This is a genomic window from Mesorhizobium shangrilense (assembly GCF_028826155.1).
GTDB lineage: Bacteria > Pseudomonadota > Alphaproteobacteria > Rhizobiales > Rhizobiaceae > Arvimicrobium > Arvimicrobium flavum.
The window spans coordinates 2,910,613-2,968,283 of record NZ_JAQGPN010000001.1; the positions used below are offsets into that span (position 1 = coordinate 2,910,613).

Annotated in this window: 49 protein-coding genes (2 of these 49 only partly in view); 31 read left to right on the forward strand and 18 right to left on the reverse strand. The window is 64.6% G+C overall.

From position 1 onward, the window contains the following. The 8 genes from PD284_RS14050 to PD284_RS14085 form a co-directional block, all read left to right on the forward strand. Positions 1-862, forward strand: the 3' portion of a protein-coding gene (locus tag PD284_RS14050) for a pyruvate dehydrogenase complex dihydrolipoamide acetyltransferase (protein ID WP_274628810.1). Its footprint begins 512 nt before the window's first position; 862 of the gene's 1,374 nt are visible here — the last part of the coding sequence; its start codon lies off the left edge, out of view; the stop codon is at positions 860-862. Positions 863-887: 25 nt separating this feature from the next. Next, positions 888-1,430 (forward strand): HdeD family acid-resistance protein, encoded by a 543-nt coding sequence (locus tag PD284_RS14055; RefSeq protein WP_274628811.1) that lies wholly within the window; start codon positions 888-890, stop codon positions 1,428-1,430. A gap of 37 nt (positions 1,431-1,467) precedes the next feature. Continuing rightward, on the forward strand, positions 1,468-2,109 hold the full coding sequence (locus tag PD284_RS14060) for an SGNH/GDSL hydrolase family protein (protein ID WP_274630636.1): 642 nt from the start codon (positions 1,468-1,470) through the stop codon (positions 2,107-2,109). 14 nt (positions 2,110-2,123) lie between these two features. Further along, positions 2,124-3,587 (forward strand): dihydrolipoyl dehydrogenase, encoded by a 1,464-nt coding sequence (gene lpdA / locus PD284_RS14065; protein ID WP_274628812.1) that lies wholly within the window; start codon positions 2,124-2,126, stop codon positions 3,585-3,587. Positions 3,588-3,667: 80 nt separating this feature from the next. Further along, entirely contained in the window at positions 3,668-3,916 is a 249-nt protein-coding gene (locus PD284_RS14070) for a GlsB/YeaQ/YmgE family stress response membrane protein (RefSeq protein ID WP_274628813.1), read from the forward strand. A 166-nt stretch (positions 3,917-4,082) separates the two neighbouring features. After that, positions 4,083-5,045, forward strand: coding sequence for a lipoyl synthase (gene lipA, locus PD284_RS14075; RefSeq protein WP_274628814.1), 963 nt, complete (start codon positions 4,083-4,085; stop codon positions 5,043-5,045). A gap of 13 nt (positions 5,046-5,058) precedes the next feature. Beyond that, a complete protein-coding gene (locus tag PD284_RS14080) occupies positions 5,059-5,529 on the forward strand; it encodes a type II toxin-antitoxin system RatA family toxin (protein ID WP_274628815.1) in 471 nt (156 codons plus the stop codon). After that, a complete protein-coding gene (locus PD284_RS14085) occupies positions 5,526-5,957 on the forward strand; it encodes a GNAT family N-acetyltransferase (RefSeq protein WP_274628816.1) in 432 nt (143 codons plus the stop codon). Before PD284_RS14080 ends, PD284_RS14085 begins: the two co-directional genes overlap by 4 nt. A 22-nt stretch (positions 5,958-5,979) precedes the next feature. Here the strand turns inward: PD284_RS14085 and PD284_RS14090 are convergent, their stop codons facing one another. Together PD284_RS14090 and PD284_RS14095 are read right to left on the reverse strand one after the other, a co-directional pair. After that, complete coding sequence (locus PD284_RS14090) at positions 5,980-6,465, reverse strand: CinA family protein (RefSeq protein WP_274628817.1); 486 nt, start codon at positions 6,463-6,465, stop codon at positions 5,980-5,982. Continuing rightward, positions 6,462-7,679: a bifunctional 2-C-methyl-D-erythritol 4-phosphate cytidylyltransferase/2-C-methyl-D-erythritol 2,4-cyclodiphosphate synthase gene (locus PD284_RS14095; protein WP_274628818.1), complete on the reverse strand. Its 1,218-nt coding sequence runs from the start codon at positions 7,677-7,679 to the stop codon at positions 6,462-6,464. The genes PD284_RS14090 and PD284_RS14095 overlap by 4 nt, the downstream gene beginning before the upstream one ends. Before the next feature lie 139 nt (positions 7,680-7,818). On the opposite strand from PD284_RS14095, the gene dusB reads away from it, so the two are divergent. The 9 genes from dusB to hflX all read left to right on the forward strand — a co-directional run bounded on the left by dusB (position 7,819) and on the right by hflX (position 19,304). Then, the gene (gene dusB, locus PD284_RS14100) at positions 7,819-8,847 is read left to right on the forward strand and encodes a tRNA dihydrouridine synthase DusB (RefSeq protein WP_274628819.1); all 1,029 of its coding nucleotides are present in this window, start codon (positions 7,819-7,821) and stop codon (positions 8,845-8,847) included. Next, positions 8,844-9,980, forward strand: coding sequence for a two-component system sensor histidine kinase NtrB (locus PD284_RS14105; protein WP_274628820.1), 1,137 nt, complete (start codon positions 8,844-8,846; stop codon positions 9,978-9,980). The genes dusB and PD284_RS14105 overlap by 4 nt, the downstream gene beginning before the upstream one ends. Next, positions 9,977-11,434: a nitrogen regulation protein NR(I) gene (gene ntrC, locus PD284_RS14110; RefSeq protein WP_274628821.1), complete on the forward strand. Its 1,458-nt coding sequence runs from the start codon at positions 9,977-9,979 to the stop codon at positions 11,432-11,434. Before PD284_RS14105 ends, ntrC begins: the two co-directional genes overlap by 4 nt. Before the next feature lie 151 nt (positions 11,435-11,585). Further along, positions 11,586-13,871, forward strand: coding sequence for a sensor histidine kinase NtrY-like (locus PD284_RS14115; RefSeq protein ID WP_274628822.1), 2,286 nt, complete (start codon positions 11,586-11,588; stop codon positions 13,869-13,871). After that, positions 13,861-15,222: a nitrogen assimilation response regulator NtrX gene (gene ntrX / locus PD284_RS14120; RefSeq protein WP_274628823.1), complete on the forward strand. Its 1,362-nt coding sequence runs from the start codon at positions 13,861-13,863 to the stop codon at positions 15,220-15,222. The genes PD284_RS14115 and ntrX overlap by 11 nt, the downstream gene beginning before the upstream one ends. Before the next feature lie 6 nt (positions 15,223-15,228). Continuing rightward, positions 15,229-16,605, forward strand: coding sequence for a Trk system potassium transporter TrkA (gene trkA / locus PD284_RS14125; RefSeq protein WP_274628824.1), 1,377 nt, complete (start codon positions 15,229-15,231; stop codon positions 16,603-16,605). A 70-nt stretch (positions 16,606-16,675) separates the two neighbouring features. Beyond that, positions 16,676-17,539, forward strand: coding sequence for a D-amino-acid transaminase (locus tag PD284_RS14130; protein ID WP_274628825.1), 864 nt, complete (start codon positions 16,676-16,678; stop codon positions 17,537-17,539). 139 nt (positions 17,540-17,678) lie between these two features. Then, positions 17,679-17,927 (forward strand): RNA chaperone Hfq, encoded by a 249-nt coding sequence (hfq, locus tag PD284_RS14135; protein WP_274628826.1) that lies wholly within the window; start codon positions 17,679-17,681, stop codon positions 17,925-17,927. Continuing rightward, entirely contained in the window at positions 17,928-19,304 is a 1,377-nt protein-coding gene (gene hflX, locus PD284_RS14140; protein ID WP_274628827.1) for a GTPase HflX, read from the forward strand. A 12-nt stretch (positions 19,305-19,316) separates the two neighbouring features. On the opposite strand, the gene mazG is transcribed toward hflX, so the two are convergent. The 3 genes from mazG to mntR form a co-directional block, all read right to left on the reverse strand. Next, positions 19,317-20,138 carry a nucleoside triphosphate pyrophosphohydrolase gene (gene mazG / locus PD284_RS14145; RefSeq protein ID WP_274628828.1) on the reverse strand — a complete coding sequence of 274 codons (822 nt, stop codon included), beginning with the start codon at positions 20,136-20,138 and terminating at the stop codon, positions 19,317-19,319. A gap of 82 nt (positions 20,139-20,220) precedes the next feature. Next, entirely contained in the window at positions 20,221-20,577 is a 357-nt protein-coding gene (copM, locus tag PD284_RS14150; protein ID WP_274628829.1) for a CopM family metallochaperone, read from the reverse strand. 113 nt (positions 20,578-20,690) lie between these two features. Continuing rightward, the gene (gene mntR / locus PD284_RS14155) at positions 20,691-21,149 is read right to left on the reverse strand and encodes a manganese-binding transcriptional regulator MntR (RefSeq protein ID WP_274628830.1); all 459 of its coding nucleotides are present in this window, start codon (positions 21,147-21,149) and stop codon (positions 20,691-20,693) included. Positions 21,150-21,454: 305 nt separating this feature from the next. On the opposite strand from mntR, the gene PD284_RS14160 reads away from it, so the two are divergent. From PD284_RS14160 to PD284_RS14170, 3 genes are all read left to right on the forward strand, one after another. After that, on the forward strand, positions 21,455-22,465 hold the full coding sequence (locus tag PD284_RS14160) for a multicopper oxidase domain-containing protein (RefSeq protein ID WP_459382276.1): 1,011 nt from the start codon (positions 21,455-21,457) through the stop codon (positions 22,463-22,465). Continuing rightward, positions 22,462-23,670: a ZIP family metal transporter gene (locus tag PD284_RS14165; protein WP_411956207.1), complete on the forward strand. Its 1,209-nt coding sequence runs from the start codon at positions 22,462-22,464 to the stop codon at positions 23,668-23,670. Before PD284_RS14160 ends, PD284_RS14165 begins: the two co-directional genes overlap by 4 nt. Before the next feature lie 132 nt (positions 23,671-23,802). Beyond that, positions 23,803-25,008 carry an MFS transporter gene (locus PD284_RS14170; protein WP_274628832.1) on the forward strand — a complete coding sequence of 402 codons (1,206 nt, stop codon included), beginning with the start codon at positions 23,803-23,805 and terminating at the stop codon, positions 25,006-25,008. Here PD284_RS14170 and dgcA read toward each other — a convergent pair. After that, positions 24,987-25,967: an N-acetyl-D-Glu racemase DgcA gene (gene dgcA, locus PD284_RS14175; protein WP_274628833.1), complete on the reverse strand. Its 981-nt coding sequence runs from the start codon at positions 25,965-25,967 to the stop codon at positions 24,987-24,989. The two genes, PD284_RS14170 and dgcA, sit on opposite strands and share 22 nt — an antisense overlap. A gap of 82 nt (positions 25,968-26,049) precedes the next feature. Here dgcA and PD284_RS14180 point away from each other — a divergent pair, with 82 nt between their 5' ends. From PD284_RS14180 to PD284_RS14195, 4 genes are read left to right on the forward strand one after another with little or no spacing between them, the layout of a single operon-like run. After that, positions 26,050-27,225 (forward strand): ABC transporter permease, encoded by a 1,176-nt coding sequence (locus PD284_RS14180; protein WP_274628834.1) that lies wholly within the window; start codon positions 26,050-26,052, stop codon positions 27,223-27,225. Further along, a complete protein-coding gene (locus tag PD284_RS14185; RefSeq protein ID WP_274628835.1) occupies positions 27,225-28,046 on the forward strand; it encodes an ABC transporter ATP-binding protein in 822 nt (273 codons plus the stop codon). Before PD284_RS14180 ends, PD284_RS14185 begins: the two co-directional genes overlap by 1 nt. After that, positions 28,046-29,461, forward strand: coding sequence for an MlaD family protein (locus PD284_RS14190; protein ID WP_274628836.1), 1,416 nt, complete (start codon positions 28,046-28,048; stop codon positions 29,459-29,461). Before PD284_RS14185 ends, PD284_RS14190 begins: the two co-directional genes overlap by 1 nt. Before the next feature lie 58 nt (positions 29,462-29,519). Then, positions 29,520-30,128: an ABC-type transport auxiliary lipoprotein family protein gene (locus tag PD284_RS14195; protein ID WP_411956271.1), complete on the forward strand. Its 609-nt coding sequence runs from the start codon at positions 29,520-29,522 to the stop codon at positions 30,126-30,128. 172 nt (positions 30,129-30,300) lie between these two features. On the opposite strand, the gene PD284_RS14200 is transcribed toward PD284_RS14195, so the two are convergent. Beyond that, positions 30,301-37,758 carry a hypothetical protein gene (locus tag PD284_RS14200; RefSeq protein WP_274628838.1) on the reverse strand — a complete coding sequence of 2,486 codons (7,458 nt, stop codon included), beginning with the start codon at positions 37,756-37,758 and terminating at the stop codon, positions 30,301-30,303. A 336-nt stretch (positions 37,759-38,094) separates the two neighbouring features. On the opposite strand from PD284_RS14200, the gene PD284_RS14205 reads away from it, so the two are divergent. The 3 genes from PD284_RS14205 (at position 38,095) to PD284_RS14215 (ending at position 39,897) form a co-directional block, all read left to right on the forward strand. Further along, the gene (locus PD284_RS14205) at positions 38,095-38,412 is read left to right on the forward strand and encodes an Hpt domain-containing protein (protein WP_274628839.1); all 318 of its coding nucleotides are present in this window, start codon (positions 38,095-38,097) and stop codon (positions 38,410-38,412) included. Positions 38,413-38,512: 100 nt separating this feature from the next. Beyond that, on the forward strand, positions 38,513-38,833 hold the full coding sequence (locus PD284_RS14210) for a 2Fe-2S iron-sulfur cluster-binding protein (RefSeq protein WP_274628840.1): 321 nt from the start codon (positions 38,513-38,515) through the stop codon (positions 38,831-38,833). After that, positions 38,833-39,897 carry an NAD(P)/FAD-dependent oxidoreductase gene (locus PD284_RS14215; protein ID WP_274628841.1) on the forward strand — a complete coding sequence of 355 codons (1,065 nt, stop codon included), beginning with the start codon at positions 38,833-38,835 and terminating at the stop codon, positions 39,895-39,897. Before PD284_RS14210 ends, PD284_RS14215 begins: the two co-directional genes overlap by 1 nt. An 18-nt stretch (positions 39,898-39,915) precedes the next feature. Here PD284_RS14215 and PD284_RS14220 read toward each other — a convergent pair whose 3' ends face one another. The 3 genes from PD284_RS14220 to PD284_RS14230 form a co-directional block, all read right to left on the reverse strand. Further along, positions 39,916-40,197 carry a hypothetical protein gene (locus PD284_RS14220; RefSeq protein WP_274628842.1) on the reverse strand — a complete coding sequence of 94 codons (282 nt, stop codon included), beginning with the start codon at positions 40,195-40,197 and terminating at the stop codon, positions 39,916-39,918. A 191-nt stretch (positions 40,198-40,388) separates the two neighbouring features. Next, the gene (gene glnA, locus PD284_RS14225) at positions 40,389-41,798 is read right to left on the reverse strand and encodes a type I glutamate--ammonia ligase (RefSeq protein WP_274628843.1); all 1,410 of its coding nucleotides are present in this window, start codon (positions 41,796-41,798) and stop codon (positions 40,389-40,391) included. A 51-nt stretch (positions 41,799-41,849) separates the two neighbouring features. Further along, positions 41,850-42,188 carry a P-II family nitrogen regulator gene (locus PD284_RS14230; RefSeq protein WP_274628844.1) on the reverse strand — a complete coding sequence of 113 codons (339 nt, stop codon included), beginning with the start codon at positions 42,186-42,188 and terminating at the stop codon, positions 41,850-41,852. A gap of 356 nt (positions 42,189-42,544) precedes the next feature. On the opposite strand from PD284_RS14230, the gene PD284_RS14235 reads away from it, so the two are divergent. Continuing rightward, a complete protein-coding gene (locus tag PD284_RS14235; protein WP_274630638.1) occupies positions 42,545-44,044 on the forward strand; it encodes an NAD(P)H-hydrate dehydratase in 1,500 nt (499 codons plus the stop codon). Here the strand turns inward: PD284_RS14235 and PD284_RS14240 are convergent. The 6 genes from PD284_RS14240 to PD284_RS14265 all read right to left on the reverse strand — a co-directional run bounded on the left by PD284_RS14240 (position 44,041) and on the right by PD284_RS14265 (position 51,576). Further along, positions 44,041-44,844: a DUF72 domain-containing protein gene (locus PD284_RS14240; RefSeq protein WP_274628845.1), complete on the reverse strand. Its 804-nt coding sequence runs from the start codon at positions 44,842-44,844 to the stop codon at positions 44,041-44,043. The two genes, PD284_RS14235 and PD284_RS14240, sit on opposite strands and share 4 nt — an antisense overlap. Before the next feature lie 147 nt (positions 44,845-44,991). Beyond that, positions 44,992-46,251 (reverse strand): NAD(P)/FAD-dependent oxidoreductase, encoded by a 1,260-nt coding sequence (locus tag PD284_RS14245; protein WP_274628846.1) that lies wholly within the window; start codon positions 46,249-46,251, stop codon positions 44,992-44,994. A gap of 353 nt (positions 46,252-46,604) precedes the next feature. Continuing rightward, complete coding sequence (gene uvrA, locus PD284_RS14250; RefSeq protein WP_274628847.1) at positions 46,605-49,532, reverse strand: excinuclease ABC subunit UvrA; 2,928 nt, start codon at positions 49,530-49,532, stop codon at positions 46,605-46,607. A 666-nt stretch (positions 49,533-50,198) separates the two neighbouring features. Further along, positions 50,199-50,801: an ATP-dependent Clp protease proteolytic subunit gene (locus PD284_RS14255; protein ID WP_274628848.1), complete on the reverse strand. Its 603-nt coding sequence runs from the start codon at positions 50,799-50,801 to the stop codon at positions 50,199-50,201. 23 nt (positions 50,802-50,824) lie between these two features. After that, a complete protein-coding gene (locus PD284_RS14260) occupies positions 50,825-51,271 on the reverse strand; it encodes an SRPBCC family protein (protein WP_274628849.1) in 447 nt (148 codons plus the stop codon). Then, complete coding sequence (locus tag PD284_RS14265; protein ID WP_274628850.1) at positions 51,268-51,576, reverse strand: ArsR/SmtB family transcription factor; 309 nt, start codon at positions 51,574-51,576, stop codon at positions 51,268-51,270. The genes PD284_RS14260 and PD284_RS14265 overlap by 4 nt, the downstream gene beginning before the upstream one ends. A gap of 232 nt (positions 51,577-51,808) precedes the next feature. Between PD284_RS14265 and PD284_RS14270 the strand changes: the two genes are divergently transcribed. Beyond that, a complete protein-coding gene (locus PD284_RS14270) occupies positions 51,809-52,342 on the forward strand; it encodes a single-stranded DNA-binding protein (RefSeq protein WP_274628851.1) in 534 nt (177 codons plus the stop codon). A gap of 196 nt (positions 52,343-52,538) precedes the next feature. Here the strand turns inward: PD284_RS14270 and PD284_RS14275 are convergent, their stop codons facing one another. Then, the gene (locus tag PD284_RS14275) at positions 52,539-52,919 is read right to left on the reverse strand and encodes a rhodanese-like domain-containing protein (protein ID WP_274628852.1); all 381 of its coding nucleotides are present in this window, start codon (positions 52,917-52,919) and stop codon (positions 52,539-52,541) included. A 193-nt stretch (positions 52,920-53,112) separates the two neighbouring features. Here PD284_RS14275 and dnaE point away from each other — a divergent pair, with 193 nt between their 5' ends. Further along, on the forward strand, positions 53,113-56,610 hold the full coding sequence (gene dnaE / locus PD284_RS14280) for a DNA polymerase III subunit alpha (RefSeq protein WP_411956272.1): 3,498 nt from the start codon (positions 53,113-53,115) through the stop codon (positions 56,608-56,610). A 72-nt stretch (positions 56,611-56,682) separates the two neighbouring features. Here dnaE and PD284_RS14285 read toward each other — a convergent pair whose 3' ends face one another. Further along, positions 56,683-57,405, reverse strand: a complete 723-nt coding sequence (locus PD284_RS14285; protein ID WP_274628854.1) for a HisA/HisF-related TIM barrel protein — start codon at positions 57,403-57,405, stop codon at positions 56,683-56,685. Positions 57,406-57,440: 35 nt separating this feature from the next. On the opposite strand from PD284_RS14285, the gene PD284_RS14290 reads away from it, so the two are divergent. After that, positions 57,441-57,671, forward strand: partial view of a hydantoinase/oxoprolinase family protein gene (locus PD284_RS14290; RefSeq protein WP_274628855.1) — the 5' end (the start) only. 819 nt of this gene lie beyond the right edge of the window; the window shows 231 of its 1,050 coding nt (coding positions 1-231); the start codon lies at positions 57,441-57,443; its stop codon lies beyond the right edge, outside the window.

Genomic DNA, 57,671 nt, shown 5'->3' on the forward strand with positions numbered 1-57,671 from the left:
GCGCGGACGCGTGGTCAAGGCCGACGTTGAGGCAGCCATCGCCGGCGGCGGCGCCAAGGCCGCTGCTGCGCCTGCCGTACAGCCCACCCAGGGGTCTGTTGCGCCCAAGCCGATGTCGGACGATGCGGTCCTAAAGCTGTTCGAGCAGGACTCCTACGAGCTCGTCCCGCACGACAACATGCGCAAGACCATCGCGCGGCGGCTGGTTGAGGCGAAAAGCACCGTTCCCCATTTCTACCTCACGCTCGACTGCGATATCGATGCGCTGCTGGCGCTGCGCAAGCAGCTCAACGACGCTGCCCCCGTGAAGAAGACCGACAAGGGCGACCAGCCGACCTACAAGCTGTCGGTCAACGACATGATCATCAAGGCGATGGCCATGGCGTTGATGGAGGTTCCGGATGCGAACGCTTCGTGGACCGAGAGCGCGATGGTGAAGCACAAGCACGCCGATGTCGGCGTCGCCGTCTCCATTCCCGGCGGGCTGATCACGCCGATCGTGCGCAAGGCCGAGCTGAAGACGCTGTCCGCCATCTCCAACGAGATGAAGGACATGGCCGCGCGCGCCAAGACGCGCAAGCTGAAGCCGGAAGAATACCAGGGCGGCACCACTGCCGTTTCCAATCTCGGCATGTTCGGCATCAAGGATTTTGCGGCCGTCATCAATCCTCCGCATGCGACGATCCTTGCGGTGGGCGCCGGCGAGGAGCGGGCCGTCGTGAGGAACGGCGAGATCAAGGTCGCCACGATCATGTCGGTGACGCTCTCGACCGACCATCGCGCGGTCGATGGCGCGCTCGGCGCGGAACTGCTCGGCGCATTCAAGCGGTACATCGAGAACCCGATGGGGATGCTCGTCTAGGAAAACCAAACAGGAGGGAACTGGCATGTCCACGGGTGAACAGGTGCAAGGTCGGAGAAGGTCCTGGGTCTGGCTTGCGATCCTCGGCGTCATTTCCCTCATCGGTGGCATTCTGGCGCTCGCAAATCCCTTTGCGGCGACGCTTGCCGCGGTCATGCTCGCCGGATGGACGTTCCTGATCTTCGGTATCCTTCAGATCATCCAGGCGTTCGGAGACCGCGGCTGGTCTGGGTTCCTGTGGTCTCTGCTGCTTGGCCTGCTGACGACCGTTGTCGGCATTTCGCTGCTGTTCAATCCGGCCGCAGGGGCGCTCTCGCTCACCATGCTGGTCGCCGTGCTGTTCCTCGTGCTCGGCGTCGTGAAGGTGCTTTACGCCTTTTCGCTGCGCCCGGTGTCGGGCTGGGGCTGGGCGCTGGCCTCCGGCATCATCTCCATCCTGCTCGGCGTGATGATCTTTGCAGACTATCCATGGTCCGCCACGACAATCCTCGGCGTCCTGCTCGCGATCGAGCTCTTGTCGAACGGCATCTTCCTGCTGATGGTGGGGCTCGGCTTGCGCAGGGCATGACGCTCGCCAAGGCACATAGACACAAGACTGGGGGAACATCTTGAAGAACATACTTTGCTACGGGGATTCCCTGACCTGGGGGTACGATGCGGGGAAACTGGCGCGTCATCGCTTCGAGGACCGTTGGTCGAACGTCCTGCAGGCAGAACTCGGCAACGCTGCCCACGTCATCGAGGACGGCCTGAACGGCCGCACGACCGCCTTCGACGACAAGCTGGTCGCGGAGGACCGCAACGGCGCCAGCACGCTGCCCACTAGCCTTGCCACCCATTCGCCGCTCGACCTCGTCATCATCATGCTCGGCGCCAATGACATGAAGCCGTGGGTTCACGGTCGCGCCTTCGTCGCCGCCAACGGCATGGCGCGCCTGGTGAAAATAGTCCGCAATCACACCTACTTCTTCGAGGCGCCGGCGCCAGAGGTCATCATGGTGTCGCCGCCGCCGGTGACCCGCACGGACAATGTCGAGTTCTCCGAATATTTCGAGGGCGCCAACGTGTCGTCGACCCATCTCGCCAAGGCCTACCGTCAGTACGCCGAGCAGCTCGGCTGCGGCTTCTTCGACGCCGGCACGGTGGCGCAGACGACCCCGGTGGACGGCGTGCACCTCGACGCCGAAAACACCCGCGCGATCGGCAAGGGCATTGCCCCGCTCGTCAAGGCGACGCTGGGAATCTGAGAAGGACTGTTATTGTGGCTGAATCCTACGACGTCATCATCATCGGCTCGGGCCCGGGCGGCTATGTCACTGCCGTGCGCTCGGCCCAGCTCGGCTTCAAGACGGCGATCGTGGAGCGGGAGCACCTTGGCGGAATCTGCCTCAACTGGGGCTGCATCCCGACCAAGGCGCTGCTGCGCTCGGCCGAGATCAAGCATTTTGCCGAACACGCCAGGGACTACGGCCTCAAGATCGACGGGACGGTGACCGCCGACACGGCTGCGGTCGTCGACCGCTCGCGAAAGGTGTCGGCGAGGCTCAATGGCGGCGTCGGCTTCCTCATGAAGAAGAACAAGGTCGACGTGATCTGGGGCGAGGCCAAGCTGACCAAGGCGCCGGCGGGCGCGCAGCCCGGCGAGATCGTGGTGTCGAAGACGTCGAAGAAGCCGATGGAGCCGCAACATCCCGCGCCGAAGGGCACCAAGGGCGAGGGCGCATACACGGCCAAGCACATCATCGTGGCGACCGGCGCACGGCCGCGCGCTCTGCCCGGCATCGAGCCGGACGGCAAGCTGATCTGGACCTACTTTGAGGCGATGGTGCCGAAGGAGATGCCGAAGTCGCTCCTCGTGATGGGGTCGGGTGCGATCGGCATCGAGTTCGCCAGCTTCTACCGGACGATGGGCGCGGACGTGACGGTGGTCGAGCTGCTGCCGCAGGTGATGCCGGTGGAGGACGCGGAAGTCTCCAAGTTCGCGCAGAAGCAGTTCGAGAAGCAGGGCATGAAGATCCTGCTCGACGCCAAGGTGACCAAGGTCGAGAAGGCTGCCAACTCGATCACCGCGCATGTCGAGAAGAAGGACGGCACGGTCGAGAAGATCACGGCCGAGCGCATGATCTCGGCTGTCGGCGTCCAGGGCAATGTGGAGAACCTGGGTCTCGAGGCGCTCGGCGTGAAGGTCGAGCGCGGCGTCGTCGCGGTCGACGGCTACGGCCGCACCAACGTGCCGGGCATCTATGCCATCGGCGACGTCGCCGGCCCGCCGATGCTGGCACACAAGGCCGAGCACGAGGGCGTCATCTGCGTCGAGAAGATCGCCAACGTGCCGGGCGTGCACGGGCTGGACAAGTCGAAGATCCCCGGCTGCACCTACTGCAACCCGCAGGTGGCGTCGGTCGGCCTGACAGAGGCGAAGGCCAAGGAGTCCGGCTACGACATCCGCGTCGGCCGCTTCCAGTTCGGCGCCAATGGCAAGGCCATCGCGCTCGGCGAGGATCAGGGTTTCATCAAGACCATCTTCGACAAGAAGACCGGGCAGCTGCTCGGCGCGCACATGATCGGCGCAGAGGTCACCGAACTCATCCAGGGTTTTGTGGTCGCCATGAATCTCGAGACGACCGAGGAAGAGCTGATGCACAGCGTCTTCCCGCATCCGACGCTGTCGGAGATGATGAAGGAGAGCGTCCTCGACGCTTACGGCCGTGCATTGAACGCATGACGAGTTCGTCGGCCTGATGGAACTCCCGTTCGGCGGACGCCTTTCATCGGGCGTTCGCGGATTGCAGAGGAGACAGGCGCATGAATGGTGTGGGATGGATCGCCGCCATCATCATTGGCGGGCTGGCCGGCTGGCTGGCGGAGAAGTTCATGGAGAGCGAAATGGGGCTCTTGATGAACATCGTGCTGGGGATTGTAGGAGCGGTGCTGCTCAATGCGCTCCTGGGCGCGATCGGCATAAATATCGGGATGGGCTGGATCTCGTATCTGGTCGCCGGCTTCATCGGCGGCTCGCTGCTGATCTTCGTCGCCCGGGCGCTGAGACGCTGAACGCGCGCATGGCTGCCATTCCCGAATGGGCGCAGCAGCACGCCGCAGTGGTCTTCCTATTGCGGCGCAAAGGCATTACATCGACCCGGAACGCTGGTGTTCCGGGCCGCAGGACCGGGTCCATCCGGCAGAACTGACACGAGATCGCGAAAGGCAGCCGAATTCGATGGTCACTGTCCTCGACACGATTGCTGCGCCACGGCCGCGCCATCCGGAAAAGGCGCACCGGCCTGACCAGGAGATGCTGCGCAAGCCGGACTGGATCCGCGTGCGCGCGCCCGTGTCGAAGGGCTACAGCGAGACGCGCGAGATCGTGAAGTCGCACGGACTGGTGACGGTCTGCGAGGAAGCAGGCTGCCCCAACATCGGCGAGTGCTGGGACAAGAAGCACGCCACCTTCATGATCATGGGCGAGATCTGCACGCGCGCCTGCGCGTTCTGCAACGTCGCCACCGGCATTCCGACCGCACTCGACCCGAACGAGCCTGAGAGCGTGGCGCAGGCCGTCGCCAAAATGGGGCTTTCCCACGTGGTGATCACGTCGGTTGACCGCGACGACCTCGACGACGGCGGCGCCCAGCATTTCGCCGACGTGATCCAAGCCATCCGCCGCGTCGCTCCGGCGACCACCATCGAGATCCTGACGCCGGACTTCCTGCGCAAGGAAGGCGCGCTGGAGGTGGTGGTGGCGGCCAAGCCGGACGTCTTCAACCACAACCTCGAGACGGTCCCTTCGAAGTACCTCAAGGTGCGGCCGGGGGCCCGCTACTTCCACTCGATCAGGCTGCTGCAGCGGGTGAAGGAGCTCGACCCGACGATCTTCACCAAGTCCGGCATCATGGTCGGTCTCGGCGAGGAGCGGAACGAGATCCTGCAACTCATGGACGACCTGCGCACCGCCAATGTCGACTTCATGACGATCGGCCAGTACCTCGCGCCGTCGAAGAAGCACCATGCGGTGATGCGCTTCGTGACGCCGGACGAGTTCAAGTCATTCGAGACGGTCGCCTATACCAAGGGGTTCCTGATGGTCGCGTCGAGCCCGCTGACGCGGTCGTCGCATCACGCCGGCGAGGATTTCGAAAGGCTGCGCGCCGCCCGTGAGGCGCAGCTCAAGAAGTCCGCCTAGACGTCCTGGAGCCATGCCGCAGTTCGAAACCACGCGGCGCGTGAAGCATGCAGCGGACAAGATGTTCGCGCTGGTCGCCGACGTCGAGAAGTACCCTGAATTCCTGCCGCTCTGCGAGGGGCTGACCGTGCGCTCGCGCCGCGAGCGGGACGGGCGGACGATCCTCATCGCCGACATGACGGTGGGCTACAAGGCGATCCGCGAGACTTTTACCAGCCAGGTGCACCTGAAGCCCGATGAACTGGCGATCGACGTCAAATATCTCGACGGGCCGTTCAAGTATCTGAGCAATGTCTGGCGTTTCGACCCGCAAGGCGATCAGGGGTGCGAAATCCATTTCTTCATCGACTACGAGTTCAAGAGCCGCATCCTCGGTGCGGTGATGGGCGCCATGTTCGACCGCGCCTTCCGCATGTTCACCGACGCATTCGAGAAGCGCGCGGATGCGATCTACGGTCTCAGCAAGGACGGGCATTCAGCATGACGGCAAACACCACGAAGGCCGCCGCCGACTATGTGCTGGCGATCGGTACGCCCGATGTCGACGACTATCGGCGGTTGCGGCACATTTCGGGACTCAGCAAGATGAGCCTCGAGGCTGCCATGCGCGGGCTGCCGAATACGATCCACGCGGTCACAATCGGCTGGAATGGAAGCGTCGTCGGAATGGGGCGCATCATCGGCGACGGCGGTTGCTTCTATCAAGTCACGGACATCGCCGTTGACCCCGACCACCAGGGCCGGGGTCTCGGCAAGATGATCGTGAAGGCGCTTGTCGACTATCTTCGCACGTCTGTGCCGAGCACGGCCTATGTCAGCCTGATCGCGGACGGGGAGGCGAGCGAACTCTATGCCCAGTTCGGTTTCGTGCCGACTGCCCCGGCTTCCATCGGCATGGCGTTGAAGCGGTAGCGGAAGCGAAGCGGAGGCCTTGTCAGGCCAACGCCTTGAGGCCGAGTTCGAGCGCGGTCTTCACCGTCTCCCGGCGCACGAAGTCTCGGCCTTTGTTCTCGAACAGCCCTTTCTCGGCGAAGGCCGGCTGACCAGTCACGGCGACCCCGAACCAGACCAGACCGACCGGCTTTTCCGCCGAGCCGCCATCTGGCCCGGCAATGCCGGTGACCGCGAGCGCAATGCCGGCGCGGGAATTCTTCAGAGCTCCGGCCGCCATCTCGAGCGCGGTCTCTTGCGAAACCGCACCATGCGCGTCCAGAGTCGACTTGCGAACGCCGAGCATCTCCATCTTGGCGTCGTTGGAATAGGTGACGAAGCCGCGGTCGACCATGGAAGACGAGCCGGGAATGTCGGTCAGGCGCGCGATGATGAGGCCGCCGGTGCAGCTCTCGGCCGTTGCCGCCAGTATCTTGCGAGCCTCGCAAGCCTTCAGGAAACGATCGGCAAGAGGATCGATCTCGCTCATGCGGGCAGTTCTCCGGGATAGACGACCGTCGCGGTCGCGATCGCCGCGATGCCTTCCTCGCGGCCGACGAAGCCAAGGCGCTCGTTGGTCGTCGCCTTGACGGAGATGCGCGACGGATCGATGCCGAGCATCTGCGCGACAGCGGCGACCATCGCCTCGCGGTGAGGGCCGATCTTCGGCGCTTCGCAGATCAGCGTCATGTCCGCATTGGCGATGCGCCCGCCATGCTCGCGCACGAGGCGCGCGGCATGCTCCACGAAGATGTGCGAGGCGGCGCCCTTCCACTGCGGGTCGGAGGGCGGGAAATGCGTGCCGATGTCGCCGCCGCCGCATGTCGCCAGCAGCGCGTCGGTCAAGGCGTGCAGCGCAACGTCGGCGTCCGAATGGCCGTTCAGCTTCCTGGTGTGAGGGATCTTTACGCCGGCGAGCCAGACATGATCGCCCGCCTCGAACGAGTGCACGTCGTAGCCGTTGCCGGTGCGCACGTCCGGGAAGAGCATGGTGTCGGAGAGCCGTTGGTCGGCCATTTCGATGTCCTTTGCCCAGGTGAGTTTCTGGTTGTCCGGCGAACCCCGGACAAGCTTGACCGGAATGTTCGCCCATTCGGCGATCGCGGCGTCGTCGGTGAAATCGGTCCTGCCCGCGCGATCGGCCTTCATGTGAGCAGCATGGATCGGCCAGAATGGGAAGCCCTGCGGCGTCTGTGCGGCAAACAGCCCCTCGCGCGCAACGGTCCCGGAGACCAGGTCGCCATCCCCACCACGTTTCAACGTGTCCGAAACGGGGATTGCAGGGAGGGCGGCTTGCCTCTCTTCTACCGCATCGATGATCCGATCGATCAGGTCGGTGTCGACGAATGGCCGCGCGGCGTCGTGAATGAGAACCTTCGATGGCGCAGTCTCGCGCAGCGCCTGCAGTCCGGCCAATACGGACGCCTGGCGGCTGGCGCCGCCGTCAATGGCCTGCACCCTGGAGGCGAGGTCGCCGATTGCCGCTTCGTAGAGCGGGCGGTCGGCGGGATGGATGGCGACCACGATCCGCCCAATGCCGCGATGGCTGAGGATCGCCTCGACGCTGCGGCGAAGAATGGTTTTTCCGCCAACGGATCTGTACTGTTTGGGCAGGTCGCCGCCGCCGGCCCGTTCGCCGCGCCCCGCAGCCACGATCACCACCGCCACGTTGCCTGCGGCGGCATTTTTCATATCCGTCGTCATGCTTCGGCCTTAGTACGGCGGTTTCGGTTCCGCCAGCTAATTCCAGAAATCGACATTTTGTGCGGCGACTTGCCGATTGCGCGTCCAACCAAATCTGGCTAGAGAATGTGCACGAGGTGTCTCTGCCCTGTTTTTGTGCATGACGAAACTTGAACAACTCTCCCAGCCGCTCCAGATCGGACCGGTTTCCATCCGCAATCGCGTGTTCCAGGCACCCATGTCCGGGATCACCGACGAGCCAATGCGTCGCCGCGCCTATCAGCACGGCGCGGGGCTGGTCGTCTCCGAGATGGTCGCGAGCGGCGAACTTGCTCGCGGCCGGGGCGATACCGAGCGCCGGATACGGCACTCCGGCCTGGCGGTTCACATGATCCAGCTTGCGGGCCGCGAGGCGGCGGCCATGGCCGAGGCGGCGACCATAGCGGAAGGCGAGGGCGCCGATATCATCGACATCAACATGGGCTGCCCGGCGAAGAAGGTCACCGGGGGCTATTGCGGCTCCGCGCTGATGCGCGACCTCGATCACGCGTTGAGGCTGATCGATGCGGTGATAGGCGCGGTCGCCGTACCGGTTACGGTGAAGATGCGGCTCGGTTGGGACGAGACGGCGCTCAACGCGCCGGTGCTGGCGCAAAGGGCCGAGCAGGCAGGCGTCGCCATGGTCACCGTGCATGGCCGCACGCGCTGCCAGTTTTACAAGGGCAAGGCGGACTGGGGGGCGATCGCCCGTATTAAGGAGGCTGTGTCCATCCCCGTCGTGGCCAACGGGGACGTTGGCACGCCCGCGGACGCCGCGACAATCTTGGAACAGTCCGGAGCGGACGCGGTGATGGTCGGGCGCGCGCACTACGGCGCGCCGTGGGCCGCGGCCGAGATCGCGGCTGCGGCAGGCGGCGGGTCGGGCGAGCGGGTTGGACCAACGCCCGCCGCGATCGCCGACTACGTGGTCTCGCACTACGAGGACATGCTTTCGCTCTACGGCGTGGAGAGCGGGCTCAGGCAGGCGCGCAAGCACCTCGGTTGGTATCTCGACCGCCATGCTGGCGGATCGACGGAAGAGCTCAGGCGATCGGTGATGACATCATTCGACCCGGCACAGGTGATTTCAAGCGTCAGGGAAGCCTTTGCGCCGGCAGGCGACGGCTCGGGGGAAAGGGCGGCCGCATGAATGTGACGTCCCCACAGGCGAACATGGAAGACGCCGCGCAGATCGTTCTCAACACCATCCGCCGACCGGTGATCATGGTCGCTCCGGACGGATACATCACATTCGCCAACGCCGATGCGGAGGACTTCTTCCGTTGCAGCGCCAATGTGCTGGCGCGCAGCCTTCTGTCGAAGTTCGTGCCGTTCGACAGCCCCCTGCTGACGCTGGTGGAGCAGGTGCGCGAACGGCTGAGCCCAGTCAACGAATATCGGGTCGACGTGTCGTCGCCGCGTCTGGGCGAGGAAAAGATGGTCGATCTGTACGCAGCGCCGGTGCCCGAGTTTCCCGGCTCGGTGGTGGTGATGTTTCAGGAACGCTCGATGGCGGACAAGATCGACCGCCAGATGACGCATCGCGGCGCAGCGCGGTCGGTGTCCGGCCTTGCCGCCATGCTGGCGCACGAGATCAAGAATCCTTTGTCGGGCATCCGCGGTGCGGCCCAACTGCTGGAACTGTCCGCCTCAGACGAGGATCGCGCGCTGACGCGCCTGATCACTGATGAGACCGACCGCATCGTCGCGCTGGTCGACCGGATGGAGGTGTTTTCCGACGAGCGTCCGATCGATCGTTATCCGGTCAACATCCATGTTGTGCTCGACCATGTGGAGGCAATCGCCAGGAACGGCTTCGCCAGGGGGATAAGGATCGTCCAGGACTATGACCCGTCGCTGCCCCCGGTCTATGCCAACCGCGACCAACTCATCCAGGTGTTCCTCAACCTGATCAAGAACGCCGCTGAGGCGGTGGGGTCGGATCCGCAGGCCGAGATCACGCTGACGACAGCGTTCCGGCCCGGCATCCGCGTCTCGGTTCCCGGCACGTCCGACCGCGTGTCGCTGCCGCTCGAGTTCTGCGTCCGCGACAACGGGCCCGGCGTGTCGGAGGACATCCTCCCCATACTGTTCGATCCCTTCATAACCACCAAGCTCAACGGTTCAGGGCTGGGGCTGGCGCTCGTCGCCAAGATCGTCGGCGAGCATGGCGGCATCGTCGAATGCGAGTCGACACCGCGTGGCACGAACTTTCGTGTTCTCATGCCGGCCTGGAAGGAAAACACGCCCATCGGCGAAGACGAGGACGGAGGACATACATGAACGCGCCCGGCCAGATCCTCGTCGCCGACGACGATGCCGCCATCCGCACCGTTCTGAACCAGGCGCTGATCCGCTCCGGCCACGAGGTGCGGGTGACGTCGAATGCGCAGACCCTGTGGCGATGGGTGGCTGCCGGCGACGGCGACCTCGTCATCACCGACGTGGTGATGCCGGACGGCAACGCCTTCGATATGCTCCCGCGCATCAAGAAGGCGCGGCCGGAACTGCCGGTCATCGTGATGAGCGCCCAGAACACCTTCATGACGGCGATCCGTGCTTCGGAGACCGGCGCCTACGAGTACCTGCCGAAGCCGTTCGACCTCACCGAGCTGCTGAACATCGTGTCGCGTGCGCTGGCCGAGCCGCGCCGTCCGGCTGCGGAGACACGCCACGACGAGCAGCCGGACGCCATGCCGCTGGTCGGACGGTCAGCCGCGATGCAGGACATCTACCGCATGCTGGCGCGCATGATGCAGACCGACCTGACGGTGATGATCACCGGCGAGTCGGGCACCGGCAAGGAACTGGTCGCACGCGCACTGCACGAATATGGCCGCCGGCGAAACGGACCCTTCGTGGCCATCAACATGGCGGCGATCCCGCGCGACCTGATCGAATCCGAGCTTTTCGGCCATGAGAAGGGCGCCTTTACCGGTGCGCACAACCGATCGACGGGGCGCTTCGAGCAGGCGGAAGGCGGAACACTTTTCCTGGACGAGATCGGCGACATGCCGATGGAGGCGCAAACCCGCCTGCTGCGCGTTCTCCAGCAGGGAGAGTACACGACGGTCGGCGGCCGCACGCCGATCAAGACGGACGTGCGCATTGTCGCGGCGACCAACAAGGACCTGCGGGCGCTGATCAACCAGGGTCTGTTTCGCGAGGACCTTTTCTATCGGCTCAATGTGGTGCCGCTTCGCTTGCCGCCCCTGCGCGAGCGCTCGGAGGACATTCCCGATCTCGTCCGTCACTTTTTCACGCAGGCAGAGAACGAAGGCCTCCAGAAGAAGCGCATCGCGCCGGGCGGCATCGAGCTGATGCGGCGCTACCAGTGGCCCGGCAACGTGCGCGAGCTGGAGAACTTGATACGCCGGCTGGCGGCGCTCTATCCCCAGGACGAGATCTCGGCGGAGATCGTCGAAACCGAACTCCAGGCCGGCGCTTCTCCGACCACAGTCGCCGCAGATCTGACGCCGGAGCACCTCACGATCGGCCAGGCGGTCGAGCGGCATCTCCACCGCTATTTCGCGACCTACGAGGGCGACCTGCCGCCTCCCGGCCTCTACGATCGCCTCATGGCCGAGGTCGAGTATCCGCTCGTACTTGCCTGCATGACAGCCACGCGCGGCAACCAGATCAAGGCCGCCGAGCTGCTCGGGCTCAATCGCAACACGCTGCGCAAGAAGATCCGCGAGCTCGGCGTCAACGTCTATCGCGGCGCGCGCTCGGGCTGAGCGGAGGCGCGCTTGCTTCGTGCTCGTTGAATGAGAGCGAAGTCCGCAGCCGCGGCGAGATACGGAGATAGCTCCAGCTCGCCCCGGTTTTGTTGCAGAATCGCCACAATGTGTTGCATAGAATCAACGTAATTCATCGACGCACGGGCTGATGGCGATTCCCGCAGATACACTTCCGACCCCGCTCTTTGGGAAGTCGTCGCAGCTTGACGGGCGGCGCCTGCTGGCGCCGGGCATCGTCGCGGTCGTTGCTGCGCTGCTGACCGCTGCCGTCTCGTTTGCCATCCTCATCGGCGTCACGCCGATCACGCCGAGCGAGTCGATCACGCTTGCGCTGATCGTCATCAACGGCGCATTCGTCCTGCTGCTGATCGCCCTTATTGGGCAGGAAATCTACGCCATCTACATGTCCCGCCGTCGGGGAAAGGCGGCGTCCAGGCTCCATGTGCGCATCATCGCGATGTTCGCGCTGGTGGCTGCGATTCCCGCCATCCTCGTCGCCATCGTCGCCTCGATCTCGCTGAATGTCGGGCTCGACCGCTGGTTCGAGATCCGCACCAGGGCGATCATCAGCTCCTCGCTCTCGATCGCCGAAGCCTATGTGATCGAGAACGCGCGTAATCTGCAGGGCACGACGCTGTCGATGGCGAACTACCTGAACCAGGCGCGCCCCATCTACAATCTCGACCGCACCGGCTTTCGCGACCTGATGACCCGCGAGGCGGTCGGCCGCGCCCTTGCGCACGCGGCGCTGGTGAAGGCGGACGGCTCGGTGGTGATGCAGGCCGAGACGAACGCGGATTTCGACATGCCGGAACTGCCCGAGGGGGCGACGCAGCAGGCGGACGACGGCAGGCCTGTCCTGATCGAGCCGCGCACCCGCCCGATCGTCGGCGCGGTGCTGAAGCTGCGCGAGATCCCGGACGTCTACCTCTACACAATCCGGATGGTCGATCCGGAGGTGATACGGGCGCGGCAGATCGTGCGCGCGAATGTGGACGATTACCGCGACCTTGAGGGAAGCCGCATATCCACCCAGATCGCCTTCGCGCTGCTCTATCTCGGGCTTGTCCTCATCATCGTGCTCGCTGCGATCTGGACGGCCATCGCAGTCGCCGACCGTCTGGTGCGGCCGATCCGCCGGCTCATCGGCGCCGCCGACGAGGTCGCCACCGGCAACCTCGACGTCTCCGTTCCGGTGCGGGCGACAGACGGCGATATGGCCTCGCTCGGCGACACCTTCAATAAGATGCTGCTCGAGCTGAAATCCCAACGCAACGAGATCCTTGCGGCAAAGGACGTCATGGATGAGCGGCGGCGTTTCTCCGAGGCCGTGCTGTCCGGCGTCACCGCCGGCGTCATCGGCGTCGACGCGGTCGGCACGATCACGATCGTCAACCGCTCGGCGGAGACGATGCTTGCCATCTCCGCAGCCGAGGCGGTTGGTCAAAACCTCTCCGTCGTGCTGCCGCATATCGGGCGGATCTTCGAGATCGGCCGAAATTCGCAGCGACCTGTCTATCGGGAACAGGTCACCTTCTTCAGGGCCAGGCTCGAGCGCACGTTCAACGTGCAGGTCACCATCGAGCAGGGCGACCGCCAGGTCGGCGAGAAGTCCTACGTGGTCACGGTCGACGACATCACCGATCTCGTTCAGGCGCAGCGCTCGACCGCCTGGGCGGACGTGGCGCGCCGCATCGCGCACGAGATCAAGAACCCGCTCACGCCCATCCAGCTTTCGGCGGAGCGCATCCGTCGCCGCTACGGCAAGGTCATCACCGAGGATCGGGAGGTGTTCGACCAGTGCACCGACACGATCATCCGCCAGGTGGCGGACATCGGCCGCATGGTGGACGAGTTCTCCGCCTTCGCAAGGATGCCGAAGCCCGACATGAAGCAGCTCGACCTGCGCGAGCCGCTGCGTGAGGCCTCGTTCCTGGTCGAGGTGAGCCGCGCCGAAATCGCGTTCGAGCGCGATTTCGGCAACGAGCCGCTTACCGGCACATTCGACACGCGGCTGATGACCCAGGCATTCGGCAACGTCATCAAGAATGCTGCCGAGGCCATCGAAGGGGCGGAACGCACGCCGGAGGAGCGCGGCGTCATCCGCATCCGGGCGCGGCGTGAAGGCGCCATGGTGCGCGTCGACGTGATCGACAATGGCAAGGGACTGCCCCGCGAGAATCGCCAGCGTCTGCTCGAGCCCTACATGACGACGCGTGAAAAGGGCACCGGCCTCGGCCTCGCGATCGTCAGGAAGATCATCGAGGATCACGGAGGCTCGCTGGAGCTTCACGATGCGCCGGACGATTTCTACGAGGGCAGGGGCGCAATGATCAGCATTTTCGTTCCCGCTTCGGCGACGCCATCATCGGACGCCGCCGGGCAGGAGCACCCGAAGCAAGCAGAAAACGAGCAGGTCGGAAATGGCATCTGACATTCTCATCATCGACGACGAAGAAGACATCCGCGAACTGGTCGCGGGCATCCTGAGCGACGAGGGACACGAGACACGCACCGCGCACGACAGCGACAGCGCCTTCGCCGCGATCGCGGACCGTGCCCCGCGCCTGGTCTTCCTCGACATATGGCTGCAAGGGTCCCGCCTCGATGGCCTGGCGATTCTGGACAAGATCAAGACCATGCATCCGGAGCTGCCGGTGGTCATGATCTCGGGCCACGGCAACATCGAAACCGCGGTCTCGGCCATCCGGCGCGGCGCTTACGACTTCATCGAGAAGCCGTTCAAGGCCGACCGCCTGATCCTGATCGCCGAGCGCGCCCTGGAAACCTCCAAGCTGAAGCGCGAGGTGTCGGATCTGCGCCAGCGCAGCGGCGACAGTTTCGACCTGATCGGCAAATCGCCGGCGATGAACCATTTGCGGCAGACGATCGAGCGCGCGGCGCCGACCAACAGCCGCATCATGATCATCGGGCCGTCCGGCTCGGGCAAGGAGATGGTGGCGCGCGCCATTCATGCACAGTCGTCGCGCAAGACCGGTCCGTTCGTGTCGCTCAACGCCGCGACGATCACGCCGGAGCGCATGGAAATCGAGCTGTTCGGCACCGAATCCAACGGCGGCGAGCGCAAGGTCGGGGCGCTCGAGGAGGCCCACCGCGGCATCCTCTACCTCGACGAGATCGCCGATATGCCGCGCGAGACGCAGAGCAAGATCCTGCGCGTGCTGGTCGACCAGCAGTTCGAGCGCGTCGGCGGGACCAAGCGGGTCAAGGTCGACGTGCGCATCATCTCGTCGACCGCGCAGAACCTGGAGGGCATGATCGCCGAGGGGCGGTTTCGGGAGGATCTGTACCACCGCTTGGCGGTGGTCCCGGTCATCGTGCCCGGGCTTTCGGAGCGCCGCGAGGATATCCCGTATCTTGTCGATCACTTCATGCTGCAGGTGGCGAGGCAGGCCGGCATCAAGCCGCGGCGGATCGGGGACGATGCGCTGGCCGTGCTTCAGGCGCACAACTGGCCGGGCAACGTGCGACAGCTGCGCAACAATATCGAGCGCCTGATGATCCTGGTGCGCGGCGACGACGTCGACGCGCCGATCACCGCCGACCTGTTGCCGCAGGAGATCGGCGACGTGATGCCGCGCGCGCCCAACCAGTCGGACCAGCACATCATGGCGCTACCCCTGCGCGAGGCGCGGGAGATGTTCGAGAAAGAGTATCTGATCGCCCAGATCAACCGGTTCGGCGGCAATATCTCGCGCACGGCCGAGTTCATCGGGATGGAGCGTTCGGCGCTCCATCGCAAGCTGAAGTCGCTCGGGGTCTAGGCGCTCATGCGGGTCATAATTTGCGGCGCCGGCCAGGTTGGTTACGGCATTGCCGAGCGGCTGGCCGCAGAACGGAACGACGTGTCGGTCATCGACACCTCGGCGCAGCTCATCCAGGCGGTGCGCGACTCGCTCGACGTGCGCGGCTTCGTCGGACACGGCTCGCATCCCGAGGTGCTGGAGGCGGCGGGCGCGCAACAGGCTGACATGATCATCGCGGTGACGTTGCATGACGAGGTCAACATCGTCGCCTGCGAGATCGCCCACGCGCTGTTCAACGTTCCCACCAAGATCGCGCGGATACGGGCGCAGTCCTATCTCCAGCCCCAGTATCAGGACCTGTTCTCGCGCGATCACATGCCGATCGACGTGATCATCTCGCCCGAGCTCGAGGTGGGCGAGATGGTGCTGAGACGCATCGCGCTGCCGGGCGCGACCGACGTCGTTCGCTTCGCCGAGGGCAAGATCATCATGGTGGCAATCGAATGCCTTGAGGATTGCCCTGTCATCAATACGCCGCTGAAGCAGCTCACGGAACTGTTTCCGGACCTGCCGTCCACCGTGGTGGGGGTCGTACGGGGCGACAGCCTGTTCGTGCCGCATTCCGCCGACCAACTGATCGCTGGCGACCTCGCCTACGTGGTGACGCAGAAGGATCAGGTGCGGCGCACGCTCAGCCTGTTCGGACATGACGAGCAGGAGGCAACCCGGATCATTATCGCCGGTGGCGGCAACATCGGCCTCTACGTCGCGCGCACCATCGAACAGAGGCAGAGCCGGACCCGCATCAAGCTGATCGAGGACCAGCGCGAGCGGGCCGTCAGGATCGCCGACGAACTGCGGCGCACTGTGGTGCTCAACGGCAGTGCGCTCGACCAGAAGCTGCTCCTCGAGGCCGATATCCACGACGCCGACCTGATGGTGGCGCTGACCAACAGCGACCAGGTCAACATCCTCTCAAGCGTCATGGCCAAGGGCCTGGGCTGCAAGGCCAGCCTCGTGCTTCTCAACAGCCCGGCCTATCACGGTCTATCCAAGACGCTCGGCATTGACGCATACGTGAATCCGCGCTCGGTCACCATTTCCCGTGTGCTTCAGCACGTGCGTCGCGGGCGGATCCGCGCCGTCCACAGCATCCAGCAGGGATTGGCCGAGATCATCGAGGCGGAGGCGCTGGAGACGTCGCCTCTGGTCGGCACGGCGCTGCGCGACCTCGAGCTGCCCGACGGCATGCGGATCGGCGCGATCTTCCGTGACGGACAGATGATCTCGCCCAGCGGCTCCGTGCACATCCGTCCGAAGGACCGCGTCGTCATCTTCGCCATGCAGGGTGCGGTGAAGCAGGTCGAGCAGATGTTCCGCGTCAGTCTGGAATTCTTCTGAGTTCGCGATTTGGCCGTTACCGCCAGCCGGGAATCGCTTAAGCCTCCCCTGTCTTTCAAGGAGTTCGGACATGCCTCGTATCGCCTATGTGAACGGCCGCTATGTGCCGCATCGCGAGGCGATGGTGCATGTAGAGGACCGCGGTTATCAGTTCGCCGACGGCGTCTACGAGGTCTGCGAGATTTCGCGCGGCTTCATCGTGGACATGACGCGGCATCTCGACCGCCTGGACCGTTCGCTGCGCGAGCTTCAGATCGCCTGGCCCATGTCGCGAAAGGCGCTGCACATCGCGATGTCCGAGGTCATTCACCGCAATCTGGTCCGCGATGGCCTGGTCTACCTCCAGGTGACGCGCGGCGTCGCCCCGCGCGACCATGCTTTTCCCGCGCCTGGCGTCAGACCGAGCATCGTCATCACGGCGAAGCGACTCGACACCGTCGCCGGCGCGAAGCGCGCCGCGACCGGTCTCGATGTCATCACCGTGCCTGAGAACCGGTGGGAGCGCGTCGACATCAAGACGGTCGGCCTGCTCCCCAACGTGCTGGCCCGGCAGAAGGCGAAGTCGGCGGGCGCTCACGATGCCTGGTTCGTCGATCCCGATGGCACGGTGAAGGAGGGGGCATCGAGCAACGTCTGGATCGTGACGAAGGACAATGTGCTGGTAACGCGCCAGGCCGAAACAGGAATACTGCGCGGCATCACCCGCACGACCGTGTTCGACGTCGCCCGGAAACTCGAGCTCAAAATCGAGGAACGCAACTTCTCGCTTGATGAGGCAAAGGCAGCGAAAGAGGTGTTCATGACATCGGCGACGACGGTGGTCATGCCAGTCGTATCCATCGACGGGCACAGTGTCGCCAACGGACACCCGGGCGCTACAACGCTTTTGTTGCGCGAGGCATTTTTTGACGTTGCGGAACGAAGTCCAGCCTGATAACGGCTCTATTCGATTTAAGACACAATGAGACCTTTCCACTTGTTTCGGGTTTCGACGCAAGTGGCTGGAACTTGACACCACGCCGCTAAACTGGCGCAGTGCCAACCAGGCAAAGGGCGGCGAAAGACAAGAAGCAATGGCGGAACGTTCGCAGAATCTTCAAGACCTCTTTCTGAACTCGGTTCGGAAGAGCAAGAACCCACTGACGATCTTCCTGATCAATGGCGTCAAACTGACCGGTGTCGTAACGTCGTTCGACAATTTCTGTGTGTTGCTGCGCAGGGACGGCCATTCGCAGCTGGTCTACAAGCATGCGATCTCGACGATCATGCCGAGCCAGCCCGTGCAAATGTTCGATGCCGAGGAAAACGGCCGGGAAAGCTGATTGAAAGCAGAAAATCGCCGGGCTAGCCCCCAGAGGGCGGACGATACAGGATCGGACGCGACTGGTGCGCGCGCCGTTGTGGTCGTGCCGATCCTTGCACGTCATCACTTGCGTGAGGATGAAACTGCCCAGCAGACCCGCCCGCGGCTGCAGCGCTCCGCGGACGCGCGGCTCGAGGAGGCAGTAGGCCTCGCCGAGGCGATCTCCCTCGACATCGTTCATGCTACAATTGCCACGGTGAACGAGCCGCGGCCTGCCACGCTGCTTGGCGCCGGCAAGGTCGACGAGATCACCGAGATCATAAAGGAAAACAAGGCGGAGCTGGCGATCGTCGACCATCCGCTGACGCCTGTGCAGCAGCGCAATCTGGAGAAGGCGTTCAACGCCAAGGTGCTCGACCGGACCGGCCTGATCCTTGAGATTTTCGGCGAGCGGGCTCGCACCAAGGAAGGCGCGCTGCAGGTGGAACTCGCGCACCTGAACTACCAGAAGGGGCGGCTCGTGCGCAGCTGGACCCACCTGGAGCGGCAGCGCGGCGGCGCCGGCTTCCTCGGAGGCCCCGGCGAAACACAGATCGAGGCCGACCGCCGCATTCTCCAGGATAAGATCCTGAAGCTGAAGCGCGAACTGGAAACGGTGCGGCGCACGCGCGACCTTCACCGGGCAAAGCGCAAGAAGGTGCCGTTCCCCGTGGTCGCCATCGTCGGCTACACGAATGCCGGCAAGTCCACCCTCTTCAATCGCCTGACGGGTGCGGACGTGCTGGCCGAGGATATGCTCTTCGCCACGCTGGACCCGACGCTGCGCCGGGTGCGGCTGCCTCACGGCACCATCGTCATCCTGTCCGATACAGTCGGGTTCATTTCGGACCTTCCGACCCACCTTGTCGCGGCCTTCCGCGCGACCCTCGAAGAGGTGGTGGAAGCGGACGTCGTCATCCACCTGCGCGACATTTCGGACCCGGATACTGCGGCGCAGGCGGCGGACGTGGAACAGATACTTGCCGACCTCGGCGTCGATGCAAAGGACGAAGCGCGCGTCATCGAAGTCTGGAACAAGGTCGATCTGCTCGACGATGCGAACCGTGCGCGGCTGCTGGAGGCGGGAAGCAATACGCCGCTCGCCATCTCGGCGGCGACGGGCGAGGGGGTGGAGGCGCTCGTTGCCGCCATCGAGCAGCGCGTGGCAGGCGGTCTGGAACCCGTCGTCGTGACGCTGCAGCCCAACCAACTCGCGTCCATCGATTGGCTTTATCGCAACGGACAGGTGGTCGAACGCACCGACAATGACGATGGCAGCGTTACGCTGACGCTCCGTGCTACGGCCACCGCGCGCCAATCGATCGAGGAGCGCTTGTCCAGACGGGCGGCCGAGTAGCGCGGGAACGACCTATTTGCGCTTGGCGTCCTGCCAGAGCGCTTCCATTTCCTCGAGCGAGGCGTCATCCAGGTTCCGCCCTGCGGCCGTGAGCGTCCGCTCCACGCTATGGAATCGGCTGCGGAATTTTTCGTTGGTCCCGGCGAGCGCTGCCTCGGAATCAACCTTCAGGTGGCGTCCGAGATTGACGACCGCAAACAGCAGGTCGCCAAACTCGTCCTTGATTGCAGCGTGGTCGCCCGCGGCCATTTCTGCGCGCAGCTCGCCGATTTCCTCCTCGATCTTGTCGAGGATAGGCGCGGCTTCCTGCCAGTCGAAGCCGACCCTGGCAGCCTTCTCCTGCAGTTTCAGGGCGCGCGTGAGGGAGGGCAGGGCGACCGGTACGTCATCAAGGTATCCTGAGCCGCCTAGTTCGGGGTCAAGGCCGAGCGCGACGTGGCGGGAGCGGCGTTCGGCTTTCTCCTCTGCCTTGATCCGGTCCCACATGCCCTTGGCCATGCCGGCACTTCTGGCCTTTTCGTCGCCGAAGACATGCGGATGACGGCGTATCATCTTCTGTGTGATCGCCTCCACCACATCGCCGAATTCGAAGGCTCCCTGCTCCTCGGCCATGCGGGCGTGGTAGACGACCTGCAGAAGAAGGTCGCCGAGCTCTTCGCGCAGATCGGCCAGGTCGCGCCTGGCGATGGCGTCGGCGACCTCATAGGCCTCTTCCAGCGTGTAAGGGGCGATGGTCTCGAAGGTCTGTTCGACGTCCCAGGGACATCCCGTCACGGGCGTCCGCAGAGCGGCCATGATCTCGATCAGGCGGGAAATGTCCTTGGAGGGCTTCATCGCTGCACCGTAGCCGGATTGTACGCCCGGCGCAGCGCCGGACGCTCAGGGCGTCCGGCTTGTCCACAATCCGCAGGTCAGATCAATCCGGATTCTTGGCCAGCCATGCCTTCATCTGTCCGATTTCGGCTTCCTGCGCCTTCACGACCTCTTCGGCGAGTGCACGGATCTCCGGATCCTTGCCGTGTTCCAGCACGATCCTGGCCATGGCGACAGCGCCTTCGTGATGCGGAATCATGGAAAGCACGAAGTCGCGGTCGGCATCACCGGAAAGCTCCACGGCCATGGCCTTGTGCATGTCTTCATTGGCCTTGGCGAAGGCCTCCGCGGCGGCGCTCGGCGCAGCGGCTCCGTGGCCCAAATGTGCGTCCTGGGCATAGGCTGCACCGCTGATGGCGAGGGAGATGGCGGCTGCTGCGGTGATGAGATGGTGCTTCATGTTCCTGCTTCCAGTCCATTCGAGTCGATACCGGGACTGCCCGATGGCTCGCACGTAGTCGTTCCACCTACTGGAAGGTCAATGTCACGACTTCGTGAATCGCGAGGGAGCCCTCATTTCCCGCTGCGGGCCAGGAAGGCGCGGAAGGCTTCCAGCGTCTCGGCGCTCACGTGATGCTCAATTCCCTCGGAGTCGATGCGCGCAGTTTCCGGACTGATGCCCAGAGCGCAGAGGAAGGACTCGACGACCTGATGCCGGTCGCGGCTCATTTCGGCGAGCTCCCGCCCTTCGGCCGAAAGAAACACGCCGCGATAGGGCCGTTGCTGGATCAGCCCGTCGGCAGCCAGCCGCTTCAGCATCTTGGCGACGGTCGGCTGTGCTACGCCCAGCCGCTGCGCGATGTCGACCTGGCGCGCCTCGCCGCCTTCGTCGATCAGATCGGCGATCAGTTCCACGTAGTCCTCGACGAGTTCGGTGCGGCGGTTGTGGCGCGTCTGCCTAAAACTCTCGACGCGCGTTTCCGCATCGATCGGGTCGCTGGGCTCTACAATCGTCGGATTCTCGTCGCTCACTACCAGCTCTGCTCCTTCGCTGCGATAAAGTGTAGCCTCGGCTATTTCTCATAGAGCGGCGTTTTGAATCTTTCCAGATGATTCCGTGTCGCAGGCTGTTCGCCGCGAAAAATATAGCCATTGCTATAATTAAGCGATTGTGCTCTTCTTGTTCGTCATTGCTAACAGGGGTGGATTTCATGCGACGGTGGTTGCCGTTCGATCTCAGTCGACGCGGTTTTTTGGGGGCCGGTATCCTCGCGGCCGGAGGCGCGGCCTTGAGCGCGCGCAACGCAGCCGGTCAGGCGACGCATGATCACAGCACCATGCGGGCGGCCCAGCAGGCTTCGACGGCAGGCCATGCGGCCAAGCAGGATCACCTGACGGCGCATGGGGCGATGATGACCGTCGGCGAAGTCGACAATGCACGCAACGGTTTCGACCCTACCGCCATGCTGACGGACTGGGACACCGGCGAAGTGACCAAGCGGTCGGATGGCCGCACCGTGCGCACATTCGAGGTCACAGGCGAAGACAAGGAGATCGAGATCGCGCCGGGGGTGATGTTCCCGGCCTGGACCTACAACGGTCGCGTGCCCGGTCCCGCGCTGCGCGCTACGGAAGGCGATCTGCTGCGCATCGTCTTCAAGAACTACGGATCGCATCCGCATTCGATGCACTTTCACGGCATCCACTCCGCGCGGATGGATGGCGTTCCCGGGGCCGGCGTCATCGATCCGGGAGAAGAATTCGTCTACGAATTCGAGGCCAAGCCCTTTGGCTGCCACCTCTATCACTGCCACGCCCTGCCGCTGGCCCGCCACATGCACAAGGGCATGTACGGCCTGTTCGTCGTGGACCCGGATCCGGCGCGTCACCCCGACATGGCCGATGTCGCGAAATCCCGTCTGCTGGGCACGCCGGAAAACGCCAACTGGCAGGAAATGGCGATGGTGATGAACGCCTTCGACACGACGTTCGACGGCGAGAACGAGTTTTATGCCTGCAACACCGTGGCTCACTGCTACGCCAAGCAGCCAATCAAGGTGGACAGGAACCGGCCGGTCCGAATCTACCTCGTCAACGTGACTGAATTTGATCCGATCAACTCGTTCCACCTGCACGCGAACTTCTTCGACTATTTCGACCAGGGAACGACGCTGACCCCGACCCTGAAGACGGTGGATCTTATCATGCAGTGCCAGGCGCAGCGGGGCATCCTCGAGTTCAGTTTCCGTGACCACGAGCCCGGCCTCTACATGTTCCATGCGCATCAGGCGGAGTTCACCGAGCTCGGCTGGGTCGGCATGTTCGACGTCGTCGAGGCCGTGTCGTGAACGAGCGCGTCGAACACGATCGTCTGCGCACCGCCGTACCCGTAAGCGGCCGCGGTCCCTTCAGCTTCCTGTGGCTGCTGCTGCCTCTCGCCGTGCTTGGCCTTGCGGTCTGGTGGCTGATCGCCACCAACCCGCTCGCCAGTTTCGGCAACGGGGCTCCTCCGGTCGAGAACATCACCGTCGAGCGGACGATCCTCGACCATAACGGGATAGGACTGCTCGTCAGGGCCGGCGGTTCCGAGCCGATGAAGATCGCTCAGGTGCAGGTCGATGCCGGTTACTGGCACTTTGAGCAGGAACCGTCCGGACCGATCGCGCGAGGCGATACGGCCTGGATCCGCATTCCGTTCCCGTGGATCGTCGGCGAGGGCCACACTGTCACCTTCGTGACGTCGACCGGAGCGACGTTCGAGCACGCCATTCCCGTCGCCATCGCAACCCCGGTCGCCACGACGTCGACCCTCGTCTCCCAGGCGATTCTCGGGGCATTCGTCGGCATCCTGCCGGTTGCCGTGGGGCTGATGTTCTATCCTGCGCTGCGCGGTGCGGGACCGGCGACCATGGACTTCCTGCTCGCGATGACGATCGGCCTGCTCGGCTTCCTGCTGGTCGACACGTTCGAGGACGCGTTCGAATTTGCGGGTGGATCGGCCGCCTTGTTCCAGGGGCCGACGATGGTCATCCTTGCGGCCGTGGCGAGCTTCATGCTGCTGACGGCCTTCGGGAGACGAGAAGGACGGCCGACGGGGCTCGCGTTGGCGACCTACATCGCCATTGGCATCGGCCTCCACAATCTGGGCGAGGGGCTGGCGATCGGGGCCGCCTTCGCGGCCGGTGCGGCCGGACTGGGCACCTTCCTCGTGCTTGGCTTTACCCTGCACAACATCACCGAGGGCATCGGTATCGCCGCGCCGATCCTCAAGGTGCGGCCGCCGCTGTGGAGCTTCGCTGGGCTGACCCTGCTGGCCGGCGGCCCGGCCGTACTCGGCATGTGGATCGGCAGTCTGGCCTATGCGCCGCAATGGTCGGCGCTGGCGCTGGCCATCGGCGCCGGCGCCATCCTGCAGGTGATTATCGAAGTAGGCGCCTTCCTCGCCGGCCGGCACGACAAGGGTGCGGCTGGGCTGCTCACGCTGCCGGTCCTCTCGGGCATCGGCATCGGCGTCGCCTTCATGTATCTGACAGCTATGCTCGTGAAGATCTGAACGGCACGCACGGAGGCAACTCCGTGTTCCTGAGGCGGGCGCGGCTTCAGACCGTTCCCGCCGTACGGATTGCGTGCTAAGCGGGCACACCGCGCTTCGGCGGTGCGCCCTCCTTCAGACCCGTATCCGATCATGGCCTTGCCGCCGCTGTCTCCAGCACAACTCGCCAAACCGCGCCGCTTTGAGCTGCGCGTTTCGCTCATCTTCGCGGCGCTCTTCATCCCGCAGGGCGTCCATCTGCCGTATTTCCCGCTCTGGCTCGAGTCCAAGGGACTTGACGCCGAGCACATCGCCATCGTGCTGTCTGCGCCAATGTTCCTGCGTGTCTTCACCACGCCGCTCATCACCGCTCTGGCCGATCGCGCCAAAGACCGCGCCAGTGTTCTGGTCGCGATGGTGGCCATGTCGCTCATCCTCTCGATCGGCTACTTCTTCACGTCCTCCTTCACCGCCATCCTCATCGTCTCGCTGCTCTTGTCGATCGTCTGGACGCCGCACTCCACGCTGGCCGATTCGCTCGCCCTGTCCGGTGTGCGCCGCTTCGGGTCGAACTATGCGCATATGCGCATCTGGGGGTCCGCAGCGTTCCTGGCCGCCAACTTCTTCGGAGGCGTCGCCATTTCGCTGGCCACCGAATCAAGCGTCCCGGCGATGATCAGCGCCGGACTGGTGGGAACGCTTGCCGCCTGTCTGCTCGCTCCGAGGCTGGGCAAGCCGCGGCGTGCATCGCCGCTCTCGGCCTCTGCCATGCAGAAGGCCGACCCGTCGCTCTTCACGCCGTATTTCCTGCTCTGCGTGGTAGGCGCTGGGCTCATCAACTCCAGCCACGGATTCATGTACGGCTTCGCATCGATCTATTGGAAATCGATCGGCATCGACGGAGGCGTCGTTGGTCTGCTGTGGACGGCGTCGGTTGTCGCCGAGGTCGGGATATTCATGGCCTTCACGCGCGTTTTCGGCCGCACGCCGTCGTCGATCCTGCTCGGCCTTGCCGGCCTCGGCGCAATTGTCCGCTGGGTCGCCTATCCCCTGGTCTGGCCGTCCGGCGCAGGCGTGGCGGGATTCTTTGCCGTCCAGGGGCTTCACGCGGTCTCGACCGGCCTGATCCTCCTGGGCGTCCAGAAGCTCATCGCCGAGACGATCGACGAGGACAAGATGGGCGCCGCGCAAGGCGTCGCCTTCTTCGCCAGCGGCCTCTTCATGGCCCTGGTCACGCTGGCGTCCGGCGCCGTGTATGAAAACATGGGCGCGAACGGATTTTACGTTATGGCGGCGGTCGCTCTCGTCGGCGTCGCGCTGATTGCCTGCGCTGGCCGTCAGCCCCAAAGCGCAGGATGAGGGGGTGAGACGAGCGAGCCTTCATAGGTGAGCTTCTGGTCCCGGTCCTGCGCCAGCAGAAGCGGCCCGTCGAGATCGACGAATTCCGCCCCCTGTGCAAGCAGCACCGCGGGGGCCATTGCCAATGACGTGCCCACCATGCAGCCGATCATGATCGCAAACCCCTTTCGGCGTGCACTGTCGCGAAGCTCCAGCGCCGCGGTCAGCCCGCCGGCCTTGTCCAGCTTGATATTGATGGCGTCGTAGAGGCCGACGAGGCCATCCAGATCCGCCGCGGTGTGGACGCTTTCGTCGGCGCAGATCGGTACCATGTGCTTGACGTCGCGCAGTATATCGTCCGAGCCTGCCGGCAGCGGCTGTTCGATGAGCGCTATGCCAAGTTCGGCCGCCAGCGCGAGATGCCTGATCAGGTTGTCCGGTCGCCAGCCTTCATTTGCGTCGAGGATAATACGGCTGTGTGGCGCGCCCTCCACGACCGCTCGCATCCGCGGTTCGTCTTGATCGGTCCCCACCTTGACCTTGAGAAGCGGCCGCCAGGCGTTTTCGCGCGCCTGGGTCTCCATCGCGTCCGGTTCGCCGAGCGAAAGCGTGTACGCCGTTTCAAGCGGCTTCGGCGAATCGACTCCGAGTGCATGCGTCGCGGCGACGCCCGAGAGCTTTGCTTCCAGATCCCAGAGGGCGCAGTCGACTGCATTGCGCGCTGCCCCCGCGCGCATTGCTGTCAGGAGTTGCCGGCGGTCCATGCCGCGCGCAATCTCCGCGCGAATCGCTTCGATCTCCGCGTGCACGCTCTCCATCGTCTCGCCATAGCGGGCGTAGGGCACGCACTCGCCGCGTCCTTCCACGCCATCCTGCCCGATGGAGCAGCTCAACACCGCGGCTTGCGTCTTCGATCCGCGGGAAATGGTGAACGCGCGGGCGATTGGGAACGTCTCGGCATTGATGGTCAGGCTGCGCATTCGGGTGACACTCCATGACATTTCGACCGCGCCATTCACCCTCAAAGTGACAGGATCGGGCAGAGCGGCTAAGACTCGGCCCATGTTGAACAATGGACGGCAGGACACAAGGGCGAGCAGCGGCAGCGGACCGCGTGTCGCCGTGCGCGACGTCGCCGACGGCGTCGTCGCCGAATTGTCCGGGCGGTGGACGACGAGGACGGTCAGCAGCATCGACGACGAGATGCGTGCGCTGGAAGCGTCAAGGACCGCGCTCCCGATGACCATCGACCTGTCGCAGGTGGAGCGTATGGATACGGCCGGGGCCTGGGTCATCGAACGGCTCGTCGCCGCAAACAGGCGACGCAACGTCGAGACCACCATATCCGGCGCGACAGACACTGCGAAGATTCTGCTCGGCGCCGTTGCGGAAACGGCGGAAGAGGGACCCTGGACCAAGCCGCCGCGCGGCCCCTTCGATCCGCTGTGGATCTTCGAATCCATCGGTCGCGCCATGTATGCGGGTTTCGGCGACTTCATGGCGGCGATGTACATTCTCGGCTCGACCATCCGGGGCGCGCAGATGAAGCTCGGCCGGTCGAGTGCGATCAATCCGGCCGCCATCTTCCACCAGATCGACCGCATGGGCGTCGGCGCCATTCCCGTCGTCGTCCTGATGTCGGGCATCGTCGGCGCTATCGTCGCCCAGCAGGGCGCGTATCAGTTGCGTTACTTCGGGGCCGAGATCTTCGTTGTCGATCTGGTTGGCATCCTGATCCTGCGGGAACTCGGCGTCCTGATGACGGCCATCATGATCGCCGGCCGCTCCGGCAGCGCCATCACCGCCGAGATCGGCTCCATGAAAATGCGCGAGGAGGTCGACGCGCTCACCGTCATTGGCCTCAACCCGGTGGGCGTCCTGGTCTTTCCGCGTCTCGTGGCGCTCGTGGTCGCCTTGCCCTGCCTGACCATCGCGGCGAACTTCGCGGCGCTCGGCGGTGCCATGCTTGTGGCGTGGTCATATTCCGACATCACGCCCACCGCCTTCATCGACCGGCTGCGGCCAAGCATCGATCTCAGCACCATCTTCGCCGGCCTGATCAAGGCGCCGTTCATGGCCCTGATCATCGGCATCGTGGCGTCCGTGGAGGGCATGAAGGTTGGCGGCAGCGCCGAATCGCTCGGCCGTCACGTGACCGCGTCAGTGGTCAAAGCGATCTTCATCGTCGTCATCCTCGACGGCTTCTTCGCCATCTTCTACGCGGCGATCGATTTTTGATGAGCCAGACTTCGTCTCCCATGCCCCGGCCATCTGAGTCGAAAGAAGCCGAAAGAGAGATCGTCATCTCGGCCCGCGACATCACGGTGGCGTTCGGCAAGAACGTCATCCTCGACGGGCTGGATCTCGACATCTATCGCGGCGAGATCCTGGGTTTCGTCGGCCCTTCCGGCTCCGGCAAGTCAGTGCTCTTGCGCACCATCCTCGGACTCACCCGCAAGCAGGCCGGAACGATCGAACTCTTCGGCGTCGACGTGGACGAGGCGACCGAGGCAGAACGCCTGAGGATCGACATGCGTATGGGCGTGCTCTTCCAGCACGGCGCGCTGTTCTCCGCCCTGACGGTGCTGGAGAATGTCCAGGTGCCGATGCGCGAGTACCTGGACATGCCGAAGAAGCTGATGAACGAGCTCGCGCAGCTCAAGATCGAGCTCGCCGGCCTGCCCCGCGATGCGTCCAGCAAGTTCCCATCAGAGCTTTCAGGCGGCATGATCAAGCGGGCTGCGCTTGCGCGCGCGCTCGCGCTCGATCCCGATGTCGTCTTTCTCGACGAGCCGACCTCCGGTCTCGATCCGATCGGCGCCGCGGAGTTCGACGAACTGGTCGCCAAGTTGCGAGACACTATGGGCCTCACCGTCTACATGGTGACGCACGATCTCGACAGCCTGTTCTCCGTGTGCGACCGCGTGGCGGTTCTCGGCAAGAAGCGGGTGCTTGTCGAGGGGACGATCAGCGACATGCTGGAATGCGATGAACCCTGGGTGAAATCCTACTTCCGCGGCAAGCGCGCGCGGCAGCTCGATCTGACGGCTCGGAAATAATGGAAACCAAAGCCAACTACGTTGCAGTCGGTATCTTCACGCTCCTCGCCGCCGTGGCCGCGTTTGCATTCGTGTACTGGACGGCGGGCGTCGGCGAACGGGGAGAAACGGCGGCCTTGCGGGTGCTTATCCCCGGCTCCGCGTCGGGGCTCGGCCGCGGCAGCGCCGTCCTGTTCAACGGTATCAAGGTGGGCGACGTCCAGCGCGTTTATATCGATCCGAAGAACCCCAACGCGGCGATCGCGGACACGTTGATCGACCGCAACACGCCACTGACGCGATCCACCCAGGCCGACATCGGCCTGGCGGGACTGACCGGGCAGGCGAATGTCGAGCTGAAGGGTGGAAATGCGCAGGAAATGCGCCTTCTCGACGAAGCCGAGGAAGCCGGCGTCACTGCCGAAATCAGCGCCAACCCGTCTGCGGTCACGAACCTGCTGCAGACCGCCCAGACCATATTCACGCGCGCCGACAATGTGCTCAACGGCCTCGAAGGATTCGTGAAGGAGGCGCGCGGACCGCTGACCGACACCGTGAAGAACGCCGAGAAATTCTCCCAGGCGCTGGCCAACAATTCCGACGGCGTCGACAGGTTTCTCGACAGCGTAAGTACGCTTTCGACCCAGCTTCAGGCGGTGTCCGGCCAGCTCGATTCGACCCTGAAGTCGGCCAAGGGCCTGATCGATTCGGTCGACAGGGAACAGGTCGCGCAGATCGTCCGGAACACCGAGGCCCTTACCAGGAACCTCAACGAGACCGGCGCCCGACTCGATGGCGTCGTCAGCGACGTCCAGGGCGCCGTGAAGTCGATCAACGAGTTTGCCGGCAACGCCCGCAGCACGCTTGAGAAGGTCGACGGCATCGTCGCGTCGGTCGATCCGAACGACGTCAAGCAGGTGATCGCCGACGTCAAGTCCGCGACGTCCGAGGCGGGCAAGGCGATCACCAATTTCCGCAGCGCCAGCGAATCGGCCAACAGGGCGGCGACGGACGTCTCCAAATTCACCGACAGATTTTCCCGACGCTCCGAGGATATCGACAAGATTGTGAGCGACGCGCAACAGTTCGCAGAACGGATCAATAAGGCATCGGTTCGCGTCGACGGCATCCTTGCCAAGCTTGATGGCCTGCTCGGCGACGAGAACACGCAGAGCGTGATGGTGGACCTGCGCGAGACGCTCAACGCCTACAAGAAGGTCGCCGACACGCTGAACGCGCGCATGGGCACGATCACCGACAACCTCGCGCGCTTCTCCAGCCAGGGTCTGCGCAACGTCGAGGCATTCGTGAGCGAGGGTCGCCGCTCAATCAGCCGGATCGAGCAGGCGATCACCGACTTCGAGCGCAACCCTCAGCGTATCATTAGCGGTGGAGAGGGCGACGTCCGCCAGTATGACGGGAGGGCCCGGCGTTGACTTTGATGGATCATCATTCCAAGAGTTTTTACGACTGTGCGGTGCTGCCGCGCTGATGATGCGAGGCCACCGGGTGACGCGAGCCGCCTTGATCGTTGCAATCACCGCCACTGCGCTCGTGGCGCCAGGCTGTGCATTGTTGAGGGCTCCGCAGCCTCTCGACACCTATGAGCTTTCCGCGCCGGATGTGACAAACCCTGGTGGACGCAGCCGCGCCCAGATCCTGATCGCCGAGCCGACCGCACTGAAGGCGCTCGACGGGCAGAACATCGTGGTCAAGCCGTCGCCGGGAACGATCCAGTTCCTGAAGGGCGCGCAATGGGCCGATCGGCTTCCGAAGATCGTGCAAGCCCGCTTGGCCGAGACGTTCCAGAAATCCGGCAAGTTCGGGGGCGTCGGCAAGCCGGGCGAGGGGCTTGCGATCGACTATCAGGTGATCGCAGAGATTCGCGCCTTCGACGTTCGCGTGAGCGGCGGCTCCCGCGCCAATGTCGAGATATTCGTCAAGCTGCTTAACGACCGCAATGGCGTCGTCCGCGCCTCGCGCACATTCGAAGCCTCCAGTCCTGCTGGCGGCCCGGCCAATGACGATTTTATCGCCGCGCTCGACCGAGCCTTCGGCGAGGCCGCCGGCGACATCGTCGACTGGACAGAATCAACCATCTGAAAACGAATGGCCGACGCCGCTGGCGCGGGTCTGTAGCACGGCTTGGAACACACGTCGGACCGCTCTGCGAGCGTTGAGTCTGACGCTCGGGCGTGACTGGGTGCGACCATCAGCGACCACCCCAAGAAGGGCGGGATTGTCTCCCGCCCTTTTTCGTTCAACGCCTTGCGGCCTACGACAGCCTTCCGGCCGCGTGGGCCAGCATCGTGTAGACCTTGCCGGTATCGGAGGTGAGATAGGTCTGCGTCATGATGTTGTCGCGGTCGCTGCGTGCGACATCCTTCAGCAAAGTCTCGAAGTCGTCGCAGTACCGATCCACCGCGACGCGGAACTCGCTGTCCGACTGATACTTGCGGCGGATCTCGTCAAAGGTCTGCTGGCCCTTCAGCGTGTAGAGACGGCGCGTGAACACGTCGCGCTCGCCACGGCGGTAGCGATCCCAAAGCTCGATGGAGATCTCGTGGTCGATCGCCCTGGCAATATCCACCGACAGGGAGTTCAGCGACTCGACCACGTGGAGTGGGGAGCGCTCCGGCTGCGTCGGCTTGGCCGGCGCCGGGGCGCGCTTGGCCGGCGTCGCCTCATCGCGGGACGCCTCGCGCAGCAGGTCACGGACCCATCCGCCGGCTTGGGCCACGTTGCCGTTCTCGCGCGGGCGCGGCGCGGCGGGGGCGACCGTCGCGGGCATCGCTGCCTCTTCGGTCAGGGAACCGCGCAGTTGAGGAGCCGATGCGAGTGATGGTGACGCGCTCTGGCGTGCGGGCTGTGGCGCAGCCGGCTGCGGGGCGGCGGGCTTTGGCGGCCGAGGAGCTTCGGGCAGGCGCGGCTGCGGCTGCGACGGAGCTTGCTTTTGCGTCCGAGCTTCCTCCGCGACGTCCACCGGGCGACCGGTTTTCGCAACGATATTGGACAGTTCCTTGAGCGCGTTGATCTGCTCGGTGACGGCCCGGCGAATCGCGCTGGTCGATTCCTTGGCCTCGACCGGCATGTCGAGCACGCCCTTGCGCAGTTCGGCGCGCGTCTCTTCCAGATCGCTGCGGATCGAGCCTGCGGTACGGCGGATCTCGTCCGTCGCGTCCGCAAAGCGTCGGGTGGCGGAATCGATGACCTCGGCCATCGCGGCACGGATGTGCTCGGTCGATTCCTTCGTACGACCCTCCGCCTTGTCCAGCGCCGAGCCGACGAGGTTGTCGAAGGACTTCATCGTCCGCTCGATCTCCTCCGACTTCTTGACCAGGCCGACCGCAAGGGCTTCCAGCGCCGCCTGACGATCGTCGAGCGTGCTGACAAGATGCGACTGGGCCGAACCCAGCAGGTCGGATGCGCCGGACAGAACCCGCGTATGCTCCTCGAAACGGCTGGCGATGCTCGCCACCTCCTTCAGCGTGCGCGACGACACGTCAGTCAGGCGGCTTGCATTGGAATCGATCAGCCGGGCAGAGCTCGAGAAGGTCTGCGCCGCCCGTTCGGTTGCTTCGGCGAAGTGCTGTGTCGTCTGCGACAGGCGCTCGTCGACACCCGACAGGCTCTTGTCCGCCAGATCGATGAGTTCCGACAACTGCCCGTTGGAGGCCGTCAGGCGCTCAAGCAGCTCGGAAACGCTGCCCGACAGGGTGTCGCGCGCGCCGCTCACGGCGGAGATGGTCTCTTCCGTGCGGCTGACCAGCGCGTCCACCAGGGCCGCGTTTTCGGCCTTCAGCCGTTCGGTCGTCTGCTGCGTGACTGCCTCGATCCTCTTCTGCAGCTCGACGCCGCCTTCGGTGAAGCGTTCGACCAGCGGCTTGGCGGACTCGTCCAGGATCTTGCCGATTTCCGCGGTGCGGTTGGCCAGCATCTGGTTCAACTCGCGGGTGTTCTCGCCGATGGTCTTTGCGGCGTCGTTGGTGGTCTGGGTGATATGCTGGCCGACCGCCGAGAACGTCTCGGCGACCACGCCGACCCGGGCTGCGAGCTGCTGCTCGCTCCTGGCGATCTGCTCCTCCACCTTCTGTCCGGCAGTGGAGGCCGCTTCGGTGAGGCGCTGCTGCGCCGCGGCAAGATCGTCGACCATCTGCGAGGCGACAGCGCGCGCGCTTTCGCCCAGCCGGCCGTCGGCCTGCGCCAGGCGCTGACCGATCACTTCTAGGCGCGTGTCGAAGTCCGTCGCGCTTTGCGCCGCACGGCTTGCAAGGCGCTCGTCGGCCTCTGTCAGCACCTTCTCCAGGTCAGCGGCGCGGACGCCGATCGTTTCACGCGCGGTCTCGGACTGCACGACGATCAGACGATGCGCATCGTCGATGGCGCTGGCGAACTGCCCGACCTGCTGTCCGAGCTTGGCGGCGGTCTGCTCGGTCTGGACAACGATGCGCTTCTGCGCTTCGTCGACAGCCCGCGTGATCTCCCCGGCGCGATCGCCGAGCTGCTGCGCCGTCTGCTCGGCCCGCTCGGCCAGGCGCTGCTCCGCGGCATCGAAGACCTTCGAGACGTCGCCGACACGGTCGCCCATCACGGCTGCGCTTGCCTCTACGCGGCTTGCAATCGCCTTGTCGGCGTCCTCGAAGACCTTGCCGAGGTCCACCGCGCGCTGCGACAGCGCATCGGCCGTGTCGCCGACGCGTTTCGACAGCGTCTCGTCGGCATCCGTGAACGACTTGACGATCTCGCCGGCCCGGCGGGCGAGCGCGCTGGCGCTTTCCACGGCGCGCGCCACGAGCCTCTGATCGGCATCGTCGAACGCCTTGACGATGTCGCCAGCACGGAGGTTGACCGCGCTGGCCGTCTCGTCGATGCGTGAAACCAGCTTGCCATCGGCTTCTTCGAACAGCTTGGCGAATTCGGCGAGCCGCTCGGCCAGGCTTCCGGCCACCTGGTCCGCGTTCTCGGCCATGCTGCGCGCGCTGCTGGAGACGCGCTCCGACAACCGCCGTTCGGCATCGTCGAACGAGCCCGATATCTCGGCCGCTCTTGCCGCCATCGCGGCGCCCATTTCATCGGCGCGCGCGGCAAGCGCCTGCGATGCCTGTTCAGCCCGATCGGAGAATTTGAGATCGGCCGCCTCGAACGCCTGGGTGATTTCCGTCGCCCGGGAGGCGAGGATGCCGGCGGCCTCGTCCGCACGGGTGAGCAGCGACTGCGACGTAACCTCCGTCCGGTCTGCGATCTTCTGGTCGGCGGCTTCGAAGGCGCGCTGCAGCTCGTAGACGCGGCCGGCGATCGATTCGGCGGCTTCCTGGTTGCGCGTGGTGATGATGTTGGCGACGTTCTCGGCGCGGCCGACAAGGCGTGTTTCGACGTCTTCGAAGGTTTGGGCGATCTCGGTCGTCCGCTGGAGCAGGGCGTTGGCAGTCGCCTCGGCGCGCTCGGCCAGCTGCCGGTCGGCGTCGCTGAAGGCGGTACCGGCCTCTGTGGTCAGCATCCTGGTGACTTCGAGCACCTTTTCGCGCAGCGCACCGGCGGCCGTCAGGGCGCTGCTCTCGAGAACCGAGCGGATGCGGTCGATGCCGCTGGCAAGCGCCCGCTCCAGCGTCTCGGTGCGTTCCTCGACCACGCCCGTCTGCTGCCGGAACGCCTGTTCGATGCGCTCGACGTCGGCTTCCACGGCCTGGGTCAGTTCCTGACGGCGGTCGGCCAGCGCTTCCACATGCGAAGCCATGGCCCGTTCCATGTCCTCGCGGGAGGCAGCCAGGCTCGCGAAGTCGCGTTCGAACGCCTCGGTGAGGATACCGCGGCCTTCCGCGATCTGCCGGGCCTGATCGGCCACCATGCCGTCGATGAGCGACTTGCTGTCGTTGAGCTTTTGCAGGTCGGCCTCGAGGGCGCGCCTGAGGATGTCGCGACCCTTCGACAGCTGCTCGACCTGCCCCGAAACCAGGCCGTCGATGCTCGCGCGGCTCTCGTTCAGCTTGGCAAGATCTTCCTCCAGCGCAGCCTTCAGCACGCCGCGGCCTTCGGCGAGGTGCTGCACCTGCGAGGCGACGAGCCCGTCGATCTCGGCGCGGCTGGCCGACAGCTTGCGCAGGTCGGCTTCCAGCGCGCGCCTCAGGATGTCGCGGCCCTGGGCCAAGCGCTCGACCTGGCCGGTGATGATGCCGTCGAGACCGGCGCGGCTGTCGCCGAGCTTGGCGAGGTCGTCCTCCAGCGCGCGCTGCAGCGCCGCCCGGCCCTCGGCGAGGTTCTGCACCTGCTTCACGGCCAGCGCATCGATCTCAGTCCGGCTCTCGTTCAGCTTGGCGAGATCCTCCTCCAGCACCCGCCGGAGCAGCTCCCTGCCTTCGGAGAGACGCTTGACCTGGACGGCCGTCAGCCCCTCGATCTCGGAGCGGCTGTCGCTGAGCTTGGCGAGATCATCCTCGAGCGCCTGCTTGAGCGAATCGCGGCCCTCCGCCAAGCTCTGCACGTGGCTGGAGACCAGTCCGTCAATTTCCGCCCGGCTTGCGGTGAGCTTGGCGAGATCGTCCTCAAGGGCCCGCATCATCGCCTGGCGACCTTCGGCAAACTGCTGCACCTGAGCGGCCGCGAGGCCGTCGATCTCGGCGCGAGTCTCGCCGATCTTGGCCAGATCGGCTTCCAGCGCGCGTTTCAGGATGTCGCGGCCCTCGGCCAGGCGCTCGACCTGGCCGGCGACGATGCTGTCGATGCCCATACGGCTTTCGGCCAGCTTCTGCAGGTCGTCCTCGAGGGCGCGCTTCAGCACATCGCGGCCCTCGGCCACCAGCTGGACGTGGGCGGCCGCCAGGCCGTCGATCTCCGCCCGCGTGGCGCTGAGCTTCTGCAGATCGGCTTCCAGCGCACGCTTGAGAATGTCACGTCCTTCCGCGAGGCGCTCGACCTGTCCGGCGACAATGCCGTCGATGCTGCTACGGCTCTCGCCGAGCTTCTGCAGATCGTCTTCCAGCGCCTTGCCCAGCATCGCCCGCCCATCGGCGAGCGACTGCTCGAACTGTTGCACCTGGGTGCTGAAGGCCTGGTCCAGATTGCGGCGAGTGGCCTCGAGCTTGGCGAGGTCCTGGTCGAGGGCATTGCCCAGCAGCGCGCGTCCGCCGGCCAGCGCCTGTTCGAACTGGCCCGCCTGCGCGGCGACCGCATCGGTCATCTCCTGGCGCGCTGCAGCGAGCTTCTGAAGGTCGTCCTCGACGGCGCGACCGAGAAGGGCGCGGCCCTCGCCAAAACTCTGCTCCAGCCGGCCGATATGGCCCGAAAACGTCTCATCGACCTGGCCGCGGGCCTCGTTGAGACGGGACAGATCGGATTCCAGCGCACGCTTGAGGATGTCGCGACCTTCCGCCAGGCGCTCGACCTGGCCGGCGACGATGCCATCGATGCTCTTACGGCTATCCGCCAGCTTCTCGAGGTCGTTCTCCAGCGCCTTGCTGAGCAGCTCGCGACCTTCGGCGAGGGCGTTGGTGAGCAGGGTTCGGCCTTCGGCGAGTTTTTCCGCCTGTCCGACGACCAGGCCATCGATCTCGGCGCGCGTGTTGGCGAGCTTGCTCAGATCCGCCTCTAGGGCGCGCCTGAGTATATCGCGTCCCTGCGCGAGCTTCTCCACCTGACCGGCCACGATGCCGTCGATGCTGGTGCGGCTTTCCGACAGCTTGTTCAGATCCGCTTCGAGCGCATTGGCGAGTAGGGTGCGGCCCTCCGCGAGCTGGTTCACATGCGTCTTCACCGACTGCTCGATGGATTCGCGCGTCTGCTCCAGGCTGGAGAGATTGGCATTCAGCGCCTCGGCAAGGCTCGTACGTCCCTCGGCAATCCTGTGCAGATGGCCGTCGAGCGAGGCGTCGATGGCGCCCCGCGCCTCGCCGACCTTCTTGAGGTCCTCGTCAAGCGCTTGGGCGAGCATCGTCCGGCCTTCGGCGAACTTGATCACCTGCATTCCGATCGCTTCGTCGATCCGTGCGCGTCCGTCGGTCAGCTTCTCAAGGTCGTCCTGCAGCATCGCCGTCATGCGGTCGCGGCTCTCGGCGAAGCGCTGCGCGTGGTACTCGATGGAGGAGTCGACCTCGGACCGTGCTTCCTCCATCTTCTTGAGATCGGCATCTAGCGCGTGTGCGATCATGTTGCGGCCTGCTTCGAGGCGGCCGGCGAAATCGGATGCACGGGCCTCGAGCATGGCCGACGTGGAAGTGACGAGTTCGCTCATCTCCACGCCGATGCGGTTGCGGCTCTCGTCGATCAGATTGGAGAGAGACTGCTTGCCCTCGGTGAAAGTCGTCGAGATTTCCTTGGCGCGCTCCACCAGCGTTTCGCTGATCTGCCTTGCGCGCGCCTCGAGTGCGGCGTTGAGCTTCTGCGTGCCGGTGTCGAGGGCTTCTGCGCGCGTCTCGAACTCGCGGATGAGCGACTGGCCGCGCTCGGCAAGGGTCGCCTCGATGCCGGCGAGGCGCGTGTCGAACTCGCTGTTGAGCGAGCGCGCCGCGCCGCCGAGCAGCGAAATCATGCCCGACGTGCGCTCGTCCAGCATGTCGGACAATGAGCGGGTGGCGTGATCCGTGCTCTGGGTAAGCGAGGCGATACGGGTGTCGAGCAGGCTCGCAAAGGCTTCGCCCGAGGTCTGCAGTCGATCCGAAATCGAATCCAGCCGCTGGTCGATGGACTGGTAGATGGAGCCGCCGGACTCGTTGATGCGGTCAATTAGGGAATCGCCGGAATTGGTGATCGTAATTGACAATTTGCTCGACACGCCGAGGATGTCGTCGCGGATGCGTTCGCTCGCCTGGCCGAGATCCTCCTTCAGCGCCTCGTGGGCGTCGGCGATGGATGCGCGGACGCGTTCGGCATGGCTGACGACAGCTTCGCGCTCGCTGCCGAGCCCGTCGACGAGGGCCCGCATGCGCGCCTCGTTCTCGGAATAGGAGCGTTCGAGCTGGTTGACCTCTGTATGGACGAGCGTCTCCAGTTCGACGGCACGCGCCAGCGTGCGCTCGATACCTTCGCCGAGTGCCGCGACTTCGCGGCGCACGGCCTGTCCCACCATCATGACACGATCCTGTGCCGCGCTCTCCGGTTCGGTGAGCCGCAGGGCTGCCTCGGTCATGGTCTGCGCGGCAAGACGCAGTTCCTGGGCGCGCCTCATCATCATGGCGAACGCCCAGAACAGGATCAGGGGAACGACTATGCCGACGCCAAGCAGGATGATGCCTGGTCGCGCGAACAATTGGTCGAGGGTGCGGATCTGCCAGATGTCCGGCGCAAAGAGGGCGTGGCCCAGCAGAACGCCGATCGCGACCCAGGCGACCGACAGCAGTCCAACCATCCAGTATGCGGAACTCGACGGACGGGCCGCGAGGCGCGGGGTTCTTGGCGCCGCACGCTGAAGGTCGTCATTGGCAGGGGTGAAGGCGGACGGTGCCGGGACGCCGGCCTCCGGCGCGTCGACAGGGCGAAGCCCCAGATGGGCGTGGATCTGCGCCGGCGTGGGTTCGGTCGTGACATTTACAGCAGATTCGACGGTGGGCGCGCTCGGTTCGGGCTGGACCGCTCCGTTGCGGCTTTCCTCGGCCAGTTCCTTCGCCGCTTCGGAGATCTGCGCTTCAAGATCCTCCATCGAGGCCGCGATGTCGAGCTCTGCGCTTGACGACAAGTCCAGCTCGAGCGCCGATTCCAGCTCTTTCGCGACCTCTTTTTCGAGGCTCTTGGTCCGTTTAGCCATGCCGCCGTTACCCTGTACTTATGTCTGCAGACCTGCCGTTGACCGGTCTATTGCTGTCTGCACACGAGGCTTACTATGGTCCGCCCGTATCGTAGTGGCACAGGCAGGTAAAGAAAACATGCATTCCGCGACATGTGTAAAAGTTTAAACATAGGGTTAACGCGGACGCGGATTCATCCAGTTTTTCCGGGCCTTGGCTGGGGAAAAACGTTAACGCCTTCTCCACCCAGCCGGCCTAGGATGGCACACCAGGGAATGGATGGTCGCCGGTGTCGCGAAATGCCAATCAATTTATATGACGTCCCCAGCTTTGATCGTCCCGGAGGCGAGGGTTGCATGGCGCCGCGGATCCGACCCTTCGATTTTGCGCATCTAGACCGGCAGACGATGGGCGATCGCGCGCTCGAAGAGGAAGTCCTGACCCTCTTCATCCACCAGGCAGGCTCGATCGCCGAACAGATCCGGCAGGCCCACCGCCGGGAGCGGCTGCGTCTCGCCCACAGCCTCAAGGGGGCGGCGCGCGGCGTCGGCGCTTTCGCGATCGCGGATTGCCTGGCCGAACTCGAGCAGCGCCCCGACGACGCCTCCCTCGTCGAGCGTCTGCAGCGCCTGGTCGACCAGGCGGCCGAGTTCGTCGCTTCCGTCACGCGTTGAGCGCGGCCGCTGTTGCGGTATCTGCTGGTGCAATCCGACACAGTTGACTTGAGCGGCGGAGTGATTATTTGCCGGGTGGGATTCTCGCCGGAACATTTCAATGACCAAGCTGACCTTCATCGCCTTTGACGGCACCCATTTCGACGTCGCGGCGGAGAACGGCTCAACGGTGATGGAGAATGCGATCCGCAACGGCGTTCCCGGCATCGAGGCGGAGTGCGGCGGCGCCTGCGCCTGCGCGACGTGCCACGTCTATGTCGACGAAGCCTGGACCGAGAAGGTCGGCGAGCCGGAGGCGATGGAAGAGGACATGCTTGACTTCGCCTACGATGTCAGGCCGAACTCCAGGCTCTCGTGTCAGATCAAGGTGCGCGACGAACTCGACGGTCTGGTCGTCAGCGTGCCGGAGAGGCAAGGCTGATGGATTCCAGTGCTCGTTCGTCCGGTGAAGCGCCTGTCGGCGATGTGACCAGGACGGACGTGCTGATCGTGGGGGCCGGTCCGGTCGGCCTCTTCGCCGTCTTCGAGCTCGGCCTGCTCGACCTGAAATGCCATCTCATCGACATTCTGGACCGCCCCGGCGGGCAGTGTGCCGAGCTCTATCCCGAAAAGCCGATCTACGACATTCCGGCCTGGCCGATCATCTCCGCGCAGGAACTGGTCGACAAGCTCATGGAGCAGATCGCTCCATTCAAGCCGGGCTTCACCTTCAATCGCATGGTGTCCTCGCTGGAGAAGCTGGAGGACGGATCCTTCCGCGTCATCACCGACGAGAACGAGGTGTTCGAGGCGAAGGTGGTCGTAATCGCCGCGGGCGGAGGCTCCTTCCAGCCGAAGCGGCCGCCCATTCCCGGCATCGAGGCCTATGAGGGCGAGAGCGTCTTCTATTCCGTGCGTCGCATGGAGGATTTTCGCGATCAGGATCTCCTGATCGTCGGCGGCGGCGATTCCGCCCTCGACTGGACCCTCAACCTGCAGCCGATCGCGAAAAACGTCACGCTCGTGCACCGCCGGCCGGAATTCCGCGCCGCGCCTGACAGCGTGAACAAGATGTTCGCCATGCAGGAAACCGGGCAGCTTCGGTTTCAGGTAGGGCAGGTGACCGGACTGACGGGTGAGGGCGGCAAGCTGCAATCGGCCACTGTCAAGAGTCCGGACGGCGACGTCGAGACGCCTTGCACGCGGCTGCTGCCGTTCTTCGGGCTCACCATGAAGCTCGGCCCCATCGCAGACTGGGGCCTGAACCTCCATGAGAACGTGATCCCGGTCGATACGGAGAAGTTCGAGACGTCAGTGCCCGGCATCTTCGCCATAGGCGACATCAACTGGTATCCGGGAAAGCTGAAGCTGATCCTGTCCGGCTTTCACGAGGCCGCGCTGATGGCTCAGGCCGCCAAGCACTACGTGGCGCCGGGCGAGCGCATCATATTCCAGTACACCACGTCGTCGACCAGCCTGCAGAAGAAGCTCGGCGTCACCGGGTAGCTGCGGCAAGAGAGAAGTTTAGTCGCGCGGGCCGGTCAGGCGGGACCACAGGGCTTTCCCGGCCAGGATCACACCCAGTATGATTGCGTTGGCGACGACGCCGACCGCGATGGATGTCGTCAGTCCGGCCTCGCCGGCTCCGGTCGTCGTGGCGATGAGCACGGCAACGAAGACGACGCCAAGAACCAGCGGCACGATGCGGCCGGTTTGTGCAGCCGTATTCGATGCGGTCAGAATGAGCGCCAGTATCAATCCGATCCGAAACGGATCAAGCAGGGCTGCGGTAAGCAGGTCGGCCACGGGCATGTTCGAGTATTAGTTGCAATTGCCCGCGCTGCGAATGCAGGCTGTCCAGATTTCCCCGGCTTTCTGCATGGGAGCGTCGGCGCCGCGCGCCGCCGGAGCGGGCTGTTCGGACCAAGGGTGAGACGAGAAAAGACCCCGGGGTCGCCGCCGGGGTCTGTGGTCGGCCCTGCAAGCAGAGCTCGGCCCTACACCGAATAGTACATGTCGAACTCGACCGGGTGAGGCGTCATCTCGAAGCGCATCACTTCGGCCATCTTCAGCTCGATGAAGGCGTCGATCTGGTCGTCGTCGAAGACGCCGCCGGCCTTCAGGAAGCCCCGGTCCTTGTCGAGGCTCTGCAGGGCCTCGCGCAGCGAACCGCAAACGGTCGGAATGCGCTTCAGCTCCTTCGGCGGCAGGTCGTAAAGATCCTTGTCCATGGCCTGGCCAGGATGGATCTTGTTCTTGATGCCGTCGAGGCCGGCCATGAGCAGCGCGGCGAAGGCGAGATAGGGGTTCGCGCCCGGGTCGGGGAAGCGGATCTCGACGCGCTTCGACTTCGGCGAGGAGCCGAACGGGATGCGGCAGGAGGCCGAGCGGTTGCGCGCCGAATAGGCGAGCAGCACGGGCGCCTCATAGCCCGGGACCAGACGCTTGTAGGAGTTGGTCAGCGGGTTGGTGAAGGCGTTGACGGCCTTGGCGTGCTTGATGACGCCGCCAATGAAGAACAGGCAGCTCTCCGACAGCCCGGCATACTCGTTGCCGGCGAACGTCGGCTTTCCACCCTTCCAGATCGACATATGGACGTGCATGCCCGAGCCGTTGTCGCCGAACACCGGCTTCGGCATGAAGGTGGCCGTCTTGCCATAGGCGTTGGCGACCTGGTGCACGACGTACTTGTACATCTGCATCTTGTCGGCGTTGCGGACGAGGGAGTCGAACTTCACGCCGAGTTCATGCTGGGCGGCCGCAACCTCGTGGTGGTGCTTCTCGACGCGGATGCCCATCTCGGCCATCACCGTCAGCATCTCGGAGCGCATGTCCTGGCAGGAATCGACCGGCGGCACCGGGAAATAGCCGCCCTTGATGCGTGGGCGGTGGCCGAGGTTGCCGGTCTCATAGTCGGTGTCGTCGTTCGACGGCAGCTCGGTCGAGTCGAGCTTGAAGCCCGTGTTGTACGGGTCGGCCTTGTACTTGACGTCGTCGAAGATGAAGAACTCGGCTTCGGGGCCGACATAGATGGTGTCGCCGATGCCCTCGGCCTTCATGTACGCCTCGGCCTTCTTGGCGATGCCGCGCGGGTCGCGGTTGTAGGCTTCGCCGGACACCGGATCGAGGATGTCGCACATCACGACCATGGTGGATTGCGCGAAGAACGGGTCCATGTGAACCGTCTCGGTGTCAGGCATCAGCACCATGTCGCTTTCGTTGATCGCCTTCCAGCCGCCGATCGAGGAGCCGTCGAACATGACGCCGTCGGCGAACATGTCCTCGTCCACTTCCATGACGTCCATCGTCACGTGCTGCATCTTGCCCTTGGGATCGGTGAAGCGCAGGTCAACGAACTTCACGTCGTTGTCCTTAATCTGCTTCATGATGTCTTTGGCTGTCGTCATGTCATTTCCCTATTGTGATGACGTATTGAAACTGATGGAACGCGGAACGCGTCAGATGGCGTCGACGCCGGTCTCGCCGGTGCGGATGCGCACGACTTCCTCGATATTGGATACGAAGATCTTGCCGTCGCCGATGCGGCCGGTCTGGGCGGCTTTCCGGATAGCCTCGATCGCGGCCTCGACCGCGTCGTCCGCGAGCACAACCTCGATCTTCACCTTGGGCAGAAAGTCGACGACGTATTCGGCACCGCGGTAAAGCTCCGTATGGCCTTTCTGCCTGCCGAAACCCTTGGCTTCAGTGACCGTGATGCCTTGCAGTCCGGCCTCCTGCAGCGCTTCCTTCACCTCGTCAAGCTTGAAGGGCTTGATGATCGCTTCGATCTTTTTCATTTCGAGATTTGGCCTCCGATACGCAATTCGCCGGGCGGTTGGCCCGTTCCGCGCAATTACAAGCAGGAAGCGTGCCAAGTCGCATTTGATCCGTTCGCATTCACGGCAAGACGCGACGCCGGATCGGTTTCGATGCTATGTCGCATCATTTCGCGCGCCCGGTATCTCGATGCCGCGCCGCGGGACGCCCCTCGCCAGCGCCCAGTATGCCTAAGAATTGGGCAGGCAGATGACGAATGAGGCAGTCGCTGTTTATCCCTGCAGTCCGGAGGCACTCAAAAGCCTGTGCCCGTTCCATCATTGCCAGCGCCGCATCATCTCCTATGCTGCCCGCAGAACCCGAGACGCCGAACCCCATGCGCATCGAACTGCTGACCCCGGATGAAATGGCCGAAGCGGACGCCCACGCGATCAGGCGCGGGCCGCAGAACGGCATGGAACTGATGCGACGCGCGGGGCATGCGGTCGCGACCGTGGCGCTGCAGCGTTTTCCGGCTGTCAGGCAGGTCCATGTGCTCTGTGGTCCCGGCAACAATGGCGGCGACGGCTATGTGGTCGCGCAGATCCTTGCCGGATCGGGCGTGTCGGTTGCCGTCTGGAGCGAAGGCGAGCCGCGAAAAGGCACCGACGCAGCCAGGGCCCGCAGCGAGTGCGTGGTCGCGGCGCGGCCATTGGCGGAGTTTGCCTGCGAAGCGGATGACCTGATCGTCGATGCGCTGTTCGGAGCTGGATTGGCGCGCGAGATTTCGGGGGACGTCGCCTCCGTGATCAAGAGGGCGCGCGACGCCGGCGCCCACAGCTTGGCCATCGACTTGCCGTCCGGCGTATCCGGCGCCAGCGGGCAAATCCTCGGCGATGCCTTCGATGCCGATCTCACCGTGACCTTCGTGCGGAAGAAGCCCGGCCATCTGCTCCAGCCCGGTCGCTCGAAATGCGGGGACGTCGTCGTCGCCGATATCGGAATCCACGACGAGATCGTTGCGGGGCTGGGCGTCAGCTGCTTCGAGAACGTGCCGAAGCTCTGGGAGGATCGTTTTCCACACACCGAGGTCGATGCGCACAAGTACAGCCGCGGCCACGTCGCCGTCTTCTCCGGTGGTGCGACGGCTACCGGGGCGGCAAGGCTTGCCGCCATGGCGGCCGCGAGGGTGGGGGCCGGCGCGGTCACGCTGATGTCGCCGGCAAACGCCCTGCAGGTGAGCGCGGCGCACCTCACATCCATCATGTTGCGCGAGACGGACACGCTCGAAGACGTACGCGACTTCCTCGCCGAGCGCCGGCCGCGGGCGCTGGTGTTCGGACCCGGCCTCGGCCCCCAGGTGGAAGTCGGCCGTTTCCTCATCGACCTGTTGCCCGTCGCCCACGAGCACTGCGGCGGGATCGTCATAGATGCCGATGGTCTCACCTCGGCTTCGAAGCAGCTCGACGACTTCGTCGCGGCGGCAACGTCAGAACGGGCGCCGGAACTCGTACTCACGCCGCATGCCGGCGAGTTCGCGCGGCTGTTCCCGGACTTGGCCGCAGACGATCGCCTGTCGAAGCTCGACAAGGCGCGGCAGGCGACGGCGCGCACGGGCGCGACTGTTGTCTACAAGGGGCCCGACACAGTGATCGCCGCGCCCGACGGCCGCGCGGTCATCAACGCCAACGGCACGCCGCTGCTGGCGACCGCCGGGTCCGGCGACGTGCTCTCGGGCCTGATCGCCGGTCTGCTCGCGCAAGGCATGCCCACATTCGACGCCGCCTGTGCGGCGGTCTGGATGCATGCGGAAGCGGCGGCCCGCTTCGGCCCGGGGCTGATCGCCGAGGATCTGCCGGCTGCGATCTGCCCCGTCCTGAGGGAACTGCGGCGTTAGCCGACGCGCTCCATGAAGGCCATTGCCGCATGTGGGGCGCGAATCTTGCCCTCGTGGATGAAGTACACGAAGACGTCGCGCGGACGCTGCTCAAGCTTGCGTGACGGATCGGCGAGGGGAAGATCGCCGGGCTGCCCGCCCTCCGCCCATTGCCGCGCCCTTTTCACCCAGCCGTCGAGTTCCTTCGGCGGATAGGCGGTAGGCACGTCGTCCTCGCCCTTCTGCAGCCGCGCATAAATGAAGTCGGAGGTGACGTCGGCGATCTCGGGATAGTCGTGGTGGTGCGCGTAACAGATCGCCGCCTTGTATTTTGCGGCGAGCGTGACGAATTCGGGCACGCCAAAGCTGGCATGGCGCACTTCCAGCACATGGCGGAGCGGAACGCCGCCGTCGTTCTCCTGCAGGAGCTTGAGAAATGCCTCGAAATCGTCTGGTTCGAACTTCTTGGTCGGTGCGAACTGCCAGACGATCGGACCGAGCCGGTCGCCGAGTTCCCGTACGCCCGTGTCCCAGAATTTCTTCAGGGATTCAGCAGCTTCGCCCAGCACCTTCTTGTTGGTGACGAAGCGGTTGCCCTTCACGGAGAAGACAAAGCCATCCGGCGCGTCGGCTGCCCACTTGGCGAACGTCTCGGGCGTCTGCCCCCGATAGTAGGTGCCGTTGATCTCGATGGTCGGCACTTGCCGGGCGGCGAACTGAAGCTGCTGCTTTTTCGGCAGGTCGCCGGGATAAAAAGTGCCTTCCCACGGTTCGAAGGTCCAGCCGCCCATGCCGGCTCGGATTGTCCCGGAATTTCCCATCCTGTCTTGCCTCTCGTCGCTGGTTTGTTCGACCGCCGCAGTGAGGCGCTATCAGGACATTCTGGCGAGATCGGTCAAGTCGTCGAACACAACCCTGCTGACATGCGAGTGGCGCGCCGGTGCAGTAGCCATGCACAGAAGGGGAGGTCAGCTTGCGGCGGCCGGCAGGGATTGTCGTTCCGCCTCGTGGCTCGCCAGTGCGGCCTTGATCGCGGGGGCTCCGGCCACGATCAGCGCCTCGCTGACATGCATGCCGGTGGCGAGGAGCTTGCGGCCGAGCATATGGTCGGCCGGTCGATTTACCGAGTGGACGGCCACCAGCTTCGGCCCCCTGAAATGATAGACCGAGAAGCTGTTCTGGTCGGGCGTCCCGTTGGCAATGAAACGGTCGGCGCCGAACGACAGGCCCGCCATCTGCAGCTTGACCGCGCCCTGATCCGACCAGAACCAGGGAACCTCGCGATAGGGGGCCGCCCTGCCCATGATGCTGCGGGCGGCATGACGCGCCTGATCCGTGGCGTTCTGCACCGATTCCAGCCGTTCGGACCTGCCGCTCAGCCAGTGAGCGTAGGAGACGCAGTCTCCGATCGCATAGATGTTTGGGACGGAGCTTTGCATGTCGGGGCCGACCGCCACGCCGTTGTCGATTGTGCAACCGGCCTGGCGGGCGAGATCAAAATCGGCATCGGCGCCGATGCCGACGATGACGAGATCGGCATCGAGGCGTTCGCCGGCTTTCGTCACCACGGCCCGCAGTCTGGCTCCGTCGCGCTCCAAATGCTCGATCGCGCTGCCGAGCAGCAGCCGGACGCCCAGCGAGCGGTGGTAGTCGGCCAGGAACGAAGAGATCTGCGGGGCGACCGCGCGGGCCAGCAGGCGATCCGCCGCTTCCACGACGGCGACCTGCTTTCCCATCATCGCGAGCGAGGCTGCCGCCTCCAGCCCGATGAAGCCGCCGCCGATGACGACGACGGATTGCGCCGAGGGCAGGGCGCTGCGCAGCGCCCGCGCATCATCGGCTGAACGCAGGTAGTGGACGCCGTCGCCGTCGACACCCTGCACGGCAAGTCGCCGCGGCTTTGCTCCCGTCGCCAGCACGAGCCGGTCGAACGACGCGGTCGAGCCGTCCTGCAAAGTGAGCTCGCGCCCGGCCGAATCGATGGACTGGACGCGCTGGCCGAAGCGGAGCTCCACCCTGTTGTCGACATAGACGCTCTCGGCACGCAGCAATTGCGGCTTAGCGTCAGGCGTCTTCAGGAATGTCTTGGAGAGGGGAGGCTTGTGGTATGGAACTTCTGTCTCGCCGGAGAAGAGCGCAATCGGCCCTTCATATCCCTCCTGGCGCAGCGCGACCGCCAACTGGCTGCCGCCGTGCCCCGCCCCGATGATGGCAACACCGTTCTTCATTCCGTCACCACGCCCTTGCCGCGCATTGTTGATAACTGCCACGCTGGATCATGGCCGATCGCCGCCACATCCCTTGTCGCCACGGCGACCTGCCTTGGCGTGTCCGATGCGTTCATAGCCCATTCGTATCCCTTGTGATGCCCCTCCTCGCGCAAGGTTCCCGCGGCTCGCGCCTCGAGGGGGAACGAGCTTGCGATGGACAGGCTTCGTGAGGGGGCATGCGGAGGATAGCCGCACGCGGAATGTAGTGACTTTCCGCGAAGCTCCAAGGGCAAGAGGATGTGGCAGGATTCTGCATTCACGGCTGGCCGGACGTCCGCCGGGGAAAGGTCACCCGGCGCCAGCGCCGCGGCCTACTCCGCGGCCTCGCGCTTCCTTGCCCCCGGCCGCCTCTCCAGCAGTTCCTGCAGGAACTGGCCGGTGTAGCTCCGCTTCTCGTGCACCACATCCTCCGGACGACCGGAGACGACCAGCTCGCCGCCGCCGTCGCCGCCCTCCGGCCCGAGGTCGAGCACCCAGTCGGCCGTCTTGATGACCTCCAGATTGTGCTCGATGACCGCGACCGTGTTGCCCTGGTCGACCAGTTCGTGCAGCACCTCGAGCAGCTTGGCCACATCGTGGAAGTGCAGGCCGGTGGTCGGCTCGTCGAGGATGTAGAGCGTCTTGCCGGTCGCCTTGCGCGACAGTTCCTTGGCGAGCTTGATGCGCTGCGCCTCGCCGCCTGACAGCGTCGTCGCCTGCTGGCCGATGTGGATGTAGCCCAGCCCCACCTGCTTCAGCGTCGTCAGCTTGTCGCGCACGGCCGGCACTGCTGCGAAGAAGTCGACGCCTTCCTCCACCGTCATGTCCAGCACGTCGGCGATCGACTTGCCCTTGAAGGTGACATCCAGCGTTTCGCGGTTGTAGCGCTTGCCGTGGCAGACGTCGCAGGTGACGTAGACATCGGGCAGAAAGTGCATCTCGATCTTGATGACGCCATCGCCCTGGCAGGCCTCGCAGCGGCCGCCCTTGACGTTGAACGAAAAGCGGCCCGGCTGGTAGCCACGCGCCTTGGCCTCGGGCAGCCCCGCGAACCAGTCGCGGATCGGCGTGAAGGCGCCCGTGTAGGTGGCCGGATTGGAACGCGGCGTGCGGCCGATCGGGCTCTGGTCGATGTCGATGACCTTGTCGAGGAACTCCAGTCCCTCGATGCGATCGTGCTCGGCGGGTTGCTCGCGCGACCCCATGATGCGGCGGGACGCCGCCTTGAACAGCGTCTCGATCAGGAATGTGGATTTGCCGCCGCCCGACACGCCGGTGACGCAGGTGAAGGTGCCGAGCGGGATTTCCGCCGTCACGTTCTTGAGGTTGTTGCCGCGCGCGCCCACCACCTTGATGCGCTTGTTCTTCTTCAGTTCGCGCCGGGCTTCCGGCATGGCGATCTCAAGCTGGCCGGAAAGATACTTCCCGGTGATAGAGTTCGGGTTCGCCATGATGGCTTCCGGCGTGCCCTCCGCGATCACGCGGCCGCCATGGATGCCGGCGGCGGGACCGATGTCGACGACATAGTCGGCATGCAGGATCGCGTCCTCGTCGTGCTCCACCACGATCACTGTGTTGCCCAGGTCGCGCAGGTGCTTCAGCGTGTCGAGCAGCCGGGCGTTGTCGCGCTGGTGGAGGCCGATCGATGGCTCGTCCAGCACGTAGAGCACGCCGGTCAGGCCCGAGCCGATCTGCGAGGCGAGCCGGATACGCTGGCTCTCGCCGCCCGACAGCGTGCCGGAATTGCGCGACAGCGTCAGATAGTCGAGGCCGACGTCGTTGAGGAAGCGCAGGCGCTCGCGGATCTCCTTGAGGATGCGCACCGCGATCTCGTTCTGCTTGGCGTTGAGGCCTTGGGGCAGATCGCTGAACCAGGCATCGGCCTTGCGGATCGAGAGTTCCGTGACCTCGCCGATGTGCTTGCCGGCCACCTTGACTGCCAGGGCCTCCGGCTTCAGGCGATAGCCGTTGCAGGCAGGGCAGGGGGTCGCCGCCATGAAGCGCTCGATCTCCTCGCGCATCCAGGCGGAATCGGTTTCCTTCCAGCGCCGCTCGAGGTTCGGGATGACGCCTTCAAAAGTCTTGGTCGTTTTGTAGGAGCGCAGGCCGTCGTCATAGTTGAACGCGACCTGCGTCTCGCCGGTGCCGCGCAGGATCGCCCGCTTGCCTTCCTCGGGAAGATCACGCCAGCGGTCGCCGAGCTTGAAGCCGTACACCTTGCCCAGTCCCTCGAGGGTCTGGGCGTAGTACGGCGAACTGGACTTCGCCCACGGGGCGATCGCGCCTTCGCGCAGCGAGACGTGGTCTTCGGGGACGATCAAATTCTCGTCGATGGCGCGCTGGCTGCCCAACCCGTCGCAGGTCGGGCAGGCGCCGAACGGATTGTTGAAGGAGAAGAGCCGCGGTTCAATCTCGGGAATGGTGAAACCGGAAACGGGGCAGGCGAATTTTTCCGAGAACAGGATCCGCTCATGCGTCTCGTTCTTCGACTTATAGGCGCTGTCGCCTCCTGCCGTCTCTTCGATCGGCAACGGCTTGTCGGCAAATTCCGCGACGGCCAGCCCTTCGGCCAGCTTCAGCGCAGTTTCCATGGAATCGGCAAGGCGCGTGGCGAGGTCGCCGCGCACGACCACACGGTCGACCACAACGTCGATGTCGTGCTTGTACTTCTTGTCCAGGGCCGGGACGTCGGCGATCTCGTAGAAGACGCCGTCCACCTTGACGCGCTGAAAACCTTTCTTCTGGAGTTCGGCCAGTTCTTTCCTGTACTCGCCCTTGCGTCCGCGGACGATGGGGGCGGTGATGTAGAGGCGCGTGCCCTCGGGAAGGGCCAGGACCCGATCGACCATCTGGCTGACCGTCTGGCTCTCGATCGGCAGGCCCGTGGCCGGCGAATAGGGCACGCCGACGCGCGCCCACAAGAGGCGCATGTAGTCGTAGATCTCGGTGACGGTGCCGACCGTCGAACGCGGGTTGCGGCTGGTCGTCTTCTGCTCGATCGAGATAGCCGGCGACAGGCCGTCGATCTGGTCGACGTCCGGCTTCTGCATCATCTCCAGGAACTGCCGCGCATAGGCCGACAGGCTCTCGACATAGCGCCGCTGCCCCTCGGCATAGATGGTGTCGAACGCGAGCGATGACTTTCCTGAGCCCGAGAGCCCGGTCATCACGACGAGGCTGTCGCGTGGCAGGTCGAGGTCGACGTTCTTCAGATTGTGTTCGCGCGCGCCGCGAATGGAGATGAACTTGTGGTCCGGCATGACCATCCATTTTTACAGGTGAGAGCGTGGAGCTTGCGCGCGGCTGCGCAGCCGTCGCCCGAATGTAGGCGTGGATTATCAGATGTCGAGGGGAGAACGCAACGGAAACAAAAACAACTGACATCGTGTTGTCAGGAGCAGACGCCGTTGGGCACGTCCTCTCGCGCCGTTGTGCCGCTTGACCCGATCTATTGCGCTCCGATCACATTTTGCCGGCGAAGGTCCGTTTTTGGTTGACGGGCTTGGCCGATCGGCAGAGAATCACCAGTGTCCTTTCAGGACTTGCGAGGTAAAAGGCCGCCTGCGAGGCGCCGCAGGCTCGCGAGGAGAAAGCGGCATTTGGAGCAACGGACGATGGAGGAGCGATGATTCCGCCGGACAGTCCAGATCGGCTCCGTTCCCACGCGGAGCCCCGGAAGGCCTAGCTACCGAACCGGTTTTGCGAACGCACGGCTGACAGGCCAACCGTGATGATCCTACAATCAGAGACTACAGTCGGATCGTCGGCACAACGCCGCGAAGCATCCGAATTAAAAGCCGGTGATGCAGTCCCGGCAGTCGGTTCAGGTAAACCGAAAGAAGCCCTGATCGCTGGACAAGCGGCAGGGCTTCATTGTGTCGAACGTCTGGCCGCACCGCACCGGCAACACCGCAACGACAACGGGGCTATGCCGCCGCCTGGCCCTTCCGCGTATCGTAGACGTGATCGACAAGCCCCCATTCCCTAGCCTGCGCGGCCGTCATGAAATGGTCCCGGTCGAGTGTGCGCTCCACGTCTTCCGGCGTGCGGCCGCAGTGTTTCGAATAAAGGTCGATCATGCGCTGCTTGGTCTTGAGGATGTCTTCCGCATGCCGTTCGATGTCTGAGGCCTGTCCCTGAAAGCCGCCGGATGGCTGATGCAGCAGGATGCGCGTGTTCGGCAGGGCGATGCGCCGCCCGGGATCGCCCGCCATCAGCAGGAACGTCGCCATCGAGGCCGCAAAACCCATGCACACGGTCGAGACCGGGCACGAGATGTAGCGCATCGTGTCATAGATCGCGAAGCCGCTGGTGACGACGCCTCCCGGAGAGTTGATGTAGAGCGATATTTCCTTCTCCGGGTTCTCGGATTCCAGCGTCAGCAGCTGCGCGCAGACCAGCGCAGCCATGTTGTCCTCGATCTGCCCGTTGATGAAGACGATGCGCTCGCGCAGCAGCCGCGAAAAGATGTCGAAGGCGCGCTCGCCGCGGCTCGACTGTTCGATGACCATCGGGACGAGATTGTTCATGGCGTCGGTTTCCCGGTTCAGGTTCAGGCTGCGAGGCGGCAGGATGGCGCAATATTGCTGTTGGCCGCGCCGCCGGCGAGCAGGCGGACAGCGGATCGCGACGATGCGAACAACAGGCTGCAGGCAACCGGCCCTGCAAGTCGAACAGGCGGCAGCGCCGCATCGGCATGGACGATAGTGAGGCGCGTGCCGCCCGCGACGCCGTCGGCAATCGAAAAGGTGACGATGCTGTCCAGCGCTTCACCCTCGCGCCAGCGATAGCTGATGCGCCGACCGGGTTCGATGTCGATGGGGTCGTATCGGAGAGGACTTTGTTCCCCCTCTTCGAGCTGCCGTTGAGGTTCGATCCAGCGCGACAGGATGTCGGGTTCCGTCAGCGCCTGCCAGACTTTCTGCGGCGGCTCGGCCAGTTCGAAGTCGAGTGCGAGCACTGGCGGCTCGGCTTTCTCCGTGTCAGGCAGGCTCATCATTCCATCTCCTTCAGGACATCCTTCAGTTTCTCCACCCGCGCCGGCCAGAAGGTACGGTAGCGCTCCACCCAGTCGGCGAGCGGGGCAAGGGCATCCGGTGCGACGCGATAGTAGGCGAAGCGCCCTTGACGGCGCTCGGTGATCAGCCCTGCGTCCCTGAGCACGGCGAGGTGCTGCGAGATGGCCGGCTGCGACACCGCCATGCCGACCCGGACCTCGGTGACCGTCATTTCGGCGGCCGCAAGACGTTCGTAGACGGAGCGGCGTGTCGGATCGGAAAGGGCGCGAAAGATCGTGTCTGTCATGCACGAAGAATAAGCGCAGGCTTATTGGATAAGCAAGCACTTATTTGGGCGCGGACTAACCCCGGCGACCCGCGCGATCACGCCATGGACATTGACGTGCGCGGCTGTCAGCACTAGAACAAATTAAGAACAATTGGGCTGTGGATAGCGGCGATGGGGCAGAGCTTATGCCGCAACGGTCCTCGATTTGGTGTATGAGACGGAAAATTTCGGACAAGCGCGGAGACGTATCATGGCTGGCAGCGTGAACAAGGTAATCCTCGTCGGCAATCTCGGGGCGGACCCGGAGATCCGCCGGCTGAATTCCGGCGAGCCGGTCGTCAATCTCCGTATCGCAACCTCGGAGTCGTGGCGCGACAAGAATTCGGGCGAGCGCAAGGAAAAGACCGAGTGGCACAGCGTCGTGATCTTCAATGACAACCTGGCCAAGGTCGCCGAGCAGTACCTGAAGAAGGGAATGAAGGTCTATATCGAGGGCCAGCTGCAGACGCGCAAATGGACTGATCAGCAGGGCCAGGATCGCTACACGACCGAAGTGGTGCTGCAAAAGTTCCGCGGAGAGCTGCAGATGCTCGATGCACGCGGCCAGGGCGGCGAAGGCGGCAGCGCTGGCTACTCCGGCGGCGGCGGACGCGGATCGGATTTCGGCCAATCCGGACCGGGCGATGACTACGGCAATAATCGTGGCGGAGGCAGCCGGGGTGGCGGCGAGCGCGGCGGTGGCGGCGGTTTTTCGCGCGACCTGGACGACGAGATCCCGTTCTAAGCCTCGCCGCGAGGCGGCTTGGCGCGAGCTGAAAGGCGCAAGTGTCGCTTCTTCGGCAGGACGGCACGTCCCGGCGGTTGAATTCGCCGGCGACCGGAGGCTGTGCCCAAAAGCTCGTGAGGTTGGGCGGCAGGATTGGGCTGTGCGCCTGGCCTCTGCGCCCGGGGCAAGCCCGAGCGCTGTCCCGCCTGCGCTGTCAGACTTTCTCCACCTCGCCGCCGCTCTCGGCCCAATCCTTGAACGCGCCCAGATTGTGCACGTTGCTGTAGCCGAAGTCCTTCAGCAGCTTGCCGCTCAGGGCCGAGCGGCCACCCGATGCACAATAGACGATGATCGGGCGATCCTTGGTGAAATTCTTGTCGTGGTAGGGCGTGTCGGCGTCGGCCCGGAACTCGAGCATTCCGCGAGGAACATGAACCGCGCCCTTGACCTTGCCGCTTGCCTGAAGCTCGGTGGTGTCGCGCACATCGACCACGAGTGCATTCTGCTCCGCGATCAGCTTTCTTGCCTCCGAGGGCGTAATCTTCGGCACGGCAGCGTTTGCCGCCGCCATGAGTTCTTTCACGTTCGTCGCCATATCCGAGGGTCCTCCGTTTGCCGCCTAGCAGAGTTGAGCGCCAAGTCGGCCGGCAAATCAAGACGGGAATATCGCGGCCCCGACTCGACCTGACGGACCGACTTGGCCACACTGGAAGCGACTGAGTCTCGATGCGATCCCCAGCGAAGTAGCCCGAAGCATGTCTGCCGACCGACCGATCCGCGACCCGATCATGCGCGCCGCCGCCAGCGAGGCATCGGCGCCGGAGCCATCGTCGCGCCGCTTCATCCATCTGCGCGTGCATTCCGCCTATTCGCTGCTCGAAGGGGCCTTGCCGGTGGGCAAGATGATCGGTCACGCCGTCAAGGACGGCGCTCCGGCAATCGCCATCACAGATACGAACAACCTCTTCGGAGCGCTCGAATTCGCCCAGAAGGCGACAAAAGAGGGCCTGCAGCCGATCGTCGGCTGTCAGATGGACGTCCATTTCTCCGGCGATCCGGTCGGGCAGGCGCGTCACGGGCAGAGGCGGCACGGAGCCGAGCTCTCGCCGGTCGTGCTCATTGCGGCGACGGAGACCGGCTATGCCAATCTGGTCGATCTGGTCAGCCGCGCCTATCTGGACACGCCCTCCGGCGAACCGGTGCACATCACCACCGACGATCTGGGGATGGCGTCTGAAGGCCTCATCTGCTTGACCGGCGGCCCAAGGGGACCGATCGGCGCTGCGCTGCGCAGCGATCATGCCGACCTCGCCGAAAGCCGGCTGCTGACGCTGAAATCGCTTTTCGGCGACAAACTCTACGTCGAGATCGAGCGCCTCGCCGGCTACGACCGCAAACTGGAGGCGGCGACGGTCGATCTGGCCTACCGCCACGAATTGCCCCTGGTCGCCACCAACGAGGCGTTTTTCCCGTCGCGCGACAGTTTTGAGGCGCATGACGCGTTGATCGCCATCGCCGAAGGATCCGTGATCGCGGTCGACAACCGCCGCCGACTGACGCCCGACAACTATCTGAAGAGCCAGGCCGAAATGGTGGCGCTCTTCGCCGACCTGCCCGAGGCGATCGACAACACGGTCGAGATCGCCCAGCGGTGTTCCTACTATCCAAAGAAGCGCTCGCCGATCCTGCCGCGGTTCACGACGGGCGGCAGCACCGATCCGGAGGAGGCCGAAAAGGCTGAGGCCGCAGAACTGCGTCGCGCAGCCCATGAAGGCCTTGAACTGCGCTTCGCCACCCAGGGATTGAGCGCAGGTTTTACCGAAGACGACTACCGGAAGCGCCTGGATTACGAACTCGGCATCATCGAGCGCATGAAGTTCCCGGGTTACTTCCTCATCGTTTCGGACTTCATCAAATGGGCGAAGGCCCACGACATCCCGGTCGGACCGGGGCGCGGTTCGGGTGCGGGCTCGCTGGTCGCCTATGTGCTGACCATCACCGACATCGACCCGCTGCGCTTCTCGCTGCTGTTCGAGCGCTTCCTCAACCCGGACCGCGTGTCGATGCCCGACTTCGACATCGACTTCTGCCAGGACCGGCGCGAGGAAGTGATCCGCTACGTGCAGGGTCGCTACGGCCGCGAGCAGGTCGGGCAGATCATCACCTTCGGAACGCTGCAGGCGAGGGCGGTGCTGCGCGACGTCGGCCGGGTGCTGCAGATGCCGTACGGACAGGTGGATCGGCTCTGCAAGATGGTGCCGGCCAACCCCGCCAACCCGGTGAAGCTCAAGGACGCCATCGAGGCTGAGCCGCGCTTCGCGGAGGAGGCGGAGAAGGAGCCGATCGTCAATACGCTGCTCGACATGGCGCAGAAGCTGGAAGGTCTCTACCGCCACGCCTCGACCCACGCTGCCGGCATCGTGATCGGCGACCGGCCGCTGAAGCAGCTGGTGCCGATGTACCGCGATCCGCGCTCCGACATGCCGGTGACCCAGTTCAACATGAAGATGGTCGAGGAGGCGGGCCTCGTAAAATTCGACTTCCTCGGCCTCAAAACGCTGACCGTGCTCGAGACGGCGGTAAAACTCATCCGCCGGCGCGGCATCGAGATCGACCTGTCGAAACTGCCGCTCGACGACGAGAAGACCTACTCCATGCTGTCGCGCGGCGAGGTCGTCGGCGTGTTCCAGGTTGAAAGTGCGGGCATGCGCAAGGCCCTCATCGGCATGAAGCCCGACCGCATCGAGGACATCATCGCGCTGGTGGCGCTCTACCGCCCCGGCCCGATGGAGAACATCCCGACCTATAACGCGCGCAAGCACGGCGAGGAGGAGATCGCCTCGATCCACCCAAAGATCGACCACCTGGTGAAGGAGACGCAGGGCGTCATCGTCTACCAGGAGCAGGTGATGCAGATCGCGCAGGAGCTGTCCGGCTATTCGCTCGGCGAAGCCGACCTCTTGCGCCGCGCCATGGGCAAGAAGATCCGCGCCGAGATGGACAAGCAGCGCGAGCGCTTCGTCTCGGGCGCGGTCGAGCGCGGGGTCGGCAAGGCGCAGTCGGACTTCATCTTCGACCTGCTGGCGAAATTCGCCGACTACGGCTTCAACAAGTCGCACGCGGCCGCCTATGCGGTGGTGTCCTACCAGACCGCCTATCTCAAGGCGCACTATCCGGTCGAATTCCTGGCCGCGTCGATGACGCTGGATATGTCGAACACCGACAAGCTGGCCGATTTTCGCCAGGACGCGATCCGGCTCGGCATCGAGGTGGTGCCGCCCTCCGTACAGACGTCGTTCCGGTCGTTCGAGGTGGCCGAGAACAAGATCTTCTACGCGTTGGCCGCCATCAAGGGCGTCGGCGAGGCCGCCGTCGAGCACATCGTCGCCAGGCGCCAGAAACAGCCCTTTGCCAGCCTCGAGGAGTTCTGCGAGCGCATCGATCCGAAGATCGTCGGCAAGCGCGTCTTCGAGAGCCTGATCATGGCCGGTGCGTTTGATTGCTTCGGCCATGACCGGGCCGTGCTGATGGCCGGCGTGGAACGCATGATGGGGCTTGCGTCGCGCGCGCAGGAGAACGAGGCGCTCGGCATGACCGACATGTTCGGCGCGTCGTCTGCGGCCCGCTCGGAACGGCTGGTGTTCCCACCCTGTGACCCTTGGCTGCCGGCCGAACGCCTGCACAGGGAGTTCCAGGCCGTCGGCTTCTATCTGTCTGCGCATCCTCTGGACGAGTACAAGGACGTGCTCCAGAAGATGCGGGTGCAGACCTGGGCGGAGTTTTCGGCGGCCGTGAAGCGTGGCGCTTCCGCCGGCCGGCTGGCGGGAACGGTGACGTCCAAGCAGGAGCGCAAGACGCGCACCGGCAACAAGATGGGCGTCGTCAACTTCTCCGACAATTCCGGTCAGTACGAGGCCGTCATGTTCTCGGAGACGCTGGCGCAGTATCGCGACCTGTTTGAGGCGGGCAAGTCCGTGGTCATCATTGTCAAGGCCGAGGACCGCCCGGAAGGCGTCAATCTGCGCATCGAGGCGGCGCAGTCGCTGGAGGACGAGGCGAGCCGGGTGCAGAAGGCGCTGCGGATCTTCGTTCGCGATCCGAAGCCCGTGAGTGCGCTCGCGTCCCAGCTCGGTGTAAAGGGCGAGGGGCAGGTGAGCTTTGTCGTCATCAAGGACGACGCGCAGGGGGAGGTGGAGATCGCCTTGCCCGACCGATACCGCATCTCGCCGCAGGTTGCCTCGGCCATGCGGGCGGTGCCGGGCGTCGTCGAGGTGGAACTCGTCTGATCGGCAAGCGCCGGGCGCGCTCGCAGCATCCAAACCGCCTTCCGTTCGCCAACGCGATCCGTCGGCGCGATTTCAGCCCTGGCGAGGCGCTCCGTCGTTCCAAGCGAGTTCAGCCAGGAACTCGCGGGCGAGCGTTCCGTCATGCAGCGACGTCGCGACCAGGGCAGCGGTGATGCCCAAGGACGAAAGGGCGCGGATGTCGGCTTCGTTCCGCACGCCGCCGGCGGCAATAATCTCGCGGCTTCCAGCTTTTGCGGCGATTTCTTCAAGTCGGGCGAGATCGGGGCCTGAGCCCGAGCCGACCTTGGCCAGCGTCATCACTATGACGCGACTGGGCCAGATGTCCGTTTCGGCGAGCAGCGATGGCGGGCCACGAAAGCCGTCGGCGAAGAAGTCGAGCGACAGGACGAGACGGGGATGCTCCCGGAAGCGCTGCAGCAGGCTGCTGTCACGCTGCGATTCCGAACCGAGCACCGGACAGACACCAGGCAGCGCCAAGACCTGATCCAGCGCCGCGGCGTCGCGAAAACCGGCATCCAGCCAGATGTCGGGCGGATTGTCGAGATCGCGCAGGCTGGTAACTTGAGCCGTGTTCGGATCATCGCCTTCGATGGCGTCCAGATCGGCAACGTAGAAGGTGGGGAACGGGTGGAGGTTACGCAGCCCGCGGGCGACCGCGCGGATGTCCGAGCCCTCGCACAGCGGGGTCGTGATGGGTCGATAGGTATCGCGCCGTCCGCCAGCGGCCCGCACGACCTGGCCGCCTTTCAAGTCGAGCACCGGGATGATACGCAACGTTGTCTCCGATCCGATGCCGACGTGGAACCGTGATGAAAGCGCCAAGCGGGGGAAAAGGAAAGAAGATTGTCGCTGGCTTCGACGTCGGCGGCGCGCACCTCAAGGTGGCGCGGGCGGAAGAGGGGCGCGTCGTCGCCGCCGCGACCGTCGCGATGCCGCTGTGGCAGGGGCTGGACAGGCTGGACGCCGCCCTGCGCGAGGCTGCCCCGGTGTTCGCGGGAGCCGATCTGGCCGCCTTCACGATGACCGGCGAGCTGTCGGAC

Excerpts from the sequence above, each read along its gene's own strand:
- PD284_RS14055 (WP_274628811.1), top strand. The coding sequence starts at position 888 with ATGTCCACGGGTGAACAGGTGCAAGGTCGGAGAAGGTCCTGGGTCTGG.
- PD284_RS14070 (WP_274628813.1), top strand. The coding sequence starts at position 3,668 with ATGAATGGTGTGGGATGGATCGCCGCCATCATCATTGGCGGGCTGGCC.
- lipA (WP_274628814.1), top strand. The coding sequence starts at position 4,083 with ATGGTCACTGTCCTCGACACGATTGCTGCGCCACGGCCGCGCCATCCG.
- PD284_RS14080 (WP_274628815.1), top strand. The coding sequence starts at position 5,059 with ATGCCGCAGTTCGAAACCACGCGGCGCGTGAAGCATGCAGCGGACAAG.
- PD284_RS14085 (WP_274628816.1), top strand. The coding sequence starts at position 5,526 with ATGACGGCAAACACCACGAAGGCCGCCGCCGACTATGTGCTGGCGATC.
- PD284_RS14090 (WP_274628817.1), bottom strand. The coding sequence starts at position 6,465 with ATGAGCGAGATCGATCCTCTTGCCGATCGTTTCCTGAAGGCTTGCGAG.
- PD284_RS14095 (WP_274628818.1), bottom strand. The coding sequence starts at position 7,679 with ATGACGACGGATATGAAAAATGCCGCCGCAGGCAACGTGGCGGTGGTG.
- dusB (WP_274628819.1), top strand. The coding sequence starts at position 7,819 with ATGACGAAACTTGAACAACTCTCCCAGCCGCTCCAGATCGGACCGGTT.
- PD284_RS14105 (WP_274628820.1), top strand. The coding sequence starts at position 8,844 with ATGAATGTGACGTCCCCACAGGCGAACATGGAAGACGCCGCGCAGATC.
- ntrC (WP_274628821.1), top strand. The coding sequence starts at position 9,977 with ATGAACGCGCCCGGCCAGATCCTCGTCGCCGACGACGATGCCGCCATC.
- PD284_RS14115 (WP_274628822.1), top strand. The coding sequence starts at position 11,586 with ATGGCGATTCCCGCAGATACACTTCCGACCCCGCTCTTTGGGAAGTCG.
- ntrX (WP_274628823.1), top strand. The coding sequence starts at position 13,861 with ATGGCATCTGACATTCTCATCATCGACGACGAAGAAGACATCCGCGAA.
- trkA (WP_274628824.1), top strand. The coding sequence starts at position 15,229 with ATGCGGGTCATAATTTGCGGCGCCGGCCAGGTTGGTTACGGCATTGCC.
- PD284_RS14130 (WP_274628825.1), top strand. The coding sequence starts at position 16,676 with ATGCCTCGTATCGCCTATGTGAACGGCCGCTATGTGCCGCATCGCGAG.
- hfq (WP_274628826.1), top strand. The coding sequence starts at position 17,679 with ATGGCGGAACGTTCGCAGAATCTTCAAGACCTCTTTCTGAACTCGGTT.
- mazG (WP_274628828.1), bottom strand. The coding sequence starts at position 20,138 with ATGAAGCCCTCCAAGGACATTTCCCGCCTGATCGAGATCATGGCCGCT.
- copM (WP_274628829.1), bottom strand. The coding sequence starts at position 20,577 with ATGAAGCACCATCTCATCACCGCAGCAGCCGCCATCTCCCTCGCCATC.
- PD284_RS14160 (WP_459382276.1), top strand. The coding sequence starts at position 21,455 with ATGCGGGCGGCCCAGCAGGCTTCGACGGCAGGCCATGCGGCCAAGCAG.
- PD284_RS14170 (WP_274628832.1), top strand. The coding sequence starts at position 23,803 with ATGGCCTTGCCGCCGCTGTCTCCAGCACAACTCGCCAAACCGCGCCGC.
- dgcA (WP_274628833.1), bottom strand. The coding sequence starts at position 25,967 with ATGCGCAGCCTGACCATCAATGCCGAGACGTTCCCAATCGCCCGCGCG.
- PD284_RS14180 (WP_274628834.1), top strand. The coding sequence starts at position 26,050 with ATGTTGAACAATGGACGGCAGGACACAAGGGCGAGCAGCGGCAGCGGA.
- PD284_RS14185 (WP_274628835.1), top strand. The coding sequence starts at position 27,225 with ATGAGCCAGACTTCGTCTCCCATGCCCCGGCCATCTGAGTCGAAAGAA.
- PD284_RS14190 (WP_274628836.1), top strand. The coding sequence starts at position 28,046 with ATGGAAACCAAAGCCAACTACGTTGCAGTCGGTATCTTCACGCTCCTC.
- PD284_RS14195 (WP_411956271.1), top strand. The coding sequence starts at position 29,520 with ATGCGAGGCCACCGGGTGACGCGAGCCGCCTTGATCGTTGCAATCACC.
- PD284_RS14200 (WP_274628838.1), bottom strand. The coding sequence starts at position 37,758 with ATGGCTAAACGGACCAAGAGCCTCGAAAAAGAGGTCGCGAAAGAGCTG.
- PD284_RS14205 (WP_274628839.1), top strand. The coding sequence starts at position 38,095 with ATGGCGCCGCGGATCCGACCCTTCGATTTTGCGCATCTAGACCGGCAG.
- PD284_RS14210 (WP_274628840.1), top strand. The coding sequence starts at position 38,513 with ATGACCAAGCTGACCTTCATCGCCTTTGACGGCACCCATTTCGACGTC.
- PD284_RS14215 (WP_274628841.1), top strand. The coding sequence starts at position 38,833 with ATGGATTCCAGTGCTCGTTCGTCCGGTGAAGCGCCTGTCGGCGATGTG.
- glnA (WP_274628843.1), bottom strand. The coding sequence starts at position 41,798 with ATGACGACAGCCAAAGACATCATGAAGCAGATTAAGGACAACGACGTG.
- PD284_RS14230 (WP_274628844.1), bottom strand. The coding sequence starts at position 42,188 with ATGAAAAAGATCGAAGCGATCATCAAGCCCTTCAAGCTTGACGAGGTG.
- PD284_RS14235 (WP_274630638.1), top strand. The coding sequence starts at position 42,545 with ATGCGCATCGAACTGCTGACCCCGGATGAAATGGCCGAAGCGGACGCC.
- PD284_RS14240 (WP_274628845.1), bottom strand. The coding sequence starts at position 44,844 with ATGGGAAATTCCGGGACAATCCGAGCCGGCATGGGCGGCTGGACCTTC.
- PD284_RS14245 (WP_274628846.1), bottom strand. The coding sequence starts at position 46,251 with ATGAAGAACGGTGTTGCCATCATCGGGGCGGGGCACGGCGGCAGCCAG.
- uvrA (WP_274628847.1), bottom strand. The coding sequence starts at position 49,532 with ATGCCGGACCACAAGTTCATCTCCATTCGCGGCGCGCGCGAACACAAT.
- PD284_RS14255 (WP_274628848.1), bottom strand. The coding sequence starts at position 50,801 with ATGAACAATCTCGTCCCGATGGTCATCGAACAGTCGAGCCGCGGCGAG.
- PD284_RS14260 (WP_274628849.1), bottom strand. The coding sequence starts at position 51,271 with ATGATGAGCCTGCCTGACACGGAGAAAGCCGAGCCGCCAGTGCTCGCA.
- PD284_RS14265 (WP_274628850.1), bottom strand. The coding sequence starts at position 51,576 with ATGACAGACACGATCTTTCGCGCCCTTTCCGATCCGACACGCCGCTCC.
- PD284_RS14270 (WP_274628851.1), top strand. The coding sequence starts at position 51,809 with ATGGCTGGCAGCGTGAACAAGGTAATCCTCGTCGGCAATCTCGGGGCG.
- PD284_RS14275 (WP_274628852.1), bottom strand. The coding sequence starts at position 52,919 with ATGGCGACGAACGTGAAAGAACTCATGGCGGCGGCAAACGCTGCCGTG.
- dnaE (WP_411956272.1), top strand. The coding sequence starts at position 53,113 with ATGCGCGCCGCCGCCAGCGAGGCATCGGCGCCGGAGCCATCGTCGCGC.